Source organism: Clostridium omnivorum, assembly GCF_026012015.1.
GTDB lineage: Bacteria > Bacillota > Clostridia > Clostridiales > Clostridiaceae > Clostridium_AX > Clostridium_AX omnivorum.
On sequence record NZ_BRXR01000001.1, the window covers coordinates 2,257,501 to 2,314,120 of the forward strand.

General features: G+C 31.6%; 68 protein-coding genes and 2 rRNA genes (2 of these 70 running past the window's edge). 58 read left to right on the forward strand and 12 right to left on the reverse strand.

The genetic code is table 11. The features are described 5' to 3' along the window. Together bsdE14_RS10760 and rrf are read left to right on the forward strand one after the other, a co-directional pair. A 23S ribosomal RNA gene (locus bsdE14_RS10760) occupies window positions 1-147 on the forward strand; it begins 2,761 nt to the left of the window's first position. Between the two features lie 115 nt (window positions 148-262). Further along, window positions 263-379 (forward strand): 5S ribosomal RNA (gene rrf, locus bsdE14_RS10765). 80 nt (window positions 380-459) lie between these two features. On the opposite strand, the gene bsdE14_RS10770 is transcribed toward rrf, so the two are convergent. From bsdE14_RS10770 to bsdE14_RS10780, 3 genes are all read right to left on the reverse strand, one after another. Continuing rightward, window positions 460-1,359, reverse strand: a complete 900-nt coding sequence (locus bsdE14_RS10770; RefSeq protein ID WP_264849928.1) for a GNAT family N-acetyltransferase — start codon at window positions 1,357-1,359, stop codon at window positions 460-462. Window positions 1,360-1,554: 195 nt separating this feature from the next. Beyond that, on the reverse strand, window positions 1,555-1,821 hold the full coding sequence (locus bsdE14_RS10775) for a CD3324 family protein (protein ID WP_264849930.1): 267 nt from the start codon (window positions 1,819-1,821) through the stop codon (window positions 1,555-1,557). A 396-nt stretch (window positions 1,822-2,217) separates the two neighbouring features. Then, window positions 2,218-2,685 carry a hypothetical protein gene (locus tag bsdE14_RS10780; protein WP_264849931.1) on the reverse strand — a complete coding sequence of 156 codons (468 nt, stop codon included), beginning with the start codon at window positions 2,683-2,685 and terminating at the stop codon, window positions 2,218-2,220. 328 nt (window positions 2,686-3,013) lie between these two features. On the opposite strand from bsdE14_RS10780, the gene bsdE14_RS10785 reads away from it, so the two are divergent. After that, window positions 3,014-4,180: an iron-containing alcohol dehydrogenase gene (locus tag bsdE14_RS10785; RefSeq protein WP_264849933.1), complete on the forward strand. Its 1,167-nt coding sequence runs from the start codon at window positions 3,014-3,016 to the stop codon at window positions 4,178-4,180. A 52-nt stretch (window positions 4,181-4,232) separates the two neighbouring features. Here bsdE14_RS10785 and bsdE14_RS10790 read toward each other — a convergent pair whose 3' ends face one another. Both bsdE14_RS10790 and bsdE14_RS10795 read right to left on the reverse strand, forming a co-directional pair. Continuing rightward, window positions 4,233-5,174, reverse strand: coding sequence for a magnesium transporter CorA family protein (locus bsdE14_RS10790; protein ID WP_264849934.1), 942 nt, complete (start codon window positions 5,172-5,174; stop codon window positions 4,233-4,235). A 108-nt stretch (window positions 5,175-5,282) separates the two neighbouring features. Continuing rightward, window positions 5,283-6,464 (reverse strand): zinc-binding metallopeptidase family protein, encoded by a 1,182-nt coding sequence (locus tag bsdE14_RS10795; RefSeq protein WP_264849935.1) that lies wholly within the window; start codon window positions 6,462-6,464, stop codon window positions 5,283-5,285. A 263-nt stretch (window positions 6,465-6,727) separates the two neighbouring features. On the opposite strand from bsdE14_RS10795, the gene bsdE14_RS10800 reads away from it, so the two are divergent. From bsdE14_RS10800 to bsdE14_RS10840, 9 genes are all read left to right on the forward strand, one after another. After that, window positions 6,728-6,940, forward strand: a complete 213-nt coding sequence (locus bsdE14_RS10800) for a sigma factor G inhibitor Gin (RefSeq protein ID WP_264849936.1) — start codon at window positions 6,728-6,730, stop codon at window positions 6,938-6,940. Further along, window positions 6,919-8,349: an aminotransferase class I/II-fold pyridoxal phosphate-dependent enzyme gene (locus tag bsdE14_RS10805; RefSeq protein WP_264849937.1), complete on the forward strand. Its 1,431-nt coding sequence runs from the start codon at window positions 6,919-6,921 to the stop codon at window positions 8,347-8,349. Before bsdE14_RS10800 ends, bsdE14_RS10805 begins: the two co-directional genes overlap by 22 nt. Window positions 8,350-8,351: 2 nt before the next feature. Further along, complete coding sequence (tmk, locus tag bsdE14_RS10810) at window positions 8,352-8,981, forward strand: dTMP kinase (protein ID WP_264849939.1); 630 nt, start codon at window positions 8,352-8,354, stop codon at window positions 8,979-8,981. Window positions 8,982-9,133: 152 nt separating this feature from the next. Further along, window positions 9,134-9,463, forward strand: coding sequence for a cyclic di-AMP receptor DarA (gene darA / locus bsdE14_RS10815; protein WP_264849940.1), 330 nt, complete (start codon window positions 9,134-9,136; stop codon window positions 9,461-9,463). 88 nt (window positions 9,464-9,551) lie between these two features. Next, on the forward strand, window positions 9,552-10,499 hold the full coding sequence (locus bsdE14_RS10820) for a DNA polymerase III subunit delta' (protein ID WP_264849941.1): 948 nt from the start codon (window positions 9,552-9,554) through the stop codon (window positions 10,497-10,499). A gap of 6 nt (window positions 10,500-10,505) precedes the next feature. Further along, complete coding sequence (locus bsdE14_RS10825) at window positions 10,506-11,417, forward strand: PSP1 domain-containing protein (protein WP_264849943.1); 912 nt, start codon at window positions 10,506-10,508, stop codon at window positions 11,415-11,417. 14 nt (window positions 11,418-11,431) lie between these two features. Next, window positions 11,432-11,635 carry a heavy-metal-associated domain-containing protein gene (locus tag bsdE14_RS10830; protein WP_264849944.1) on the forward strand — a complete coding sequence of 68 codons (204 nt, stop codon included), beginning with the start codon at window positions 11,432-11,434 and terminating at the stop codon, window positions 11,633-11,635. A 141-nt stretch (window positions 11,636-11,776) separates the two neighbouring features. Further along, window positions 11,777-11,947, forward strand: a complete 171-nt coding sequence (gene fdxA, locus bsdE14_RS10835; protein ID WP_264849945.1) for a 4Fe-4S ferredoxin — start codon at window positions 11,777-11,779, stop codon at window positions 11,945-11,947. Between the two features lie 156 nt (window positions 11,948-12,103). Next, window positions 12,104-12,658 (forward strand): cob(I)yrinic acid a,c-diamide adenosyltransferase, encoded by a 555-nt coding sequence (locus bsdE14_RS10840; protein WP_264849946.1) that lies wholly within the window; start codon window positions 12,104-12,106, stop codon window positions 12,656-12,658. A gap of 33 nt (window positions 12,659-12,691) precedes the next feature. On the opposite strand, the gene bsdE14_RS10845 is transcribed toward bsdE14_RS10840, so the two are convergent. Further along, window positions 12,692-12,907 carry a hypothetical protein gene (locus bsdE14_RS10845; protein WP_264849947.1) on the reverse strand — a complete coding sequence of 72 codons (216 nt, stop codon included), beginning with the start codon at window positions 12,905-12,907 and terminating at the stop codon, window positions 12,692-12,694. A 204-nt stretch (window positions 12,908-13,111) separates the two neighbouring features. Between bsdE14_RS10845 and bsdE14_RS10850 the strand changes: the two genes are divergently transcribed. From bsdE14_RS10850 to bsdE14_RS10890, 9 genes are all read left to right on the forward strand, one after another. Beyond that, on the forward strand, window positions 13,112-13,714 hold the full coding sequence (locus tag bsdE14_RS10850; RefSeq protein ID WP_264849949.1) for an HAD family hydrolase: 603 nt from the start codon (window positions 13,112-13,114) through the stop codon (window positions 13,712-13,714). 214 nt (window positions 13,715-13,928) lie between these two features. Continuing rightward, window positions 13,929-14,450, forward strand: coding sequence for a hypothetical protein (locus bsdE14_RS10855; protein ID WP_264849950.1), 522 nt, complete (start codon window positions 13,929-13,931; stop codon window positions 14,448-14,450). Between the two features lie 73 nt (window positions 14,451-14,523). Continuing rightward, the gene (locus bsdE14_RS10860) at window positions 14,524-14,913 is read left to right on the forward strand and encodes a hypothetical protein (RefSeq protein WP_264849951.1); all 390 of its coding nucleotides are present in this window, start codon (window positions 14,524-14,526) and stop codon (window positions 14,911-14,913) included. Window positions 14,914-15,065: 152 nt separating this feature from the next. Then, on the forward strand, window positions 15,066-16,361 hold the full coding sequence (locus tag bsdE14_RS10865; RefSeq protein ID WP_264849952.1) for an MFS transporter: 1,296 nt from the start codon (window positions 15,066-15,068) through the stop codon (window positions 16,359-16,361). Window positions 16,362-16,391: 30 nt separating this feature from the next. Continuing rightward, the gene (locus bsdE14_RS10870) at window positions 16,392-16,625 is read left to right on the forward strand and encodes a DUF2164 domain-containing protein (protein WP_264849953.1); all 234 of its coding nucleotides are present in this window, start codon (window positions 16,392-16,394) and stop codon (window positions 16,623-16,625) included. Between the two features lie 54 nt (window positions 16,626-16,679). Further along, window positions 16,680-18,137 carry a helix-hairpin-helix domain-containing protein gene (locus bsdE14_RS10875; RefSeq protein ID WP_264849954.1) on the forward strand — a complete coding sequence of 486 codons (1,458 nt, stop codon included), beginning with the start codon at window positions 16,680-16,682 and terminating at the stop codon, window positions 18,135-18,137. Between the two features lie 171 nt (window positions 18,138-18,308). Next, on the forward strand, window positions 18,309-18,671 hold the full coding sequence (locus bsdE14_RS10880; protein ID WP_264849955.1) for a MazG nucleotide pyrophosphohydrolase domain-containing protein: 363 nt from the start codon (window positions 18,309-18,311) through the stop codon (window positions 18,669-18,671). A 22-nt stretch (window positions 18,672-18,693) separates the two neighbouring features. Continuing rightward, window positions 18,694-19,512, forward strand: a complete 819-nt coding sequence (locus bsdE14_RS10885; protein WP_264849956.1) for a GNAT family N-acetyltransferase — start codon at window positions 18,694-18,696, stop codon at window positions 19,510-19,512. Window positions 19,513-19,566: 54 nt separating this feature from the next. Further along, window positions 19,567-19,878, forward strand: coding sequence for an MGMT family protein (locus tag bsdE14_RS10890; RefSeq protein ID WP_264849957.1), 312 nt, complete (start codon window positions 19,567-19,569; stop codon window positions 19,876-19,878). 34 nt (window positions 19,879-19,912) lie between these two features. Here the strand turns inward: bsdE14_RS10890 and bsdE14_RS10895 are convergent, their stop codons facing one another. Beyond that, window positions 19,913-20,089: a YjfB family protein gene (locus bsdE14_RS10895; RefSeq protein ID WP_264849958.1), complete on the reverse strand. Its 177-nt coding sequence runs from the start codon at window positions 20,087-20,089 to the stop codon at window positions 19,913-19,915. Window positions 20,090-20,320: 231 nt separating this feature from the next. Between bsdE14_RS10895 and bsdE14_RS10900 the strand changes: the two genes are divergently transcribed. The 3 genes from bsdE14_RS10900 to bsdE14_RS10910 all read left to right on the forward strand — a co-directional run bounded on the left by bsdE14_RS10900 (window position 20,321) and on the right by bsdE14_RS10910 (window position 22,821). Then, a complete protein-coding gene (locus bsdE14_RS10900) occupies window positions 20,321-21,469 on the forward strand; it encodes an acyltransferase (RefSeq protein ID WP_264849959.1) in 1,149 nt (382 codons plus the stop codon). A gap of 48 nt (window positions 21,470-21,517) precedes the next feature. Further along, complete coding sequence (locus bsdE14_RS10905; RefSeq protein ID WP_264849960.1) at window positions 21,518-22,012, forward strand: hypothetical protein; 495 nt, start codon at window positions 21,518-21,520, stop codon at window positions 22,010-22,012. A gap of 143 nt (window positions 22,013-22,155) precedes the next feature. Beyond that, a complete protein-coding gene (locus bsdE14_RS10910; RefSeq protein ID WP_264849961.1) occupies window positions 22,156-22,821 on the forward strand; it encodes an HNH endonuclease in 666 nt (221 codons plus the stop codon). Window positions 22,822-22,943: 122 nt separating this feature from the next. On the opposite strand, the gene ptsG is transcribed toward bsdE14_RS10910, so the two are convergent. After that, on the reverse strand, window positions 22,944-24,968 hold the full coding sequence (gene ptsG, locus bsdE14_RS10915) for a glucose-specific PTS transporter subunit IIBC (protein ID WP_264849962.1): 2,025 nt from the start codon (window positions 24,966-24,968) through the stop codon (window positions 22,944-22,946). Between the two features lie 405 nt (window positions 24,969-25,373). On the opposite strand from ptsG, the gene bsdE14_RS10920 reads away from it, so the two are divergent. The 3 genes from bsdE14_RS10920 to bsdE14_RS10930 all read left to right on the forward strand — a co-directional run bounded on the left by bsdE14_RS10920 (window position 25,374) and on the right by bsdE14_RS10930 (window position 28,675). Beyond that, entirely contained in the window at window positions 25,374-27,224 is a 1,851-nt protein-coding gene (locus tag bsdE14_RS10920) for a DUF5050 domain-containing protein (protein ID WP_264849963.1), read from the forward strand. Between the two features lie 37 nt (window positions 27,225-27,261). Next, window positions 27,262-28,041, forward strand: a complete 780-nt coding sequence (locus bsdE14_RS10925) for a class I SAM-dependent methyltransferase (protein WP_264849964.1) — start codon at window positions 27,262-27,264, stop codon at window positions 28,039-28,041. A 79-nt stretch (window positions 28,042-28,120) separates the two neighbouring features. Next, on the forward strand, window positions 28,121-28,675 hold the full coding sequence (locus bsdE14_RS10930; protein WP_264849965.1) for a hypothetical protein: 555 nt from the start codon (window positions 28,121-28,123) through the stop codon (window positions 28,673-28,675). A gap of 111 nt (window positions 28,676-28,786) precedes the next feature. On the opposite strand, the gene secA2 is transcribed toward bsdE14_RS10930, so the two are convergent. Beyond that, window positions 28,787-31,180 carry an accessory Sec system translocase SecA2 gene (gene secA2, locus bsdE14_RS10935; protein WP_264849966.1) on the reverse strand — a complete coding sequence of 798 codons (2,394 nt, stop codon included), beginning with the start codon at window positions 31,178-31,180 and terminating at the stop codon, window positions 28,787-28,789. Window positions 31,181-31,685: 505 nt separating this feature from the next. Between secA2 and bsdE14_RS10940 the strand changes: the two genes are divergently transcribed. The 4 genes from bsdE14_RS10940 (at window position 31,686) to bsdE14_RS10955 (ending at window position 34,864) form a co-directional block, all read left to right on the forward strand. After that, on the forward strand, window positions 31,686-32,147 hold the full coding sequence (locus bsdE14_RS10940; protein ID WP_264849967.1) for a GNAT family N-acetyltransferase: 462 nt from the start codon (window positions 31,686-31,688) through the stop codon (window positions 32,145-32,147). 16 nt (window positions 32,148-32,163) lie between these two features. Beyond that, the gene (locus tag bsdE14_RS10945) at window positions 32,164-32,625 is read left to right on the forward strand and encodes an HIT family protein (protein ID WP_264849968.1); all 462 of its coding nucleotides are present in this window, start codon (window positions 32,164-32,166) and stop codon (window positions 32,623-32,625) included. Between the two features lie 221 nt (window positions 32,626-32,846). Next, window positions 32,847-33,611 carry a LytR/AlgR family response regulator transcription factor gene (locus tag bsdE14_RS10950; RefSeq protein ID WP_264849969.1) on the forward strand — a complete coding sequence of 255 codons (765 nt, stop codon included), beginning with the start codon at window positions 32,847-32,849 and terminating at the stop codon, window positions 33,609-33,611. Next, window positions 33,608-34,864: a sensor histidine kinase gene (locus tag bsdE14_RS10955; RefSeq protein WP_264849970.1), complete on the forward strand. Its 1,257-nt coding sequence runs from the start codon at window positions 33,608-33,610 to the stop codon at window positions 34,862-34,864. Before bsdE14_RS10950 ends, bsdE14_RS10955 begins: the two co-directional genes overlap by 4 nt. On the opposite strand, the gene bsdE14_RS10960 is transcribed toward bsdE14_RS10955, so the two are convergent. Further along, window positions 34,850-34,993 carry an AgrD family cyclic lactone autoinducer peptide gene (locus bsdE14_RS10960; RefSeq protein WP_264849971.1) on the reverse strand — a complete coding sequence of 48 codons (144 nt, stop codon included), beginning with the start codon at window positions 34,991-34,993 and terminating at the stop codon, window positions 34,850-34,852. The genes bsdE14_RS10955 and bsdE14_RS10960 overlap by 15 nt on opposite strands. Further along, on the reverse strand, window positions 34,968-35,561 hold the full coding sequence (locus bsdE14_RS22390; RefSeq protein WP_350339558.1) for an accessory gene regulator ArgB-like protein: 594 nt from the start codon (window positions 35,559-35,561) through the stop codon (window positions 34,968-34,970). Before bsdE14_RS22390 ends, bsdE14_RS10960 begins: the two co-directional genes overlap by 26 nt. 181 nt (window positions 35,562-35,742) lie before the next feature. Here bsdE14_RS22390 and bsdE14_RS10970 point away from each other — a divergent pair, with 181 nt between their 5' ends. From bsdE14_RS10970 to bsdE14_RS11005, 8 genes are all read left to right on the forward strand, one after another. After that, window positions 35,743-36,327: a hypothetical protein gene (locus tag bsdE14_RS10970; protein ID WP_264849973.1), complete on the forward strand. Its 585-nt coding sequence runs from the start codon at window positions 35,743-35,745 to the stop codon at window positions 36,325-36,327. Window positions 36,328-36,339: 12 nt separating this feature from the next. After that, a complete protein-coding gene (locus bsdE14_RS10975; protein WP_264849974.1) occupies window positions 36,340-36,666 on the forward strand; it encodes a hypothetical protein in 327 nt (108 codons plus the stop codon). Window positions 36,667-37,502: 836 nt separating this feature from the next. Then, window positions 37,503-38,159, forward strand: coding sequence for a hypothetical protein (locus bsdE14_RS10980; protein ID WP_264849975.1), 657 nt, complete (start codon window positions 37,503-37,505; stop codon window positions 38,157-38,159). Window positions 38,160-38,214: 55 nt separating this feature from the next. Further along, entirely contained in the window at window positions 38,215-38,769 is a 555-nt protein-coding gene (locus tag bsdE14_RS10985) for a stage II sporulation protein M (RefSeq protein ID WP_264849976.1), read from the forward strand. A gap of 16 nt (window positions 38,770-38,785) precedes the next feature. Beyond that, entirely contained in the window at window positions 38,786-39,466 is a 681-nt protein-coding gene (locus bsdE14_RS10990) for an ABC transporter ATP-binding protein (protein ID WP_264849977.1), read from the forward strand. Between the two features lie 528 nt (window positions 39,467-39,994). Further along, on the forward strand, window positions 39,995-41,137 hold the full coding sequence (locus bsdE14_RS10995) for an efflux RND transporter periplasmic adaptor subunit (RefSeq protein WP_264849978.1): 1,143 nt from the start codon (window positions 39,995-39,997) through the stop codon (window positions 41,135-41,137). Then, window positions 41,130-41,816, forward strand: coding sequence for an ABC transporter ATP-binding protein (locus bsdE14_RS11000; protein WP_264849979.1), 687 nt, complete (start codon window positions 41,130-41,132; stop codon window positions 41,814-41,816). Before bsdE14_RS10995 ends, bsdE14_RS11000 begins: the two co-directional genes overlap by 8 nt. Before the next feature lie 2 nt (window positions 41,817-41,818). Beyond that, entirely contained in the window at window positions 41,819-43,000 is a 1,182-nt protein-coding gene (locus tag bsdE14_RS11005; protein ID WP_264849980.1) for an ABC transporter permease, read from the forward strand. Between the two features lie 89 nt (window positions 43,001-43,089). Here the strand turns inward: bsdE14_RS11005 and bsdE14_RS11010 are convergent, their stop codons facing one another. After that, window positions 43,090-43,284: a hypothetical protein gene (locus bsdE14_RS11010; RefSeq protein WP_264849981.1), complete on the reverse strand. Its 195-nt coding sequence runs from the start codon at window positions 43,282-43,284 to the stop codon at window positions 43,090-43,092. A gap of 317 nt (window positions 43,285-43,601) precedes the next feature. Here bsdE14_RS11010 and bsdE14_RS11015 point away from each other — a divergent pair, with 317 nt between their 5' ends. From bsdE14_RS11015 to bsdE14_RS11105, 19 genes are all read left to right on the forward strand, one after another. Further along, window positions 43,602-43,787: a hypothetical protein gene (locus bsdE14_RS11015; protein WP_264849982.1), complete on the forward strand. Its 186-nt coding sequence runs from the start codon at window positions 43,602-43,604 to the stop codon at window positions 43,785-43,787. A 106-nt stretch (window positions 43,788-43,893) separates the two neighbouring features. Next, a complete protein-coding gene (locus tag bsdE14_RS11020) occupies window positions 43,894-44,127 on the forward strand; it encodes a hypothetical protein (RefSeq protein WP_264849983.1) in 234 nt (77 codons plus the stop codon). A 100-nt stretch (window positions 44,128-44,227) separates the two neighbouring features. Further along, the gene (locus bsdE14_RS11025; RefSeq protein WP_264849984.1) at window positions 44,228-44,425 is read left to right on the forward strand and encodes a hypothetical protein; all 198 of its coding nucleotides are present in this window, start codon (window positions 44,228-44,230) and stop codon (window positions 44,423-44,425) included. 30 nt (window positions 44,426-44,455) lie between these two features. Then, window positions 44,456-44,701, forward strand: a complete 246-nt coding sequence (locus bsdE14_RS11030) for a hypothetical protein (RefSeq protein WP_264849985.1) — start codon at window positions 44,456-44,458, stop codon at window positions 44,699-44,701. A 97-nt stretch (window positions 44,702-44,798) separates the two neighbouring features. Beyond that, window positions 44,799-45,236, forward strand: coding sequence for a helix-turn-helix domain-containing protein (locus bsdE14_RS11035; RefSeq protein ID WP_264849986.1), 438 nt, complete (start codon window positions 44,799-44,801; stop codon window positions 45,234-45,236). Between the two features lie 332 nt (window positions 45,237-45,568). Next, window positions 45,569-46,288, forward strand: a complete 720-nt coding sequence (locus bsdE14_RS11040) for a zinc metalloprotease (protein WP_264849987.1) — start codon at window positions 45,569-45,571, stop codon at window positions 46,286-46,288. 167 nt (window positions 46,289-46,455) lie between these two features. After that, window positions 46,456-47,424, forward strand: coding sequence for a metallophosphoesterase family protein (locus bsdE14_RS11045; protein ID WP_264849988.1), 969 nt, complete (start codon window positions 46,456-46,458; stop codon window positions 47,422-47,424). A 76-nt stretch (window positions 47,425-47,500) separates the two neighbouring features. After that, window positions 47,501-48,202 carry a response regulator transcription factor gene (locus bsdE14_RS11050; RefSeq protein WP_264849989.1) on the forward strand — a complete coding sequence of 234 codons (702 nt, stop codon included), beginning with the start codon at window positions 47,501-47,503 and terminating at the stop codon, window positions 48,200-48,202. Between the two features lie 82 nt (window positions 48,203-48,284). Continuing rightward, on the forward strand, window positions 48,285-49,208 hold the full coding sequence (locus tag bsdE14_RS11055; protein WP_264849990.1) for an ABC transporter ATP-binding protein: 924 nt from the start codon (window positions 48,285-48,287) through the stop codon (window positions 49,206-49,208). Beyond that, window positions 49,201-49,947, forward strand: a complete 747-nt coding sequence (locus bsdE14_RS11060; protein ID WP_264849991.1) for a DUF2705 family protein — start codon at window positions 49,201-49,203, stop codon at window positions 49,945-49,947. The genes bsdE14_RS11055 and bsdE14_RS11060 overlap by 8 nt, the downstream gene beginning before the upstream one ends. 18 nt (window positions 49,948-49,965) lie before the next feature. After that, window positions 49,966-50,865, forward strand: coding sequence for a sensor histidine kinase (locus bsdE14_RS11065; RefSeq protein WP_264849992.1), 900 nt, complete (start codon window positions 49,966-49,968; stop codon window positions 50,863-50,865). Between the two features lie 332 nt (window positions 50,866-51,197). Then, window positions 51,198-51,896: a DUF969 domain-containing protein gene (locus tag bsdE14_RS11070; protein WP_350339565.1), complete on the forward strand. Its 699-nt coding sequence runs from the start codon at window positions 51,198-51,200 to the stop codon at window positions 51,894-51,896. A gap of 15 nt (window positions 51,897-51,911) precedes the next feature. Beyond that, window positions 51,912-52,868: a DUF979 domain-containing protein gene (locus bsdE14_RS11075; protein WP_264849994.1), complete on the forward strand. Its 957-nt coding sequence runs from the start codon at window positions 51,912-51,914 to the stop codon at window positions 52,866-52,868. A gap of 107 nt (window positions 52,869-52,975) precedes the next feature. Next, window positions 52,976-53,617: a pyroglutamyl-peptidase I gene (gene pcp / locus bsdE14_RS11080; RefSeq protein WP_264849995.1), complete on the forward strand. Its 642-nt coding sequence runs from the start codon at window positions 52,976-52,978 to the stop codon at window positions 53,615-53,617. Window positions 53,618-53,629: 12 nt separating this feature from the next. Continuing rightward, window positions 53,630-54,076: a gamma-glutamylcyclotransferase family protein gene (locus bsdE14_RS11085; RefSeq protein WP_264849996.1), complete on the forward strand. Its 447-nt coding sequence runs from the start codon at window positions 53,630-53,632 to the stop codon at window positions 54,074-54,076. Between the two features lie 135 nt (window positions 54,077-54,211). After that, the gene (locus tag bsdE14_RS11090; protein WP_264849997.1) at window positions 54,212-54,895 is read left to right on the forward strand and encodes a Crp/Fnr family transcriptional regulator; all 684 of its coding nucleotides are present in this window, start codon (window positions 54,212-54,214) and stop codon (window positions 54,893-54,895) included. 145 nt (window positions 54,896-55,040) lie between these two features. Beyond that, window positions 55,041-55,184 carry a hypothetical protein gene (locus tag bsdE14_RS11095; protein ID WP_264849998.1) on the forward strand — a complete coding sequence of 48 codons (144 nt, stop codon included), beginning with the start codon at window positions 55,041-55,043 and terminating at the stop codon, window positions 55,182-55,184. Window positions 55,185-55,427: 243 nt separating this feature from the next. Next, window positions 55,428-55,667 (forward strand): CDGSH iron-sulfur domain-containing protein, encoded by a 240-nt coding sequence (locus bsdE14_RS11100; protein WP_264849999.1) that lies wholly within the window; start codon window positions 55,428-55,430, stop codon window positions 55,665-55,667. 191 nt (window positions 55,668-55,858) lie between these two features. After that, window positions 55,859-56,620, forward strand: the 5' portion of a protein-coding gene (locus bsdE14_RS11105) for an HD-GYP domain-containing protein (RefSeq protein WP_264850000.1). 327 nt of this gene lie beyond the right edge of the window; the window shows 762 of its 1,089 coding nt (coding positions 1-762); the start codon lies at window positions 55,859-55,861; its stop codon lies beyond the right edge, outside the window.

Below are 56,620 nucleotides of genomic sequence, written 5' to 3' on the forward strand. Positions count from 1 at the left end.
ATCTAAGCGTGAAGCCCACCTCAAGATAAGATTTCCCATAGCGTAAGCTAGTAAGACCCCTTGAAGAACACAAGGTTGATAGGTCAGGGGTGTAAGCGCAGTAATGTGTTTAGCTGACTGATACTAATAGGTCGAGGGCTTGACCAAATATTCTTAATCTGTTCAGTCTTGAGAGAATAGCATTCTCTTAAAGGAAACTCACTCAACAGAGTTGAGGAGTACTGATTAGTTAGCAAAATCGAAGATTTTGACTAATCATGTATCTGGTGGTAATGGCAAGAAGGTAACACCCGTTCCCATTCCGAACACGAAGGTTAAGCTTCTTAGCGCCGATGGTACTGCAGGGGAGGCCCTGTGGAAGAGTAGGACGCTGCCAGGTTAATAGAAAACACTAAGTTTAAATACTTAGTGTTTTTTTCTTATTTTTGCCTCCCCCTCGTACGACGGGGCAAAAAGGTTTTAACCATTTATTTTTTCTTTCCATAAAGTAAATGTTGAAAAAGGGCGTAATCCAATGCTATAGTAGAATTGCTTACGGGAGCCTACCAAAACCTTTTTTGCACCAAGCTCTCCCACACGCCTGATTCCTTCTAAAACTGCGGCCTTTCCGAGTCCCATCTTGCGGTAATCGGGATCGGTAGCCACAGGCTCAATTACTGCAAAGCCTGCATCTTTGTCATACCACATTCCACAATAAGAAACAAAGTTACCATCTGGTGCAACCACAGCCACCTTCAGGTTTAAGTCCACATTGGGCCGGAGCATCGCTTTTTTTGCTTCCTGTTCTTCTTCTTCAGAAAACTTTAGCTCTCCCTCACCATTAAGTTCATGATTGAATCCCCTATATAAAACGCGCCTGTATTGATATAAGTCAAAGGTTTCCTTCATGGTAGTAATGTGAAATCCCTCCGGTAAATCGTATGCTGTGGATGTTTTATCCAAATAAAAAAACGAATCGAATTCTTTTTCCTGTGTGGCAACAAAGCCAAGTCCGGCTGCAATATCCTGAAACTCCAAGTCAGAATCCCTTATAATGACGCCAAATTCCCCATCCTTTGCTAGATTGTCCTTCGCATACAGCAATATCTCTTTTTTCAAGTATGTATATTCCGGTAAAGTTAGGCAAAAGGCTTCTCCAAGCCTGGTATCAAAGGTCGCCACTCCCACGATTTTACCTTCATCTTCCCATAGGCCAATTCTGCCTACAGCAGATTTATCCAAATACCTATGGGTTGCCATCCAATCCCACCTAGTGTATTCAAATTCTGCATACCTAAGTTTTATAAAGAATGCCCTTACCTTATGGTAATCTTCTGTAATACCTGGTTGCTTTGTATAATTTCTAAATTGTACTGACATCTGTATACCCTCCACTATATATTTTTATATATCAACAATGGCAATGCTATTTATATAGCCCTGTACATTACCCTCTAATAATCAAATTTTATATCAAAGGTGCACTGAATTGAAGATAAAAAACATTTCTATATTATTTTTTACATAAAAAACTACCACTCATTTTTTATTAAAGAGTGGTAGTTTTAAAAATAACTATTCTTTGGCATATATTATTTTCTTAATACTATGCTCAGATAAAAAAAATTCTTCAGCTAAATCCTTAATCTTATAGCCACTTGCATATTTGCATCGAATATCCTTATTTCTATTTTGTATTAAAACTCGGGTTCCTGATTTTTCTCCCCACTTTTTTCGTGTTTCCAATTGTAATGGAATATATAAATATTCACCTTGGATATACTTTTGAATTTCTCTAACTAAATCACCTGGTAAAATCATTTCTGCTTTTACATATTTCACAAAGCTCAACTCCTTAAATTTATACTATAAATTTAAGAGGCAAAGCCTGCATATGTATGGTCTATTATTTTAAAGGCGACTACTTATTACCTCTGTGCAAATTGTCGCCACACGCCATACTTACCGGCTTTGCACAGAGTAAATCATGCATTCCAAGTGCTTCAAGTTCAAACCCCATATTATCACCCCTATTATCTTACTTCAATGCAAATTTTACTTAAATTATAAAGTTACTATCAATTATTGTCAATTCTCTAGCTTACGCCTCGTGTCGATTTATAAAGTCTCTGAAATGTGGCACATAATAAAAATCAATAAGCTAATGATTAACAAAAAAAGGAGGCCATAGGCCTCTTTTAAATTTCCTAATAGCTACTATTATGATAAAATATAGCTTTATTTTAAAAGATCTTTTAAAGTTTCAATGTGAGAGGATACATTTTTTATTGCTTTGGTTAAGGTTTGGTATGTTTTAGTATGTTCAGCATTTGTATTCTTCACTAGTCTGCCTTGTATGTTTACCAGCAAAGAATATAAATCTTTTTCTAGGTTCAGCGAGAACCTTAAAAAGTCCCTGATGTTATCAATTTCAGGTACATATAGTCTTGAACTAAATTCATTAATTAAAAAGGATATCTTATCATATATTACGAAATCAATCTCGTCACATTCCTCAGGTGTAATTTCCATCTTTAATTCTTTATAATATTTAATAGTTCTATCTACTTGCTTACCTAAAACAGTTGACATAATTTTTATAGATGGAATATCACAATTTTTTTGTCCTATTACTTCAAATATAGCTTTTCTTTTTGTACTCACATCAATGCCTTTATTAAGTATATCTATAATATTATATCCCATTGCTGCTACCACCTTATGTTATTTATTACTGCACTATAATATTCGGATGAAATTTAGAAAAAATTATCGTTTATTTTGAAATCACTGTATTTATTATGTATAAGTAGAAAGTTATCAACAATATATTGTGTATAATGTTGATAACTATACTATATATAGAATTAATGTTGATAACTTTAATACATATTAAAGTAATTGATCCATCATACTAATATAGTATTGATAAATTAATATAGAATGATACTATCTAGTAATATTAATTGTTATAAGCAAAGACAGAATAATTGATAATTATTCTTCACAGTATGAGTGGTACAGGAGGCTTTTTATGAATAACTTTATGTTCAAAAATCCTACTAAGCTGATTTTTGGAAGAGATACGGTGCAAAGAATAGGAGAGGAAGTTAAGGAAAGCGGAATAGATAAAGTGCTTTTGCTATATGGCAAGGGTTCTATATATAAAAATGGAATATACGAAGCAGCAGTTAAAGCTTTAAAGGAAAATGGTATAGAATTTAAAGAGCTTTCAGGAGTAAAAGCTAATCCAGAGCTATCTAAAGTACATGAGTGTATTGAGGTTTTGAAGAAGGAGAATTTACAAGGTATCATAGCCATAGGGGGAGGTAGTGTTATTGATACTGCTAAGGCTGCTGCTGCCGGAGCAAGGTACGAGAGTGACATTTGGCAGGTATTTGAAGGTAATGGAGAGATAAAAGAGGCTATCCCCATATTTACTGTGCTAACAATATCATCTGCGGGTTCAGAAATGAATTCTTGCTGTATTATGACTAATGAAGATGAAAATAAAAAGATGGCCTTTACTTCAGATTATATATATCCTAAAGTATCAATAGTTGACCCTGCCGCACAATTTACACTTTCAAAGGAACAGACTGTTAATGGAGCAATTGATGTTATGAGCCGTGTATTAGAATTATACTTTGAAGGAGTAAAAAACAGTGATGTAATGGATGAGGTTTTAGAGGGAATTTTGAGAACCATAATTAAGCATGTACAAGTTTTGATAAATGAGCCTGACAATTATAATTCACGTGCTGAGCTAGCGCTGTGTGCTGTACTACCCACTAATGGATATTACTCTATAGGAACAAAAGGGTGCCCTTTAGTATCACATCAGCTTGAACATCCATTAAGTATATTTTTTGATATTGCGCCGGGAGCAGGATTGTCCATTGTTTTTCCTAGTTGGATGAAGTATGTGTATAAGTACAACATTAAAAAGTTTGTTAGATTTGCAAATAAGATTTTTGGAATTGAGCAAGGCACAGAGGATGAAAGAGTGTTAAAAGCTATTGAGCTATTAAGAGACTTTTATAAGAGCTTAGGAGCGCCTGTAAGCTTAAAGGAAGCCGGGATTAGATATGAGGACTTAGCTAAGCTAGCAGCTAATGCGGCCGAACTAGGTAATGCCAGAACTATATGGGTATTAGGTAAAGAGGATATTCTTCAAATTTACAAGCTTTCTTATGAATAATATATAAAACTATAAAGCCTCCTGCAGTAAAACAATGCAGGAGGCTTTATAGTTAAAACATATCTTTTCGATTTAAAACAATAACAGCACCTAGGCATAATGAAGTTATTATACCTATGATAATCCAAAAGCCTTGTGGATTTTCTGCCAGTGGCACTATTACATTCATTCCAAATAGTCCGCTTACCATAGTAGGAATTGCCATAACTATGGTTATAGAAGCTAAGAACTTCATTACTATGTTTAAGTTATTTGAAATTACAGAGGCAAAGGCATCCATAGTGCCGCTTAAGATATTGCTATAGATATTAGCCATTTCAATTGCCTGCTTATTTTCTATTATTACATCCTCTAAGACGTCTTTATCCTCAGGATACTTTTGCATTATCTCCATCTTAAGCATCTTTTCTAGGGTAATTTCATTGGCTTTTAAAGATGTAGAGAAGTAAACCAGCGACTTTTCCAAGGATAAAAGCTGAATTAGCTCTTTATTTTTCAAGGACTTGTGCAATTTTCTTTCTATCATAACACTCTTTTTATCGATTTGTCTTAAATATAGAAGATAGTAGGTGGATATCTTAAATAATATTTGAAGAATAAATCTAGAACGTTTATAAGTAAAGAAAGATTTAACTTTACCTTCAGCAAAATCAGTGAGTATTTTGCTGTTTTTTAAGCAAACTGTAATTATTTCTTTTTCTGTATGAATTATTGCTAATGGATATGTATCATAGGTTAGTGAGTTTGCTTCCATTTCAGTAAAAGGAATATCTAGTACAAATAATACATTATTACCGTCCATATCTATACGGGAAGTTTCTTCTTCATCCATTGCAGCCCTTAAGAATTCAAGCGGTGCACCCGTTTTTTTCGACACTAAAAGCAGCTCTTGATCTGAAGGAGCTACAATATTAATCCAACAACCTGGCTCAATTGCTTCAAGTTTCTGCATTGGAGAACCTGTTTCATCAGAGTGCTTATAAATTGAAATCATAAAAAATCCTCCTTAGCCATAATGTAGAAAAAGCCAGCGCCGGCTTTTTCTCAACTAATTATATTATAGCTTAAAAGAGGATATTGTCTATATATGAAGTTAAATTATTTAGTCTTCACAAGGCATAATTGGAAGCTTGAAGCTCTCATAAAACTCAGTTTTAACCTCGCTTAATAAGGGTTCGTCTTCTACTAAATCAAGTCCAGTTATAGCTAGTGCTTCAGCAGCTATTAGGCAGTTATTAATTGCATATTCAGAAATAGTTGCTTTTGCAAACTCCGAAGACATATAAGGAATAGTTTTGTCTTCTACTATAGATATAAAAGGATGAATACAAGGAACTACTCTGCTTACTGTACCGAGACTAAGACCTGCTAGAGTATCCTTAGAATCATTTATATCAATTATACCGCATTCCTTTAAATTATGAGAAAAAATCCTAGATAGTGAATTATTAGTTATTAGTTCATCATAAGGAAGCTCATGCATAAACACATTTGCCTGCACTTCCATAATGCTGCTGGTGGCCTTTACTAGTTCGCGAAACTTTTTCTCTATTTCGCAGGCGATTTCCATCTTTGGAGCTCTTATATAAAAGCTGGATTCTGAATGCATAGGAGCGGTATAAGGAGAATTACTGCTTTGAACAAAGATTCCATCTATGGCGCAGTGCTTAGGAAAACCCTTAGTTAAAAGACTTAAGCCATTAAAGGTGAAAAGACTTGCCTCTTGTGCAGAATAGCTGCCTGATTTTGAAACAGGGTTTGGAGTTACATCATAAGTAATTTTTAGTGGCACAATTGCTCTCGATGTACCGCTTAAGGCAGTTTCAATATCAGGATGAGCCATTAGACATACATCTATATCTTTAAAGGTTCCCTGCTTAGCCATGGTAACCTTAGCCCCACTCTTAAATTCTCCAGGACAGCCTAATACTATTACAGTACCGCTTCCTAGCTTCTTAATTACCTTTGCTAATGAAAATGCTGCTCCTAAAGACATGGTTGAAATTAAATTATGGCCTGTAGTATGACCGTCTTTTCCGTGAGCATCATATTCACATAGATAGCAGATTTTAGGATGGCCGCTGCCATATTCAGCGTAGAAAGAAGTTTCTATATCAAGGTAGTGCTCAGTGACCTTAAAATCATGCTCTTTAAGCATCTTTACTATGTAATTGTAAGCTTTATGTTCTTTAAAGCTTTCTTCTGGATTTTCATATAGATATTTAGTAAGTTCTACTAGATCATCTTTAATTGTATGTAAATAGCTTATCATTTCTTGTTTCATAGCATTTTTCTCCTTTCAGTGGAAACACTAGGTAATCTATTTTGCTTATTCTCATTGGCAAGTTATCTGCTAAAGGTCATTTATAACTTTAAACATCTCTTTTTTCATAGTTTAAAGTTAGTTTACCCTAATAGATAAAAATATATTTTAATAAAGTTTAAATATTTAAGTGGACAAAATAAAAATCATGGATGACCTGAATAAAATATAGTATAAGAGGCAAAAATTTAGATAAAATAAAGCATGTGCTTGAGGGGGATATCATGAAAAAACAAGATTGTATAATATGTAGAAAGCCTCTAAAAGATGGTATAATGATTAATGGAAGAGGAATTTGCAGATCATGTGAAGAAAGACTGATAAATGCAGATGTTGATACGGATTTTTATGAGTATTACAAGGACTGCATTAAGAGGTCTATAACTCAGAATGCACTTAAGGGAGAGGAAATAACTTGTCAAAATTACCACTTGTAGAGGGAATTTTAAAATACGCTTACGAAAATAATATATCCTTTTGTATGCCAGGGCATAAAGGAGGATTAGGGTTTTTAGCTACTAGAGAAGGCAAAGAATTATATAATAACCTTATAAAGGGAGACATAACAGAAGTTGACGGAATGGATAATCTTCATAAGCCTGAAGGTATTATTAAGGAAGCAATGTCACTATTAAAGGACTTTTATGGCAGCAAAAAATCTTACTTTCTAGTAAATGGTAGTACTAGTGGAAACTTAGCTATGATTTTTGCTGCCTTCAATGAAGGTGATAAGGTTATAGTAGAAAGAAATTGCCACAGATCAATTTTTAATGGAATTGTGATGAGGAAGCTACAACCTGTTTACATAAAAAATGAAATAAATGAAAATTATAATGCTCCTCTTTCCATAGATTTGGAGCATTTTTTGTGCTTAATTGAAGAAAACAGGGATGCTAGGGGAATTATAATAACTTATCCAAACTATTATGGCATATGTACAGATTTAGAATTTATAATAGATAAGGCAAAACAGTATGGCATGAAGGTGCTAGTAGATGAGGCTCATGGAGCTCATTTTGGGGTGCATAGTGAGCTTCCAAAGTCTGCGTTAAGCCTTGGAGCAGATATGGTGGTTATGAGTGCTCATAAGACCTTGCCAAGCCTAACTCAGACGGCCTATCTCCATGTGGGTGAAAATATGGATATGGAGAAGGTAGACTTTTATGTTAGTGCCTTTTTAAGTACCAGTCCGTCCTATATGCTTATGGCTTCTATGGATTATGCCAGATTTTATTTGCAGGAGTATGGCAAGGAGGCATATGCGGGTTTACTTAAATTGTGCAGAAGGTATAGGGGAAAAATAAATAAGCTTTCACATTTTCATATTCTAGGGCCAGAGGATTTAGAAGGACAGACTATTGACGAGACTAGATATGTACTGAATGTGAAAAAGGGTTATTCAGCACATAAACTATTGGACTATTTAAAGACTAAAGGTATTCAAGGGGAAATGAGCGATGGCTATAATGTAATACTTATTTTTTCACCCTTTAATAGAGAAGAAGACTTTATAGCACTGTATGAGGCGCTTGAAGAGTGGATAGAAAAAGTTCCTAAGGAGAGTAAGGATAACTTTTACGCAAGCTTCTTTAATGATTTTCATACCTTAGAAAAAGAGCTTGCTCCTTATGAGGTAATGGAGAAAGAAAAGTGCTTAGTTAATTTAGAGGATAGTAAGGGAAAGATCAGCAAAAGTGCAATTGTCCCTTATCCGCCAGGGATTCCTCTTATTATGCCAGGGGAAGTTATAGATGAGAAGTCCATAAATGTGGTAAAATATTATTTAGATAACCATATAACTGTATTAGGTATTGAAGAACAAAAGCTTTGGATAGTGGAGGAATAGTTATGACAAAAGGACTTTTAATAACCTTTGAGGGGCCAGATGGTTCAGGTAAAAGTACTCAAATTGGACTTTTAAAGGAATACTTAACTAGCAAAGGTTACAATATATTGTGTACAAGAGAGCCTGGGGGAACAGAAATAAGCGAAAAAATAAGGGAAATAATATTAGATAATAAGAATAGCAACATGGCGGATATGTGTGAAGCGCTGCTCTATGCTGCATCAAGGGCTCAATTAGTCAATGAGGTGATAAAACCGGCTTTAGAAAAAGGAACTATGGTTATATGTGATAGATTTGTAGAATCTTCAATTATTTATCAAGGTATAGGAAGAGGCCTTGGGGTAGAGAGAATAAGAGGTATAAATGAAGCTGCTCTAGATGGACTTAAGGCAGATGTAACTTTTATGCTTACTATTCCTTATGATGAAGGCTTAAGAAGAAAAAGCAAGCAAAGGACTCTTGATAGGCTTGAAAATGGTGGAGATGATTTTCACAAGAGAGTTTTTGAAGGCTATAGAGAGCTTGCAGAAAGCAGAGACACAATAAAGGTTGTAGATGCAAACAGAGATATTGAATTAATACATAAGGATATTGCACATACTATAGAGGAGTTAATAGCCAATCATAAATAAAGTGCATATAATACTAATAAATAAATTAATATTAACAGAATATTGATGAAATTTTCACACAAAAAGCTTGCAAATAGATAGAAAAAAGTGTAAATTAAATATAAAAATATTACACAGTAACAGTGAGTATGTTACACATAAGGAGGGGTAATATGAAACTTATAATAGCGATTGTACAGGACGATGATGCTGGTGAACTTATAGATGTATTAACTGATGGCGGTTTTAGAGTTACTAAGCTCGCAACTACTGGCGGTTTTTTAAAGGCAGGAAATACAACTCTTATGATGGGGGTTGAAATTGAAAAAGTTGACAAGGTACTAGGAATAATTGAAGAGGTATGCAAAACTAGGGATCAAATAGTTACATCACCTTCACCTGTAGCAGGTTCTACTGGAGTTTATGTTCCATACCCTGTTGAAGTAGAAGTTGGAGGAGCAACTGTTTTTGTAGTTGATGTAGATAAATTCATTAAGATATGATAAAGTAAAACTATAGTATAAGTGGAACTCTGAAGGGAGGTACGCTTTAAGAGGATAAAAAGAAACAAGTCCTTGATAAGCTTTAGTTTTGAATTTTGATGAAATAATTGGTCACGATAATGTAAAAATGCAAATAAATAAATCCATAAATTCGGGCATGTTCTCACATGCCCATCTTGTCGTTGGAGAAAATGGCATAGGAAAGAGTATTTTAACAAGAGCAATTGCAATAAAGCTGCTTGGAAAAGAGCAGGATAAGGAATATGCAGATTTAATAGAATACAGAGTACAAAAGAATAAGCAGTCTATTGGTATAAAAGAAGTAACCGAAAAGATTATTGAAGAGATAAATAAAAAACCCTATGAAGGTGATAAAAAAGTAATTATTGTTTATCAAGCTGATAAGATGACTGTAGATGCACAAAATGCATTTCTAAAGACTATAGAAGAACCGCCTAAAGGGGTATTTATTATATTATTATGTGAGAATCTTGAGCTAATCTTAGACACAATAAAGTCAAGATGTCAGATACACAAGCTTCAGAGATTGAGTCTTGAGGAAATGAAGCTATACTTAAATAAGAAGTATCCAAGGCTAATGCCTGAAGAATTAAAGACAATAGTTGCCTTCAGTGATGGAATACCAGGGAGAGCAGAGAGTTTTATTGAAGATGAGGATTTTAAGCAGATAAGAAATAGCACCCTAGAGATACTTCTTAACATAAAGGAAAAGAAATGTTTGGATTTTTTGAAGTATTCAGATTTTCTTTTGCAGTATAAAAATGATTGGAAAGAAGTATTAACATGGTTTTTATCATATATCCGTGATACAATGATATATAAGGAAACAGGCAGGGAAGACTTAGTAATAAATGTGGATAAAGTTAACTCCATAAAAGACCTAGCCTCTATGTTTTCTTTTAATAAATTAAATGATATTATAGATATTATAAATGAAACAAGAAGAAGACTAGATCACAATGTAAATACGTCATTGGTATTTGAAAATATGTTGGTCAAGTTTCAGGAGGATTAGTTTTATATGATAAAAGTAGTAGGCGTTCGTTTTAAAAAGGCAGGTAAGATTTATTACTTTGATCCTGTGGATATAGATGTAAATAAAGGTGATAGTGTAATAGTAGAAACAGCAAGAGGAATTGAATTTGGCCAATGCGTTGTTGGGCCAAAGGAGATATCTGAAGAGGATATAGTATCACCATTAAAAACTGTTATAAGAAAAGCAACTGAGGAAGACATTGTAAGGCATGCAGAAAATCAGGTAAAGGAAAAAGAGGCCTATAATATTTGTGTTGAAAAAATACAACAGCACAAGCTAGTTATGAAGCTTATTGATGTGGAGTATACTTTCGATAATAATAAAGTTATTTTCTATTTCACTGCAGACGGAAGAGTTGATTTTAGAGAGCTTGTAAAGGATTTAGCCACAGTATTCAGAACTAGAATAGAGCTAAGACAAATAGGGGTGCGTGATGAATCAAAGATGGTAGGGGGGCTTGGTCCTTGCGGAAGACCACTTTGCTGCTCATCCTTCCTGGGAGATTTTGCTCCTGTTTCAATTAAAATGGCAAAGGAACAAAATTTATCGCTAAATCCAACAAAAATATCAGGTATCTGTGGAAGACTTATGTGCTGCTTAAACTATGAACAGGATACCTATGAGGATATCAGAAAGAGACTTCCTAGAGTGGGTTCTATTGTAGAAACACCATTTGGCAATGGAGAAGTAGTAGCTAATAGCGTAGTTAAAGAGTTAGTGAAGGTGAAAATTAGATCCAAAGATGGAGAGGAAGTATTAAGAGAAGTATCGATTAATGAGATTACTTTAGTTTCCGGAAATTATGAGGGTATAATTGAAGAAAATGAAATTAAGATTGAAATAGAAGATGCAGATGTAGATATGAATGAAATAAAGGAACTTTTTAAGGAGAACTAAGGGGGATACTACTTATGAAGTCAGTAATTAAAGTAGGGAACATGAGAACTATACAGGATGTTGGCGTTATAAGAAATGCCATAGCCAATAATGAAGGCGTTTTAGCTTGTCAAGTAAATAAGGAGAAGCAGGAAGTGGACGTTGTGTATGATACCTACTTTGTGACATTAGAGGATTTAATAGCATCTCTAGAGGATATGGGATATACAGTGTTATAATTATTTAATAAAAAATTGCATACTTCAATTGCTGGAAAATCATATTGGGTATAGACAGATTAAAAATGTATTGAAAATATAATGAAAAGTGGTAAAATGTAATTGGACAACCTATGTCAAAAATTTTAGGAGGTGTTTTATATGGCATATAAAATAACTGATTCTTGCGTTAGCTGTGGAGCATGTGCTTCAGAATGTCCTGTTAGCTGCATAAGCCAAGGAGACAGCATATTTGTTATAGATGCAGATAGCTGCATCGATTGCGGAAACTGTGCTAATGTTTGCCCAGTAGGAGCACCAGTTCAAGAATAATTGAACGAAAAGACCACCTAAAAGGTGGTCTTTTTTTATACCTTAAGAAGCTGCTTATATCTATAAAAGTGATAAAAAGCTGATGATAAGAATTAAATATTGGAGTAGAATATTAGTATAGGAAATATATATTGTTTTATGAAAGAGGGGTTTGTTATGGATAAGATATATACTAAAACAGGTGATAAAGGAACAACTTCAAATTTACTTGGAAAGACTCTTTCTAAAGCTGACGAAGATATTAATCTTAATGGCGGTGTTGATGAAATAAACAGTTATGTGGGCTATTTGAGAAGTAAAATAGGAAAAGTGGGCTATAAGGAAGAGGATTTAAAATATATAGATGGTGTTTTGAGAGAAATACAGTATCACCTATATCTAATTGGAGTAGAAATATCTACAGAGTTTTCCGAGGAGCATATAACCAGCGATGAGGTAAAGTTTCTAGAGGCTAATATAGATAAATTTACAGATAGTACAGAGCAAATGAAATCCTTTATCTATTATTCTGGCAGTGAAGCCTGCACACTTGCACATGTTATAAGAACTACAACTAGAAGAATTGAGAGAGATTTTGTGAGAACTTTTCATGGCAGACAATATCCAGTTTGTTATCAATATATCAATAGATTATCAGATTTTTTCTTTTCTCTAGCTAGATATTTTAATGGATTAGAGAATATACCAGATGAGCCAATAACCATAAGATAGTAGTAAAGCTCCTGCTTTGCAGGAGCTTTACTATTACTTGTGCATTTCTTCATGTATTGCTAGAAATGCTGGTATGAAGGTTGTAAGAAGTATGAAAGTAAGGAGAAAACTTGATATATTAATGTTTTGGACGTTAACTAAAAGTTGGTTTATAAAGTATAAGCTAGATATAATCCAAATAGCAATATAGGAAGTTAATACTAGAAGCATAGTCTGTATGATATCATAAAAGCTTAAAGGATTTTTCATAATATCACTACCTTTCAAAAATTATATCTTTATATTTATAGCTTATGACTTTTTTGTTATAGAGCAATTATGGAATTGTTAAGGTATGGTTAATATGTAATTTTGTTAATAAAATTGCTTTGTGCTCACAAGAATATATTGTTTTGGGTTTATCTTTGAATTAATTAAAAAAACTTAAGTTAAGAGGTAAAAAGGAGGATTATTGTGATAAAAAATGTAGTATTTGATATTGGAAATGTGTTAATAAATTTTAAGCCTTTTGAGTTTCTAAGAGAGAGATTTGCAGATGAAGCTGTAGTTCAAGCTGTTTACAGTACCATATTTGAGAGTAAGGAATGGCCCGAACTAGATAGAGGTACAATCACTGAAGAACAGGCTACTGAAAATTTTTGCAGGTATTGTTCTGAATATGAAGAGGAAATTAGGAAAGTTATGAGAGAATGGCATTCAATGCTGACTCCAATTGAGGCTACAGTTGATATTTTTAAGGAGCTTAAACAGAAGGGCTACAAGATATATGTATTATCTAATTATCATATGAAGGCCTTTGAGAGTACATATAATAATAATGAGTTTTTTAAACTAGCTGATGGCATGGTGGTTTCACATAGAATAAATATGCTTAAGCCAGAGCCTGAAATTTATGATTTTCTTCTTAAGGAATATAGCTTAAATGCACAGGAAACTTTATTTATAGATGATACTCTAGCTAATGTTGAAGGAGCAAACAAGGCAGGTATAGAAACAATATTCTTTAAAAGTGCTGAAGCACTAAGAGAAAAGCTAAAAGGCCTAAAGCTGTTATAAAGGATAAAATGATAAAGCTATGAGTATTACGACATGAAAAGTGACAGTTAAAATTAGTTTATGTACAATTTAACCAAGTTGTATTTTCACATTAGTCCTTAGAAGGTATAATTTTACATATAAGATGATAGTAAACTATTTATCTAATAGATGTTTACTATCAATAGTTTACCTAGAATCAATTATTAAAATAATTATTAAGAGGTGGATTTTTGTGAAAAAGGCAGTAGCTTTTACAGTAGTATTATCATTTATACTTCTTGTATTTACATCATGCAAAAGCCAAGGTGGAGAAAAAGTTCTTAGAGATTTTATTACAGAATTTTATACTGTGGATCAAAGTGACTATGATTTTTATGAGAAAGCGATAAAAGGTGCTAATGAGTCTGAAGTTGCAGAATTTGATAAGGCTTATGAAACAGAAAATAAGAAATTTAAGCCATACCTCACTGATAATTCATATGTAGCGTTCGTTAATGATAGGTTATCAGTTGCCAGGATAAAAAACTTTTATGCAAAAGGTAATTTAGCAGAAGTTAAAGACATAAAGATAAGCAAGTCATCAGAAAATGAAAAAGAAAAAACAATAACTTATAACTTTGAGCTGCAGCTTAAGGAGAAAAATAAAGATACTAAGAAAGAAGAAACCACTAAAAAAAGCGGAACAATTACAGTTATAAATGAGAATGACACTTATAAGATAGTGGATGCAATTCCCATAAATTGGACGGAATAGGAAGTTAATAAATAACGTTATAGTGCATGATTATAGCAAGTACAGATAATTATATAAATGCAGGGGGTATATTATGTTTAAATTAAATTTGAAAGATGAGGATATTGTAATGAAAATTACAGCTACAAGGTCTGTAACCGCAAAGGATGTTGTGGCTAACCTTGTAGGAAATTTAATAACCAGAGCTGGTGGAGATATAGCTGATGTAGTTCACTTGATACTAACTAAGGATTCCATTTACTTGGAGTACATTGGGCATGTATCATTAGGATATGCAGAGGAGACAAGAGACCTTGATAGAATATATTTGGAAGAAATAAAGGAATTTGCTGTAGTTCCCAGCGGAAATGAAGAATTAATAAAAATCACTACTGGAAATAAAGAACTTTCTTTTAGCAGAGACAACTCTAAAAAAGATGACTTAGCTGTTACTATGGCTAAAGTAATTGAAGATATTAAATAATATAGGTTTATTTTAAAATACTCAAAGGAACCAACAGGTTCCTTTTTTGTTATACTAATTTTCAGCAATAAAAGGAAGGTTTTATAAAAGTGATGAAAATAATTTACATATTTGTTATAATAAACATGTATTGATTTTTGGGGGTTATTTTTATGAAAATGGCATCATTACTTAAAAAGAACTTTTTTCTTTTAATGCTAGGTAAATTAGTTTCATTAATAGGAACGCAAATGCAAAACTTTGCACTTTCGCTGTATGTACTTAGGATTACAGGTTCGGCTACAAAATTTGCTTCGGTTTTAGCTGTAACATTAATTCCACAGCTAATTTTAGGACCTTTTGCAGGGGTATTTGTAGATTGGTTTGATAGAAAGAAGATAATTGTCTATTTAGACCTAGCAGCAGGACTGTTAGTTGGAGGTTATGCTGTACTATATATGGTAAACGGAGGGCTATCCCTTAGCAGCATATATGTTTTAGCAATAGCGCTATCCATTATTTTTTTGATATTCCAGCCAGCTATAACTACTGTAATACCTTCTATAGTAGAGAAGGATGAATTAGTAGATGCTAATGGAGTTAATTCTTTTATCATGAGCATTGGTAATTTAGCAGCACCAGCTCTTGCAGGAGTTCTATTTGGTTTCTATGGACTTTCTATAATACTTATTATAAATGCTATTAGTTTTATATTTTCATCTATCTGCGAGATGTTTTTAAGTATACCTAAAAATAATAGGATGCCAGAAAAGGTGGATGCTAAGGTATTTATAAAGGATTTTGGTGAGGGAATTAAATTTGTAAAAGCTAATAAGCTTATACTTAACATTATGATTATGGCTCTAATAGTAAACTTTTTTGCAGATCCTGTATTTTCAATAGGGTCTACCTATATATCGAAGCAGATAATTAAGATTTCCGATTTGCAGTATGGAACTATGGAATCTATTATAGTAATAGCACTTATTATTGCACCTTTTTTCAGCAGTATAGTTTCAAGAAAAATGAGTATGTGTAAAATTATAGTTGTAAATTTAATTATGTCTGGTATATTTATATTAATATTGGCTATTATACCATCACCATTTTACTTGAACATGTTTAAAGGTAATACAGTACCATACATCAGTATGATAGTAGTCTTTTTTATAATTGTGCTTATCACTACTATACTAAATATAGGGCTCGGAGCTTTTTTTCAACAGCAAGTGCCTATATCAATGATGGGAAGAGTGAGCACTCTAATGAGCACTATATGTATGGCGGCTATGCCTCTAGCACGTATGATATTTGGAGTTTTATTTGATAAAATACCTGCTTATACTTGTATAGCTATCTGTGGGGCTGCACTAGTAATATCAATGCTTCTATTAAAGAATGGCTTATATGAAGCCGAAAATACACAAGAAACTTTAATTAAAGTTCAAGAAGAAATTGAAACTATTTAAATATAAGTGTTTTTAATGAAAGGATAAAATATGAAGGGTAAAGATAAGTTTAAAATAACTAAGGAAAAAAGAGATGAAATGATTGCTTCAATAAAAGCCTATTATTTAGATGAAAGAGAAGAAGAAATAGGTGATCTTGCAGCTTCTATGATGTTAAACTTTATAATTGAAGAGCTTGCCCCTGAATTTTATAATCAGGGCGTTTATGATGCGTACAAATACATGAATGACAGAGTAGAAGATTTATTAGGCATTCAAAAGTAAAGCATGGAGATATCCATGCTTTTTGCATAATTTTATTTAATTAGAGGTAGTAAAATGGATTATGTATTTAAAAATCAGAGGGAAAAAATCAGTATAGTTAAGGGTAAAGGGTATTATAACAATGTGCCTTTTGGAGATGAAATATCAGAAAGGAGTCTGTTTTATGATGAGATTATAAGAGAGTTAAGCTTTGATTTTAATCAGTGCATAATTAGGCTTAATCAATGTTCTAGAAATTTTATTAAAGATACAGACGGGTGCAATGTTCTATATTTATCCGATACAGATGGTGGATATCCAAGAAAGGGAGTAGCAGTAAAAACAAATAATGAGATTAAAGAATATCCTAACCTTAGATATGTAGACCTTATGATAAATGAGAAAAATATAAAACAAGGGAAGCTGAGTATTTTTTCTCATGAAATTGGACATGTAATGATGGAAAATATATGGCCAAACTTTCCTGTGGGTAATTCAGTAAAACCTCATGCAAGTATGGCGGTAACAGATTACTTTTTAGCATTTTATGAGGGTTTTGGAGAACATTTTCAAAGGCTTGTTTACGATAATGTAGATTATTATAATAAGCTGCAAAGGGAGCAGGAAGGCTTTAGAGATGATATAACAAAGCTTTGGCATAGTAAAATAGATAAAGATTTGAGATTAAATGCTGTACTAAATAATCAGTATATACATAAAAATCTGTTGCCTAGCCTAGACACATCCAGTATGGAGCTTCAAGAGTTAATTGTGCTGGAACATTTATCACCAATATTTGATAAGATTAAACTAAAAAATGCACAGGAGATGCTTTCCTGCGAAGGTGTTATAGCTACACTTTTTTATAGGATAAATACAAATAAGGATATACAATATAATTATGCTTGCAGAGACTTTTATAATAACTTTTTAATTGATAAAATTCCTGAGGATACGGATATTAGAGATATATTTAATCCTTTTGAGAATGTTATCCTTAAAAATTTTTATGTGTGGAGTAAATTGAAGGGCAAAATTAATGATGATAGCATTATTTTTATAGATTTTATAGAAGAATGGCTTAAGTGCTTTCCAGAGGATAGAGAAGAGCTAATAAAAATATTCATTTCTACTACAATAGGTAAAACTATTACAAATAAACTGGCAAAACTCTATGAAGAAGCAGCTTATTATGGTTTAATTGGTGATATGAAGAACTATCTAGAGTGCTGCAATAGCTATAATGCTTTTTTAGATAGCTTATGTGAACAAGCTATAGAAGGGAAGATAAATCTAAGGCAAAATATAGGTGATGAGTTTTGGATTACAAATAAAGATTTTAAAATGAAGCCTTGGATGTATATAGAGGAGGAGTTTCCTTTAAGGGTGAATGTTAATACAGCTTCTATATACGAGCTGTGTACCTTTAAGCAAATTCCCTATAATTTAGCTGTGCAGCTTGTGAAGAAGAGGGATGAGCAGGGACATTTAAATAGGGATGAGATTATAAACATAATAGGTAAGGAAATATAATATTAAGATAAGGTGGGGTTTTATATGTTAAATGAAGGATTAAACACTGGTGGTATGACGGCTTTTGTGGTATTAGGAATTGTTGCAGGCTTTGCTGTAGTTGGGATAGTTAGAGCAATATTAAATAATAAGAAGAAATAAGATTAAATATTTAAGCAAAAGAGGGTTAATATGGATACCAAAGATTTAAAAATATCAGAGCTTATGGACATGTCTTATAAGCTTTGGGAGAAAAATAAGGACAAATGGTCACCTATGGAGCCTGAGTATGGTAGAGATTTTATTTTATACATGATTGAAGAAGTTGGAGAGGCTATTGCAATTATTAAGAAAAAGGGCGAAGAGGAGATTATGAAGGACAGCACAACTAGAGAAAGGTTTGTTGAAGAACTTGGTGATGTGCTTATGTATTTTATTGATGTATTAAATAGGTTCAATGTTTCTGCAGAGGAGTTTTCTTCTATTTACATGAAGAAGTTTAATAAAAATATGGAGAGGAACTATTCAGAGCAGTATAAAAACCTGTTTAAATAATTATCTGGGGGCTAAAGGGGTTATGGAGAGAATACTGAAAAAAGGGACTGAGTATAAGTATAATTCAATGGAATATACTGATGCTGAAGATTTGGAAGGCGCAAGCTTAATTATTAATACGGAAGATTACATATTTGTTTTGAAAGAGCTTGAAGATAAAAACAGGCTATACTGGGCGGCAAGAAGCAAGCAGGATTTCTTAATGGGGATATCCATACTTTGGGACAAAATAGGCAAAGATAATAAAAGAAAGCCTATTTATATGGAATTCATTCCTGAAGAGTTTATAAGTGAATTAGAAGCTCTGGGCTTTAAAATGCATAGTGAGTTTTTAGATTTTTGGAAGCTCCATTTAGAAGTAGAAAATGACTCAAAACAGTTTTTATATAAGATTAGGCCTATAACAGGGGATGAATACAGTGCAGCAAGTAAAATAACCAAAGCCTGCAAGGACTTGTCTAGAGGGTTTAGAGGTGAAACAGAGGACTTTGTTAAGGAATGGAGTGAAGCTGAGAATTCAATAGTTTTAGCTGCAGAGGATAATGAAGGGCTTATTGGAGTTTGCTTTTTAAAACTCTATGGATTTGAAAGTGAAAGGGGTACTGTGCTTTGGCTTAGAGAACTTGCTGTAGATCCAAAATATCATTCAAAAGGTATTGGAGGAGCGCTTGTTAGGGCGGCTATAGCCTGGGGAATAGAAAAGGGTGCAAAAAGAAGCTTCCTGGCTTGCGATACTGAAAACTACAATGCAATAAAGCTCTATGAAAGCTATGGATATAAGAAAAGGGCTGGCAGAGGTCAGATTAATATGATAGAGAAGTTAGGCGGCGGAGTAAGCTAAATAGATGCAGGTATTTTAATGAAAAACTTAGGCTAAAGAGAGGATAGATGCTCATTGAATCAATTTTTTTCTGAAGTATATAAAATTGTAGCAAAAATACCTAAGGGAAAAGTAGCTACTTATGGACAAATAGCTATGATGCTTGGAAGTCCTAGAGGAGCAAGGACTGTAGGTTGGGCTATGAGAGCAGCTCCAAGGGAGCTTAAATTACCATGTCATAGAGTGGTAAACAGACTTGGTGAGTTAAGTCCAGATTATGTATTTGGAGCTTCAGAATTGCAGAGGGCTATGCTCCAAGATGAAGGGGTTAAGTTTAAAAAGGATGGACGAATAGACCTAGAAAAGTGTTTATGGGATGGAAAGTAAAAAATCTGCCTTGGAGTAATCCAGGGCAGATTTTTTATACTCTTATATCCAAAGTTGCGCCAAGGTTAGGATTTGCACTCATCTCCATCATTTTGATTAGAGCTATAGAGTTGTCCTCAGAAACATCCATTACCTTTTTGGTAAGGGCTATTTCCACTTGTTGACCAAGATTTGATTGGGACATTGTCATTGATGATAATGCTATATCCATCTTACCAACTCCTTTTAATGTCATATGAAGTATATCGTGGAAGTAAAATAAAACTTAATAATAAAACGCAAAAATCAATACAAGGAGTATTGTATATATTCTAATTTAATTTTACTTATTTCATGTATAGGAAAGCGAACACGTTACAATTGAATAAATTTTAAGGGTGTGTTATAATTTCCAATGTGTCTCGTAATATGGGAAAATTTACATATGAAGGAGCGAATTTTATTGACAGACGAAAAAAGATTAAGAGAAGTCGATATTTTAAGAGCATTAGCTTTTATATTTGTAGTTGTTCAGCATGGCATGGGTGGATTATCATATAGTAACAAAATAGGAATTGTAGATAAAGTAAGTTTAAGGCTTTTTTATATGGTGGGAAAGCCAGCAGTTCCAATATTTCTATTTATAAGCGGGCTTTCACTCAGTTATGTTTATTGTAAAAAATTAAATTTGAAAAATTATTATATTAAGAGAATAAAATATGTAATTATACCATATTTAATATGGTCAGCAATTAATATGTACAAGCTTGGTAATGAAGATAGATTTGCTCAGTTCTTTATGCAGTCAGCTGCAGGAAATGGTGCTTTTCATCTATGGTATATGGGTGGAATTATAAGATTATATATTTTCTTCCCAATAATATTGTATATATCAAAAAAAGTACATTCTATGAATAAAGGTGCTAGAATTGCTATATTCTCAACTATACTTATTTTATATTATTATATATCAAAGTATCAGAATTTAATTTCTGATAAAATATCTTTATTTATTTTTAGAACTCCAAGTGATTTGCAGCACAGAATAGTAAATATATCTATGCTATTTTGGATACTGTACTTTATCCTTGGGATATACGCTGCTTTAAATTATGAATATGTAAAAGAAAAGCTTTTGAAATGTAAAGTGATTATTTATATAGCATATTTCATTTTCCTTGTCTATGCACTTTTAAATGAGTTTGAAGTAATTCCTTTTAATAGAGCTCTATCTATTGCATATACAACTTCTTCAATAATGTTTTTTTATGTAATTTCCTGTCAGGTAGTAAATAAATATAAAGTATATAAATGTATGAGATTTATAAGTGATTATTCATTTGCCTCATATATGGCTCATGTTATTGTCTTAAGCAAAGTAGCTAATTATGTAAATGCATGGAGTGTTAATATACCTAATTTTTTATATGCAAGCATAATAACTATTGTAACGGTAGTTCTTACAACATTTATTATATGTATAATTAGCTATATACCATATACCAGTGCTATTACAGGAATAAAAGGTAATAATGCTAAAATGAAAAAAATGTTTGGATATCTTAGAACATATGGTAAACATAGTGAATATAATATAAATAACGAAAATTAAGGGGGCATTTTTACGAAAAAAAAGTTATCTATAATCTTTATAGCAGCCATGTTTATATTGGGGATATTTGCTGGCTGCGGCAAAACTGAAGATGAGCAGATAAAAGATACTATAGAAGGGTACGTTAAGACCTATTACAGCATTGATAAGGATGATTATAAATTCTATGAGTATATTACGAGTGGTGTGAAAACAGATAAGCAATCGGATTATATTAAGATTCAGAAGGCTGAGAAACTAATGAAAGAAAACACAAAAAAGCTTAAGCCTTATTTAACTGAAAGAACTTACTTAGATATTAGTACCACTTTAACCTCAAGTGGTAGAATTCAAATTGCTTACGATAAGAAAGTATATGTAACTGCTAAAGGCACAAATATTAGCAAATATACTGAGGATAAAGAACAGAATATGGTTGTTTATTATGTTGATATTGAACTTATTGAAAGGCCAGTAAATGGCGGTGAAGAAAAGACAGTTAAAAGGACAGAACAGATAAAGTTATTTAAGGAAAAGGGTTCTTACAAAGTAGGTTGGTTATAAATAAAAGGAACAGCTAAAAGTATAATTTATTATATATATGGCAATAATTTCATTGCCATATATTTTTATGTAAAGATAAATATTCTTGTATAATAGTATTATTTATTCTCATACTCTGTTATACTTAGTCTTATGGTTTAAAAATGAAAGAGGTGTTCTTTATTAATACGAATTACAAAAATACAGAAAACAAATATGAAGTTAAAGAAAATATTGCTTTAATCTCATTACTAAAAAAAGATGGTTCAGAACTTACTGCTAAAATAGATGCTGCTGATATAGAAAAAGTAAAAAGCGCTGGAACTTGGTTTGCGGAATGGAATAAAGATTTTAATAATTATATTGTTCAAAATATAAGTTCAACTAAAAGAAATAAGCAAGGTAAACCACTAAAGCAGAGTCTTCAAAGTGTAATCTTAGATACAAATCCTAAAGCTCCTATTAGACATATAAATGGAGATACTTTGGATAATAGAAGATGCAACTTAGAAATTGTGCAAAGAAACACTAAAAATCATTATAAAATTATAGATCAATATACGGTTGCTATTATTTTAGAAGATAAAAATGGTAGAGCTATCTCTAAAGCTTTAATATCTAAGGAAGATTTAGATGATGTAATTACTGATGAATATAGTTGGGTAGAATATAAAAACCAAGGTAACATATTAGTTGTAGCCAATACTCCTGGTGGAAGGGTTTACTTAGACGAGGTAATTATGAATCCTGAGGAAGGTGAGAGTATTCATCATATCAACCTTAATCCTTTGGATAATAGAAGAAGCAACTTGGAAATTGTAAGACCTTAGGATTTTCAGCCAATGTTAGGCTAAAACTTAACAAAATAATCTTAATGAACGTATGTAATGAAAAAAACAGCTAGATGAGTCTAGCTGTTCTTTTTTCAAGTATTATAGGGGAAACAATACTCTTATTTTATGCTAACTTTTAGTTGTTCGCCTTTTTTAACCTTAGTTCCAAAGTTTAATGAAACTTCGCGTCCTTCAGGTAGGTTTGTGAATATTACTGGAGTTATTATTGAAGGAACTTTAGCTTTTATTTCATCTAAGTTCATTCTAAGGATTGGTTCTCCAGCTTTTATAGCAGCGCCTTGTTCCACTAGTGCTTCTATGCCTTCACCCTTAAGGTTTACTGTATCTACACCAAAGTGAATTAGTAGTTCTAAGCCTTCTTCAGAAGTTATTCCTACTGCGTGCTTTGTTGGGAATAGTGTAGTAATTGTTCCATCAACTGGTGAAACTATTTCTCCAAAAGTTGGATCTATGGCAAAGCCATCACCCATCATCTTTGATGAGAATACCTCATCTGGAACTTCTGATAAATCTATTATTTTTCCTTCCATTGGGGAAAGGAATTTTTCACAGCTTACTGAGGATACTGAAGTTTGTTCTGCTGAATTAGTTTCTTCAATTGCTGATGGAACCTTACCAGCCATTATATCCTTTATTTGAGATTTAAGTTGATCAGATTTAGGTCCAAAGATAGCTTGAATGTTGTTTCCAACTTCCATAACTCCTGAAGCGCCCAATCTTTTTAACTCAGCTTTATCAACATTTTTAACATCTTTAACACTTACTCTTAAACGAGTAATACAAGCATCTAAATTAGCAATGTTTTCTTTTCCGCCTAGTGCCTTAAGTATTCCAGCAGCAAGCGCTGACCCCTTAACATTAGTTACTACAGAAGTTTCTTCATCATCTTCACGTCCAGGTGTCTTAAGATTCCATTTTCTTATAGCAAATCTAAATCCGAAGTAGTAAATAACTGCAAATACTAGGCCTATTGGAATTACTAGCCACCAAGCAGTTCTGTTTGGCATAACTCCAAATAGCAAGAAGTCGATAACACCACCAGAGAAGGTCATACCTATCTTGATATTTAAAATCGCCATTGTCATAAAGGATAGACCTGCAAAAATACAGTGAATTGCAAATAGCGCAGGTGCAACGAATAAGAAGGAGAACTCAATTGGTTCTGTAATACCAGTCAAGAAGGAAGTTAATGCAGCAGAGGCCATAATACCAGCTACAAGCTTTCTCTTTTCTGGTTTAGCTTCTTTAACAATAGCAAGTGCAGCTGCAGGAAGACCAAACATCATGAATGGGAATTTACCTGCCATGAAAGTACCTGCTGTAAATGGCACACCATCTTTTAATTGAGCAAAGAATATATTTTGGTCACCCATTACTAATTGACCAGCTTTGTTAGTATATTCTCCAAATTGATACCAGAATGGATTATACCATATATGGTGTAGTCCAAATGGAATTAACGCTCTTTCAATAACACCGAATAAAAAGGCAGCTAAATATTTATTAGCATCGATCATGTTGTGTGAGAAAGAGAATAGACCGCCTTGTATTGGAGGCCAAATAAATACCATAATTACACCTACAGCTATTGAAAATACTGCAGTAATAATTGGAACGAATCTCTTCCCAGCAAAGAAACCAAGGTATGGTGGAAGTTCTATATTGTAATATTTTTTATATAATTGAGCGGCTAATATACCGATTATGATACCACCAAAAACACCAGTTTGAAGTGTTGGTATTCCAAGAACTTGTGCATACTTAGGATTTCCAACAGTCATGTTTGCTGTAATACCAGTTATAAGTCCCATAGTTGTGTTCATTATTAGGAAACCAACTATAGCAGCAAGCCCAGCAACCCCTTCGCCATCAGCCATAGAAACGGCAACACCAACAGCAAATAGTAGAGCTAGATTACTGAAAATAATTCCTCCTGATTGTTCCATAACTTTAGCAAGTCCTTGGAACCAAACAGCATTAAGTGAAGGAACCTTATTTAGAAACGTTGGATTTTGAAACATATTACCAAAAGCAAGTAATAATCCTGCTGCTGGTAAAAGTGCAACTGGAAGCATTAAAGCTTTACCTATTTGTTGTAAAACACCAAAAGCTTTTTTAAACATAATTTTACCCCTTTCTTTTTAGTGAAGTATTTATAGTATTACCAGAAATAAAAAAGGCACAAGCAGGACTCATAAGATTTATTTATAACTACTATACAAGGGTATATACTATAGCTTTTGCTATAGGCATACACTTATACCATAATAATTATAAGTAAATCTTATTTATAGTCATGCTCATGCCTGATCGAATCAGTAACACGCCAAATATTCAACTATAAATCAAATATTAATGATTACGTTTTCCATTATAGCAATATATTTTTTAAATTTCAACTGATTTTTTAATTTACTTTTTAGGTAATTTGTACAAATTATAAAATTTGAGTGAACATAAAGGATTTTAAAAAGTAGTACAGAATATACAATATAGATAATTTATGGAAATACATGGGGGAATTGCAGATGTTTTATTGTAAAAAGTGTAAAAGTAGTATAGAAGATTCACATAGATACTGTCATGGCTGTGGGGCATATATAGGTGAGCCGGCAGTTAGAGCTGATGACTGGCAGCAGCTTGAGAATAATGGTGATGAAGAAATACAGTATGAATATAGTGAAGAAGGTAAAATTATAACACTGCATTGTGAAAAGTGTGATGCAGTTGTGGAAAAGTATCATAAGTACTGCACTAATTGTGGAAGAAATTTAGAGAATAATATAAGGACTGAACTTATAGATCCAAAAACGCTGGATGAATCCAGTATAGATTCCGAAGAAGAGGTAGGAGCTATTGGGAAATATGAAAAAAAGATAAGTGCATTGATTAACAAATTTTTTAGTAATAAGAAGTTAGTAGCTGTGACTTCAATATTTTTGATGTCTTTAATAGTGGGCATTTATATTGGAAAAGTATACTTTAAGCCAGTGCCAAGATATGAGCAGGATGCAAGTTACAAAACTTTTGCACAGGATAAAGACGGGATGTACTATTCCTATTTTATAGACTCACAGGTAAATGAACTTCATGAAAAAAGAGGTGTGTATAAAGCAAAAAGCGATGGAACAAATGCGGTTAAAATTAGTGATAAGCCTGCTGCTTATTTAAATTTATATAAGAACTATATTTACTACATAAATTTTGATGACAGAAAAATATATAGAATGAAAAAGGATGGTAGTGACAATAAAAAGATAAGTGATGAGATGGCTATAAGCTTGCTTGTAGATAGGGGATATATTTACTATAGAGATAAAGTAGCAGAGGAAGCAGGAAGTACCCTATTTAGAATGAAACTGGATGGAAGTAAAAAGGTGGAAGTCACCAAGGATGCTTTATCCTATAATATCATTGATAATTATATTTATTATTCCAGTAGAGCTTCACTTGGAGAGGTATATAGAATTAAGACTGATGGTTCAAATAAAACAAAGATATGTAAGATAAATGGAGTATTAAAATACATAAAGGATGACTACATCTATTACTCTATGGCTCAGGAAAATATAACAGATGCAGCTCAATTTATGTATAACACTACCTATTTGAATAAGGTTAAACTAGACGGCACAAACTCTACTAAATTGACAAACGAACCAGTGTATAGTTTTTATGTAGATAAGAACAATATTGTTTATTTTGAGCAGTTCGACAATCAAAATAGGGATATTACTATCAATTTATACAAGGTAAATTCTGATGGACAAGGAAAAACTAAGATAGCTGAAAAGATTTCTTCATTTTTTTATATTGCTGATGATCAAGTGTTCTATATAGATAATGAAAATCAACTTCCCTATAGAAAGGATTTTAAGGGTTCTAATAGTATATCGCTATTAGGAATAGATGAGGCTGCTGCTGAAAAATATAAAATTGAAGCAATAAAAAAACAGACACTGCCAGCAGATTCGGTGGAGACTGTTAACAAAAATATTGATAGTATGTTTGTGGTTTATTTAGGCCAAAAGGGAAACAGCAAAGTGTCAGAAGCATATAATACTAGAGTATTAGATATGTTTGTTCAGAATTCAGGTGGTGGAAAACAGTATGTTCGAGTGACAAAGTTTATAAACGATAGTGCTACTACTAATTTGAATGAAGTAATTGACATGCAATCTGATGGAAGCAGAATAATGTATATTTCTTATAAAAAGGATGGCAGCAATTATAAAGTAGAGAATGTAAAATTTTATGAAGGAATTATTGAGAAGCAAGATAACTATTCTATAAAGTATTTCCTTGTTGAAAAAAAGAATGATACAGAGGAAAAGGGACTAGAAATATTAAGTATTAATAAGGATAACATAAGAAGTTAATATAATTCTGTTATGTATGCAAAAAAGGGGTGTGGAAATGAAGAGAAACGAAGCTTTTAATTCAATTGCAGAACTTTATGATGAGGTGAGGCCATCATATCCTAATAAATTGATTGAGGATATTATTAATAATACAAAAATAACCACTGAGAGCAGCTTGCTTGAGATAGGACCTGGTACAGGAAAGGCAACAATTAAATTAGCTGAAAAGGGGTTTAAAATACGCGGGGTTGAATTAAGTGAAAATATGACTAAGCTGTTAAGAGAAAAATGTACAAACTATCCAAAGGTAGAGGTTGAAGTGGCCTCTTTTGAGAGCTGGCAGCCTAAGAATGATGAAAAATACCAGGTTGTTTATTGTGCACAAGCTTTTCACTGGATTGATAAAGCCTTAAGCTATAAAAAATGCTATGAACTTCTTGAGGATGGAGGATACCTTGCTCTGTTCTGGTATCAACCTGTAGCTGAAAAGTCAGAGCTTAAAGAAGAGATAAATAACATTATAAGTAAATATGAATCTAAATCAAAAACCAAAAATGAGGAAGAGCACACCCCCTCTCAGCTAACTGAAATGAGAAAGGTGGAGTTTGCGTCTTCAGGCTTTTTTAAGGATGTTCAGGTTTTTGAGTATACCATTGAAAACTCAATGAATGCTAAGGAATATATAAAGGTTATTAACTCCTATTCTGGTTTTGCAGTATTAGAAGAAGCTGTTAGATTAAGCCTAGATAAAGAGGTAGAACAAGCTATTAATAACCATGGTGGGAAAATAACTTCAGGCCTTAATTATTCATTGTTTTTAGGCAAAAGGATATAGATTTTAAATATTTTTTCTAATGTAAGATATATAATGTTCTTTTTCATCATAAACTCTAATAAAAGTTAGGGGGGATTTTATGGTTGAGAAGGCATTTAATAAATTCTTTTGGGGCTTCTTTTTTATTCTAGTTAGCTTTAAAGTGCAAGGCTTTGATATATTTCCAGACATTGTTGGGTATATAATGTTTGCCATTGGCTTTAATGCTCTAAGCGTACATAGTGATCGATTTGAAAAAGCTAAACCATTTAACTACATAATGATATTTTTATCCGTATTTTCTATCTATGAAAGACCAGCGCAAGTCGGGCTTATGCAAACAAGTTTATCAAACTGGGTGGTAATTTTGATAGGAGTTATATCAACAATTATAAATCTTATAATTGTATATAATCTTTTTGCTGGAATAATAGAAATGGCCAAGAAGCAAAGAAAGCCTGATATTGCTGATGAGGCTGATAAAAAGTGGACGCAGTATGTAATTATTCAATTTGCAGTGCTTTTATTATTTGTATTTGTTATAATTCCTGTTGTTGCAGCCCTTTATATGATATGCTTAGTTGTAGCAACTGTTGCATATGCAATAATAGTGATGTGTTTTATGAAGAAATGCGGATTGAGTTTAAATAGTTAATAAGTAAGAAGTAAGAAGTAAGAGTTATGGTTAAAATTCAGCTTAGCTGAATTTTTTCAACAGCTCTTACTTTTTACCTTTTAGTTCTTACTTAAATAAATAATCATTGTTTTAGTTTTTTTCCTTATGCTTTATTTTCTGAACGAAGGATTCAACTACTAAAATTGCTGCCACTATGGGTGCACCAAGGAGATAGGCTGCGGATGTACCAGCGCTGCCGAAGAAAATTAAAGAAAGTGCATCCAGGATGGTATTATCCTTAACCAGATATGTCCAAGTTGAGGATGGTGGTTTTATTCTTGCTTTTAATTCACTTACACCTTCCATAGATAGTTCCATGGTTTCAAAGTCTTGAATAATCCTATCTTGGATATATTGCTGAAGCTGCTCATACATTTTGGCTGTTTCTATTTTATATTCCTGCAGCGGCTGCTTTCCACCAATAACCTTTAGATTTATTCCTTCTTGCAGGGTAGCTGTAGCTGCTAGGAAATCTGCCCAGCTATCATCTATATTATATAGAGCAACTTGCTTTTCAAGGTCTTTTAATGCTTCCGCTCCTAACAGTTCAAAGAGTTCTTCATAAATCTTTGGATTTTTCTCTTCCAAGATGTTAAAAGGATTAGTGTCTAGAAGGATTTCACATCTTCTTTTATAAACTTGAAAGCGCTGATTTTCTACTATAGAAGAGTATTGCCACAACACTCTTCTTAAATCTGAATTTTGTCCTTGAACTATTCTTTGAACTTGAGATACCTTTTTTGCTATTCTTTGACTAGGCAGTGGTTCATCTTGGTTCTTAGGTCTGATTATTTGAGGTAGAACCCTGTCAATACCATATTGCTTTATAAGATCATCCTCCAGGCTTATAAAGAATCTGGACATTCCAGGATCTCCCTGACGGCCTGCTCTTCCTCTAAGCTGCTTATCTATACGGAGACTTTCGTGTCTATTAGTTCCTATGACATAAAGTCCGCCAAGAGTTACTATTTTATCCCTATCGATTTCTTTAGGTCCTCCAAGCTTTATATCAGCGCCTCTGCCCGCCATATTGGTTGAAACAGTGACAGCGCCAAGTGTACCTGCTTGTTCAATAATATTTGCCTCTAATTCATCATTTTTTGCATTTAATACATTGCAGTTTATATCAGCTTTTTTTAATTCCTCAGCTAAATATTCTGATTCTTTAACACTGCAGGTACCAATTAAAAGAGGCTGTCCTGTAGCATGTATCTTTATAATTTCAGCTACTAGAGCTTTGTATTTTGCTTCCTTGTGTGTAAATATTACATCACCATAATCTTCTCTTATACAAGGGGTGTGAGATGGAATTGCCATTGTTTCTAGATTATAAAATTCTCTTATTTCTTCAGCAGAATCCATAGCTGTTGCGGTCATACCTGCCAGTTTTTTATATAAACATATAAAGCTTTGCAGGGTGATTTGACTCATAATACGCCCCTTTGAGTTAATACCAACCTTTTCTTTTGTCTCTAAAGCAGCTTGAATTCCGTCCGGCCAGTGTCTGTTTTCAGCCACTCTGCCAGTAAATTCGTCTACCATTTCAATTATATTGTCTTTAACAATATAATCTACATCCTTTTTAAGCATTGCCATTGCATAAAGGCAGTTGTGCACTTCATTTAATAATTTATAGTTTTCTTCAGCATATAGATTTTCAATGCCAAGCATATTCTCTACAGCATTAAGGCCAGCTTCTGTAAGAAATGCGTTTTTTTCATACTCATCTTTATCATAATGTACTTTTGGCTTTAGTTTTTTAATTGCTTCCATGGTAATATAAAGGGTATTATCATTATCAACACCACCAGCAGCAATTACTAGAGGTATTCTTGCTTCGTCCACAATAATTGAATCCGCTTCATCTACTATAGCAAAATTGAAGGGTCTTTCAATTAGTTTATTTTTGTCATAGCATAGATTATCCCTTAGATAGTCAAAGCCAGCTACTTTTGCTGTTACGTATGTAATATCACACAAGTATGCTTGCCTTTTATCTTCAATATTCATAGTGTCCTGCACGTAGCCAACAGTTAAACCCAGCATTTTATATATTGGGCCCATCCATCCTGCATCTCTTTTTGCTAAGTAATCATTAAAGGTAAGAATTTGGCAGCCATCTCCGGTAAGCCCATTTAAATAAGCAGTAAAAACAGCAGTTAAGGTTTTCCCTTCTCCAGTCTGCATTTCTATTAGTTTGCCTTTGTGCATAGCAATGGCAGCTGCAATTTGTTCATCATAGGCAGTTAATGCTAGAACCCTTTTTACAGCCTCTTTTACAAGGGCAAAGGCTTCTATTAAAATATCATCCATGGAGTGTCCCTGCAAAAGTTTGTTTTTTAACTCTGTGGACTTATTTAGCAGGTTACCTTCACTTAATTTACTAAAATCAATAACATTGATTTGTTCCACTATTTTTTTATAGCTGCTATATTCAGAGCGGCTTGACCTTTTTTCAAGGGCCTTAATTAATACGGTAGACATATGTTTCCTCCTGTTTTCTTTATACTATGCATAAAGATTTATTAATCTTTCAGTAATTCTACAAATTATAACAAATGATTTTTTACTAGCTAGTTTTCTACAAATTTTTATTAATATAATTTATATGTCTAATAAGACAATATTGTGTAGGCTTTATAAATGACAAATTATTTTATAAATTTTATATCCTTACATTCTTCTTCATATTTATCTGAAAATTATATTTTTAAATCATTAAATGGCTTATTATGGTCATAAAGCAAAAGTGGCTCATGGATATTTCCCACTTAGTTAATAGCATATAATGATTATACTATAACCTTAATTAATATAATAGAATAATATGGAATAAATGGATAGATAAATAAAAATGTTCAATTTCTGTACAACAAATAAACGATGTTGTGTAAAGTAAAGAATAAAATATACGATGATTTAAATATGTAATTAAGTATAATAATAAAAACAATTGAATTTAATTAGCCATTGATGTGAGGGATATAAAATGAAAAATATTGAGTATGTTAATGGAAATAGGGAGCTTTTAGAGACGGTAAAGCCATTATGGGAAAAATTAAATGAGCATCATAAGAATAACTCTACTGATTTTTCTGAAGTATATGAAGCTTTTACTTTCGAGGATAGAAGTAAAAAGTTTTATAGTAGTGAGATTAAAAGCGTAAATATAGAGTTAGTTAAAGATGTTGAAAAAGGCAAATATGTAGGATACTGTATCAGTACTATAAGTAAAGAGTTTGTTGGGGAGATTGATTCGCTGTATATTGATAATGACTATCGAAGTCTTGGAATTGGCGATAACCTAATGGAAAGGGCAATACAGTGGCTGGATAATAATAATGTAAAAAAGAAAATAATCGGTGTAGCTGCAGGCAATGAAAAAGTACTGGAATTTTATAAAAGACATGGGTTTTATAAGCGCACAACTATATTAGAACAAAAATGGTGATTTGAGAGGTAGAGTTATGGAAGGGATAAATGATAGAATTGAGGCAGCAGTACGTGGAGAGAATCCTAGATTGCTTATTAAGATGAAAAGTGGCTTTGCTGTTATAGGGGATACTCAGTTTTTACCAGGATATTGTGTGCTTCTTGGATATCCCAAAGCCTACTGCTTAAACGAATTAGATGAGCAGCATCGAAAAGAGTTTCTTTTTGATATGAGCCTTATAGGAGATGCAATAACTGATATATGCGATCCGCTTAGGATAAATTACGACATATTAGGCAATACAGAAACATTTTTGCATGCCCATATCTTCCCTCGTTATGCTTGGGAGGAGGAAACTAAAAGGAAAAAACCAGTTTGGAAGTACCCTAAAGAGATGTGGGAAATTGATGAGTATCAATTTAGTGAAGAAAAGCATGGCGAAATGAAAGAGGAACTTGCTAAAAGGTTGGAGCAATTGATAAGGATATATTACTAAAATTTCGCGGAGAAAATAAAATAGCGTAAAAATAGTGAGAAATGAAAATTAGGAATATATTATAAGAGAATAGCACTAAGAAAACTATTTTAGTAGTTTTTTTAGTGCTGTTTTTAGTTGTTTTAGAAAGAACTTATGAGAGTCATGAACAAAATAGGGGTTTTGTGGTATAATATGTAAAGAAATACGAAAAGTGCTATGTGTTGGTGCGGGAGGATTGTATGGCTAATATTTTAATTGTTGAAGATGATATTTATCAGAGAAGAAATCTTATAGCTATGATCAAAGAGCTTGGAGAAAGCTATCAAATATTTGAAGCAGATTGCGAAGAAGCTGCATTAAAACTAGCTGATGAAAATAGGATGGATTTATTTTACGTAGATATAGAACTCAAAGATTCTTCTGGTTTGGAATTTGCAAAGAAAATTAGAAGTAATAATATGTACAAGCTTACCTGGATAGTTTTTATGACTACCTATGTAAAGTACATGTTGGAGGCGTTTAAGGAAATACACTGTTATGATTATATAATAAAGCCATATGATAAGGAAAAAGTAAAAGAGCTTACCTTGTTACTTTTAAATAATAGAGAAAATGAAAAGGTAAATAAGTTAGAAAAAAAGTATATTATTTTTAAATCAAGAGGTATAGAGATAAAACAATACATAGAGGATATTTTTTTTATAGAGATCTGCCTACGGACTATAATTTTACACACAAAGATAGGTAAGATTGAGGTGAATAATCTGGCATTAAATAAAATAAAAGGTATGCTAAATGGAACTAATATTATTCAATGTCATCGTTCCTATTTAGTAAACATAGATTATGTGCAAAAGGTAGATAAGACAAAAAGTACATGGGATGCATTTTTTAGAGATTATAACATGAAGGTTCCAGTGAGCAGAAGTTACAAAAAAGATTTTGAAGAGACTTTAAAGAATGCTGGTGATAATGTATTAAGGAGAGGACAGAATAACTTATGACATATGTACAAGATTTTATTCTAACATCAATGGAAGCAACGGCTATGATATTAATACTAGATCCATTGATAAAGGAAAAAAGAGATATTAAAAAGTACTGCTTTATTATTATTTTAACATCAATGTTTACTATTTTGACAAATAGCGTAAGTATATCAGTAAGCAACTATTTTAACTATATATTTATTATAGTATTAATAATAATTTTATTTAAAAAGAAAATAGATGAAGCACTAATGGAACTAGGAATAGTTCTAGCTGCGCTAATGATTATTCAATTAGTAATTATGGCTATGATTAAGCTTACAAAAATAGTATTTGTTAAGGATTTTTACCATGGTTTTACTATTAATAGTATACTTATAGGTTTATGTATTTATATAAATAAGTTTTCACCAATAGGAAAAATATATAATGATAATAAGTCATATATTAGAAAAGTGTATTTATTTATTATAAATATATTATTTTATATATTAACAGCTAAGTTTATGTGGGAAACCAATAGAAAGTTTTTTAATGAAAGTATGCTGTATATATCAGCTATAAGTATAGGATTTCTAGCATTTAACATCATATTTCTAGTTAATAATATTAAATATGAAAGACAAAAAAAGGTAATAGAAACCTATAACCAATATAGCCCTATTATGTCAAATTTAATTGAAGATATAAAGAGAAGACAGCATGATTTCAAAAATCATTTAAATACTATTTATGGCATTATTCAAGTAACTGATGATGGCGAAGTTAAAAGTAAGTTGAAAGAATACATCGAATCCTTAAGAAACTCTGTTCAGGATAGTGATAATATTGTTCATGTAAATAACAAAATAATAGCAGCTATAATTTATAACAAGGTATGTGAAGCAAAAGATAAGAATATAAACTTTAAATATGATGTGGACAATGAAGCAGATTTAGGATTGAAGCAGCATGAGATATCGGAAGTGTTAAATAATTTATTAGATAATGCCTTTGAGGCAGCTATAAAAGCAGAGAATATTAGGAAAAATGTTGAACTAAAAATTTATATAGAAGAAGTAAATAAAATTATAGAGGTAAGAAATAGTATACCAGTAAATAATATAAGTAATATGAGCAATTTTTTTATTAGAGGATTTAGTACAAAGGAAGAAAAGGGGCATGGATATGGCCTATATAATGTAAAAAAGATAGTTGAAGCAAATAAAGGAATAATTCAACTATCTATTGAGGAAAATATTTTTATATTTAGATTAGCTTTTAGTTAAGCTTTTAGGTGGCTCTGGTTCACCCCAAAATAATAAAGAAGATGTTTTCAATGCGGTCCCTGCAATTGCAATAAGAATAAATGCAAAAGCATTATTAAGTTTTTTAGAAATTTCGTAAGTTTTTGTCATAATTAAATCCTCCTTTAAAATCTAGTAGCTGAATTGCTTGTAGTAATAGTGTAGATATTCCACAATTTATTAACTTAATATTTTTTATACAAAACATTAAAATAAGAAACCATATAAGTGTAAAGAAGATGGATAAGCTCTTTAATATCCTTCTTCTTTTTTTACATTTAATAGGTCTGTTAGGATTTGGTTTCGGAGCTTTAGTAGAAATTAGTATAAGTGTTATTAATCCTAATAAAAAATAAACGTTATAGCTGGTGAAGGAAATACTAGGAGCAATATATGAAGTAACTATAAAAAATGCCGTGGTAAAAACTAAACACTCGAGTGTAGTGCTAAAATGCAGCCCTCCAGCAAAAAGTCTTATAGACATTAAAATTAGCAAAGAAAACATGAAGTATTTAAGCATGCCAATAGAAAAAAATATAATAAGTAGAATCATTAACTTAATAGATTCTCCTAGTACTACTTTTAAGCCATAATTTATTTTTTCTACGTCCTCTTCTAATGTATAAGAATTATATTTACAAATCTTAACTGTGGCAAGATCAGCTAATTTAGAAATCATTTATTACCTCTTTCCTATATCTACAATAAAATAATTACAAAAAAACAAATAAAAGTAAATAGTTTTGCATGAAATGCATAGATTTTGACACGAGTGGTCGTTTCGTAAAAAATATGCACTTGGTACATGAAAAAAAGCATTTCATGCTAATTGTCTTGAAATATAATTAGGAGAAAGTATAATGAAAAAATATAATATATGGAATGTTTTGCATAAAATGAAGAAAAAGGAGGAAAAATACATGGACAAGCTATTTTTTTTACAAAATAAGAAGATAATTAATTTTGGATTATTTCTTGGGTATTTTGTTATTGCTATATTATGTGTTTCTATTGGAATTGCTCAAATAGGATATCAAGACTTTCAAGAGATAAACAATGCCATAAAAGGAACACAATTTCCGATTTTTACAGTATTATTTCTTTTTATATTAATATTGATGTTTTTGATGTACATCGGTTATTGGATATTGGCAAGAGTTTTATATTATTTATCGAAAATGATTTTAAAATTTACAATAGATTTCGGAATATTTCATAATATAGTTTTAATATATAGTATGTTTTGCACAGTTGGAAATTTAGTTAATATATTTTTTATAGATAAAATAAATATAGTATTTCTTGTATTTATAAATCCTGTTTTTATTTTGGGATATTGGTTTATCTTTTTTGTATCAAGAAGTGGCCTTAAGTTAACTAATAAAAAATCATACATAATGACTTTAATATTTTTTACTTTTAATTTAATTGTTAGTAAATTGTAGGGGGGTTGAATTATGAGTTCAATGGTCATTAATTCAAGCAATAATCAATTATCTAAGAAGATTTTTCTAAGCGTAGGGGCATGTGTGTTACTGGCACTTTTATTTCAAATAACTGGAGGCTTCGGTTTTGAAATAAGTAAAATAACCGGATTGTCCGAAGTTGCAATAGGAGCTGGTATAACATTAGCTTATAACGCTTATAGAAGAGGACAGTCATTTAAAAGAGCTTTATCAATATTCTTTTCATGGTGTATTGTTAGCATACTTATTTCTATAGGATTGGATTTACTACTTTGGTTGATAGCACGTTATGGAATTCCATATGTAGCAAGTTGGTAAAATTATAAAAAGTAGGTTATGTATGATTTTTATTAGATAAATAGTAATGTGCTTTAAAGCAATATATTTAAAGCACATTACTTAATTAAATAACAACTAGATAGATATAGGTGATTAATATGCATTACAATTTTAAAATATACTTCATATATATGTTAAAAATAACAAGAAACAAGTTATTATATGTTTTAACAAATTCTTTTAAAAACGACGAAAATTTTAAGGTTTATGTTGAAAAGTGGATGACCTCTTTTTATTATTATAGTATTTTGCTGTATATTTTTTGGTTTTTAGTAATTGGATTGTTAGAATTATTATTTTTTCCAGTTTCATATGATCTGCCACAGCATATAATAATTAGAATTTCATTAATGAAGATTTTAGTGTTAATTCTAATAGTTACCGTGATTGGGAACATAAAAATGGAATATGATATAGTTGCGTTTATAGAAAATATGAGCTTAAATATTGATAAAAAACGAAAATTCATTATACAAACATTTTTCTATAATTCATTTTTTATATGGTGTATTGTATGTGTATTATTCTTACCTTTAATTATAGTACCTGCATTATTTTTAAAATTTAATTTTTTGAAAGATATATTCATTATTCTATACATAATATTAACTAGTTCCTGTATAATATCCTTTTTTAGATTACTAAAAAGGGCATTAAACAATACTAAGAAAAAATCAAATACTTTTTTAATCAAAATGATGTATAGTACTATAATTTGTATAATTCCGTACATAATGAACAAGTTCTACTATTATTATGAGCTTATAAAGAATAATAAAATGGCCATTATTGATATGATATACAATAATTTTGGTGTGAAAATTGAAAGTTTAATTTTCCATAATAATTACACATTATTATTATGTACGCTTATTATATTAAGTATTATTGCAGCTACAAAATACATGTCTGATAAAGTTTTAAATTATCAAGATGAAAAGAATAAAGAATTAAAAATAAGACGATTCAATAAAATATTGAGCGTATTCGTTGAATTATATAGAAGATATGGAATTATTGATGAGGATTTAATTGTAATCACAATTTTTTTATCATTTCTAAACTTACTATTAAATTATAGTGGTAAAAATACTTTAGCAGTAAATTCAATTATGTTATTTATTTTGATGAATTTAACGTTTAGAAGGTATAATACTGAGTTTATTTTATATTTAAGAAGAATAAACGTAAGTGTTTTTAAAATAACACTAATGAATTCATTTTATACTTTTTTTAAACTTATTATATTATTAATACCTTTTACATTAATGAATAAATTTACCCAGCTTTTTTTGTTTGAATATTTTGTGATTAATATACCATTTGTTTATATAACAAACCTTATATATGTAATTATTCTTAAAAAGCTATCTTTTTATTTTAGAGGAGAACTATTGAAAAAAGTAACAGGCTATATTGCGATTATAACGATGTCTTTAATAGTATATAGTATTTTTTCGATAATCTTGTAATATATAAATACTATTTTCAGGTTTTTTATAAGAATTTATGGTGGGGGAAGAATGAATGAGTACAATATATAAGATGCTTAAGAATAATAAAAGAGTACTTGTATTTCCAATTGTGATTTGGGTTACATTTACAGTGATTTCTTTATGTGATGTATATTCACTTAAGGGTAATTTCACTACTATTAATCTAAATGTTGCAAATTTAAAATGGAGTGAACTTTTTTTTCATAATGCGTCTTCTGCTATTCTTATGATACTTTTGGGAAATCTAACGTTTGGAATTGCTTCAAGCCTAATGCTATTATATAATGCATATTTAACATCTGCTTCAATCTATTATGTTTATCTTAATAGTGGATCTATAATTTACTCAGTTCTCTTAATTTTTACACATGGTTTGATTGAGATATTAGCAATTTCTTTAGCTTTTCTTTTATCTACTTCAACATTAAGAAAATTTATAAATAAGAGGTATAATGCAAAAAAGTTTTATATTAACTCTGTATCTGAAAAAATGAGTATATTTATTACAATATTAACATTATTATTGTTTGCGGCAATAATTGAAGCAAATATAAGTTTTTTAGTAGCTAAACAATTTATAAAATAATTTAAGGAGATAGATGATGAAGCTAGAAATTCAAAATTTAAGAAAAAATTATAATACAGAGATATTAAAAGGAATTTCAGTTGTTCTTGAAAGCAATAAAATTTATTCTTTACTCGGAAAGAATGGTGCTGGTAAAACTACTTTTATGAAAATATTATCTGGACAAATAAAATATAATGAAGGAATGATTAAATTTCATGGAGATCTAAATCATGATGATATAAGCTATACGCCAGAAAGTGGCGTCTTTCTAGAATACTTAACAGGACATGAACATCTAGAATTAATTAAAGAAATGAAAAAACTAGATTTTAATGATAGTTATTTGAGTAAGTATGCAAAGAAGTTTAATATATATGATTTTTGGGACGAGTTGGTAATCAATTACTCTCATGGAATGAGGCATCAGTTATCATTAGCAATGGCATTATTAACTTCACCTAAAGTACTGCTATTGGACGAACCATTAACCTCACTTGATCCTATAAATGTAAAGTTCACAAAGGATATCCTACTAGACTATGCAGATGAGGGGAATATTGTAATAATATCAACACATATATTGCCAATCGCATCTCAACTTAGTAATGATATTTTAGTACTAGTAGATGGAAAGTTTGTTGAGTTAAAAAATAAATATAATAATAAGGATAGAGATTGTGAATTTGAAGAAAAAATTATAAGCTTGTTAAAATAAATAGTTATTTGTATAAAAGAGTATTATATTATCTGCAAAAAAGCTTTTTATATTATAAATATTAAAGAAAAAATAGTGAAAGGACACACTAAATATGATTTTACAAAGTTTATTTTTTAAAATAATTTTTTTGTTTATTGTTGTGATTATTTTCGATAAGATATTTGAAAGGGCAAATATAAATAAAAAGATAAAAGGTTTCTTAAATATAAACTCAAAGAAAAAGAATGTAATTTTTCATAGTATAACGTGCATTATTTTTATTTCATTAATTAGTATAATTTTCAAATCTTATTTTAAGAGTTATATAATCAGTCTTATAAAATTAAGTGTATTTACAATATTTCTACTTTCATATCTAAAAATAGACAAAATTATCAATGAATAAGATAAACAGTTTATGATAAGATATTTATTTAATGGGTTAATATAATTGATAATTTATAATGCCATATTGAAAATTAAATTTAGATATTGGGAAGATTGAGTGGCATGAACATGAAATTATACTGGAAAGGGAATTTTTTTATGAAAAAGAAATATATGGTTATATTTATAACTATTTTTATAATCTTAGTCTCTAGTATTAGTTTATATGCAATAAATAGAAGCGGAAGAAGTGTTAATAGAACAGCCCCAATAGCACTCTATACTATACCGGATAGGGAAAAAGTATTTGTAAATGGTATTGTTACCCCTGAAAAAACAGAGAATATTTTTTTAGACAACACAAAAGGAAATGTAAATAAAGTTTCTGTTAACAATGGACAAGCAGTAAAGAAAGGGGATATCCTTTTTACTTATAAAAATGATCAAATTACTGATCAAGTAGAACAATTAAACAGGCAGATTACTTCAAGTAACAATCAAAAAAAGCAGTTCAGTGAAAAGTTGACTGAAGCAAAGAAGCTTTTAGCAAAGCAGAAGGAAGAAGCAAAAAATCAAGGGTTACAGAGTGAAACTGAAAACAACGCAGCAATTGCTGCAACACAAACTTCTGGTACGGAAGCTCAGATCAGTGGCTATCAGGATCAAATAGATTCTATCCAAAACCAAATTGATACAAATCAAGATCAGCTTAAGATATTAAAAGAAAAAGAATTTACTGTAGTAACTTCTCCAATAGATGGGAAAGTACTTCTAAGCGATTCTCAGAAGGATATTACAAAGCCATTTATTGTAATAGAATCAGTTTCTTTTTATATAAAAGGAAATGTTAATGAGAAGGATCAGCCAAAGCTTAAAGAGAATCAAACTGCAGATATATTTATATTTTCTACAAAAAAAACCTTGACTGGTAAGGTAAAGAATATAGGTAACAGACCAGTAACAGAACCTAGTACTCAAGCTGTTGCTGGGGGCAGTTCAAATAATATATCCTATTACGATGTAAATATATCCATAGATTCTCAAGAATACATAACCAACGGATTTCATGTACAAGTTACGGTTAAGCTTTCATCAGAAAAAATAAAAATACCAAAGAGTTCTATTTTTGAAGAAGCAGGAAAAAAATATGTATTTAAAACAGTAAATAAAAAGCTAACTAAGCAGGAAGTCACCTATGAGGGTGACAACTCTTCTGAAGTTGTTGTTATTTCGGGATTAAAAGAAAACGACAATATAGCAAAAAATGCTAAAGACATGAAGGAAGGTATGTCTGTTGAGTAAGCTAATCGATTTAATTAATATAAATAAGTATTATAAGTTAAGAGAGGATAAATTACATGCGTTAAAGGATATAAACCTCACCATCGAACAAGGAGAATTTCTCATGATTATGGGAAAGTCAGGCAGCGGAAAAACAACGCTATTAAATCTTCTTGGATTTCTTGATCGCTTTGATGAAGGAAATTATATATTTAATGGTAATGATGTAACTAATTTCAATGAAAATCAAAAATCTGATTTAAGAAATAGTTACATGGGGTTTATATTTCAACAGTTCCACTTAATAGATTCTTTAACTATTGGTCAGAACGTTGAGCTTCCACTGCTCTATAAAGAGAAGGGTACTATATCTAAAAAAGAGAAGAATAGGAGAGTCGAAAAGTATTTGGATATTGTTGGATTGTTAAATAAGAAGAAACAAACACCTTCGGAATTATCCGGAGGGCAGCAGCAGCGAATTGCCATAGCTAGGGCTCTTATTAATGATCCATATGTAATTTTCGCTGATGAGCCTACTGGTGCATTGGACAGCGAAACTGGTGAGGATATTATGAATATACTTAAGATACTAAACGAAGAAAAAAAAACTATAATTATGGTAACTCATGATAGTGATTTGACTAAGTATGCCAATAAAGTAATTTATATAAAAGATGGATTGATAACAAAGGTGGATTAAATATGTCTATAATTAACTTGTTTAGAACTTCAATATATAGTCTAAAATCACATAAATTAAGAGTTTTTCTTACAATGATAGGAATTATCATAGGCATAAGTTCCGTAGTTACAATTCTATCCATCGGAGATGGTTTAAAAGCAGAGGTAAATAAATCAGTGGAGGATACTAGTGCAAATAGGATAAATATCTATTTTGAGTCAGAGAATATTGGAGCAGACTTAACCTTGATTGAACCTTTCAGCAAAATAGATGCTTATTACCTTAAGAATATAGATGGAGTAGAGAAGGTAGAAGCTAGTCAAGGTATTGCAGGAATAAGCTTTACTTCTGTGCAAGTAACTTGTTTTGATAAGAATGCAACAATTATGATAGACAGTTATGAAGGTAAAAGTTTAAATATTAAATACGGACGTTTCTTTAAAGAAAATGAAAATGCTTCAAAATTAATAGTAATTAATTTTGAAGCAGCAAAAAGCCTTTTTGATTCTCCTGAAAAAGCTATTGGTAGAGGAGTATCCATAAATGGGGTTAATTATGAGGTAATAGGAGTTTTAGGGGAACCTGGAGCATTTTCGCTAGCTGGTACCTCAAGTTATGTATCAAAAAGTGCTAAAGAAGAAATAAATTCAAATGATACTATATCAAGTATAGATGTTTATTTTAAAGCAGGAGAGGATAAAAATAGGGTTTTCGAAGACATAAAAAAAGAGTTAAAACAGCAACATCCTAATTTAAAAGGTGAATATAAACTTCAAGATCCTCAGGCTATTACTAAAGCCTTTGAAAAGATTATAGGAGGGTTAACTGCCTTTATTGCGCTAGTTACTGGGATATCCCTATTTGTTGGTGGGATAGGTGTAATGAATATCATGTATGTTTCTGTATCTGAAAGAAAAAGAGAAATTGGTATAAGAAGAGCTATTGGAGCAAAGCCGAAAAGTATTTTACTTCAATTTCTATTTGAAGCAATTCTAGTAACTGGAACAGGCGGTTTAATAGGTATTCTTTGTGGATTCTTATTTGGTAAAGTTGCTAGCATTTTTTTACCATTCCGACCAGTTCTAACTGTAAATAGTTTTATTGGCGCAACACTTACTTCTGTTCTAGTAGGAATAATCTTCGGGATAATACCAGCAATTAATGCATCAAGGATGGATCCAATTAAGGCAATATATCTCTAGTATTAAAGAATGTATTATGCATTTTTTAGAGGATTACAAAAAGAAACGTCCATTTGGGGGAAAATGGGCGTTTCTCTTTGTAATTATTATTATTTGAAAATTTCTGGATTACAAGCATTTAATTCTACATAGCCGCAGTTAGGGCAAACCCAAGCATTAACTTCCGAAGTTTTTGCAAAGGCTCCCTTTAAACCGGACTCTTTTCTTTGGATAATTAATGAAGGAAAATCAACCTGGTATGCTTCCTCCATTTTTGTTTTACATCTTAAACAATCTTTATTCATGTTTATGCACCTCTTTTAATACTATCTATAATAAAATCATTACAAAAAAACTAATAGATGTAAATGCTTTTGTATGAAACGCATAAATTTTGACACGAACGGCCAATGAAAAATAAGATGCATTTTATGCAGAGGAAGTATTATGAAAGAGAATTTGGTTATATTAGGACTTTGGAGAAGCTTTCAAAAAATGTTTAATATTCATGTATTGTACTATTCATGCTCTAAAAGTGACATTTCATGAATTATTTATTGAAGTGGCATAAAAAGGATATATAATTGAGCGGAGAGGGTACTTATATGGATGAGGTGAGAAAATGTATAATAATGTGAAAGATAAAATAATTTTATGTATCAATATTATTTCAGTTATAGCACTGGTGGTACTTGGAGTTATTCTCTTAGTGCTTCCAAGTGTTAATAAATTTATAGGCATTCTAACAGTACTTTTACTGATAATAAATTTTATTTTGATAATATATAATGAGGTAAAAGAAAGCTAGAATATACTAAATAGTTATAACTAGTAGAAGAAATTAAGAATTAAAGAATAAATCACTCACTAAAAATGGCATTTTGCATTATATTGATGATGGGGGTATAAGTCATATGGATAAGTTAAAAAAATATAGAAAGATTAGAAGAAGGCTTGAAACTATATCACTTTTGATTGCTATTATAGTAGGTAACGGAATAAGTTCTTACTTGGGAATTGGTGGCAAAAAGTTTATTTCATTAGATACTGCACTAAACTTAGCTATTGTAGTTGGAATTGCCTTAGTATTAAACATTGTAGCTATAAGAATTGCAGATAATTGGTATGAAAAAAATATGGACAAATAGAATAATTCATGCACTAAAAACGACATTTAAGGGATTATTTATTGAAATGGATATTTAAAAATGTATAATGAACTAAAAAGAGAATTTAGGGGGCACAGCAATGAAAAAGATTATACCAAATCTAATCCTTATGGTCTTAGGAATAATTAGTATTCTATTAGTTTCTGTATTTAGTATCAATGGTGCATTAGGATGTCTGCTTATTACATTTGGGCTTATTTTATTATTAGCTGGGATTGTATATAAAGTGAATAATCCTATAAAAGTTATTGTAGAGATGATTATAAATTTATTTTAATCAAATACGAATTTAGGGGGGGCGCTATTTATGAAAAAGAATAAAACTTTATCAATTATAGTTATTTTGCTTTCGATTATAGTTATTATATTAGGGTTAACTTGTTTAGTAAGTCAAAATTTCAGCACGATGCCTATCGTACTAGGGTTACTAGCACTTATTAATATAATAAATGGGGTGAAATTCATAAAGGACGGAAATAAAACACTGGGATGGGCTGCTGCAGTCACAGGTGTTGTTATACTTTTAATTGTAATTAGTCAATTAGTATTTTAATATTAAATAATATTATAAACTTTTACGACTTCTGCATATTTACAGATTGAATGCATAACCACAGGTAATGTGTTATATGAGTAATTTGGGGGAGTTAATGATGGGATTCACATTAATTGATAATGATACAATGCTTGAGAATATAAGTGATGGAGCTTTTAGACTATACTGTGTGCTTCAAAGTTATTGTTATGGAGAAAAGGATGTTTGTTTCCCATCTCAGAAGACTTTAGGAGAAAAGCTTAAAAGAAGTGTTAGAACTATTCAGAGGTATATAAAAGAGTTAGTTGAAGCAAAGCTTATTGAAGTAAAAAGAAGAGGTTCTAATAACAACTACTATAAAATGCTGAGAAAAGCGGTACAAAAGTCAATTCAAAACACCGTTAGTACTATCAAGGCAGCTGCTGAAAAACATAAAAGCAGCAGTAAAGGTAATTTCAATAATTATAAGCAGAGAAATTATAATATGAATAAGCTAGAGAAGTTATTGCTTAATAATGACTCAGGTATATGTTATGAGGAATGTTTGCTATAAAAGAGATATAGCAATAATATAAGTTTAATAAATAATAGGACTGCTCTATATGTAAATATAGGGCTTATTTAAGTTGTAAAAGATAGGCGCCGAAGCTTTTAGGTGTATATCTTTTTTTATTTGAAAATTAAGTATGGGCCTATATAGCGCCTATAGGCCATAAGTTTTATCATCTATGTCGTATAGTATGCGACATGTAGAATTAATACAATACGACACTGGGGCAGCACTAATAAATAAAAATAGATAATAAGAAAAGCAGAAGAATAGGCAGCTAATGTAATTGTACTAATATGCTATAATGTAAGCATAAGTTAATTAGGGGTGACTTTATGGTGTGGATATTACAATTTATTCTGTATGCAATACTAGGCTTTATACTTTCAAGTTCTATTCATGAATTAGGTCATATTATTACTGGAATAACACAGGGGTTTAATTTCTATTTATTTATAGCAGGACCTTTTGGTTTTAAACGTAATGATAAGGACAAAATTGTATTTTATATAGAAAAAAATATTTCCCTTTGGGGTGGACTTGGAGCAACAATTCCACAAAATGATGATGTAAATAACTTTAAAAAATTTGGACGAGTTCTTTTAGGTGGGCCAATTACATCTATTGTAGTCGGAATTATATGTTTGCCAATAGCTATAATTACAAAGGGTTTATTTTTGATGCTGCTTGGTGTTATGGCTATATCAATGGGAATAGCGTGCTTAATTCCTGCGAGAAATGGTGCGTTTCATACAGATGGTGGAAGGTGGCTCAGAATGCATAAAAGTGAGTCAACAAGAAATGTTGAACTTGCCATTTGGAATTTAACACAAAGCGCAATTATTAATGGAAATCATAAAAAGCTAAATTATGATGAAATAAAGCTTCTTATAAATGACGCAGATACTAGAACACAATATTTGGGGCATTTTTATGCGTATCATCTTTATAAAGATAACAATGACCTTGAAAGCTGTGAAAAGGAAAAAGCTGAACTGGAAAATTTGAAAACAAAAGTGCCAAAACAAGTGGTATCCATGTTTAAAATAGATTAGTATAATGAAAACTTGAAAAAGCTGCATTATAAGAAGTCAATTTGTGACTTTTTTTAATGCAGCTTTAAATATATATTTCTAGTTTACCCTGTCAGCATATATAGTTTTTAATTTATGTGATATCATAATAACATATAATTTTTATAAGATTGGTGGTGCTGGTATTTATGAAAAAAGTAAAGAAAACTATATTAGTTACGATGATTATTGCAGCTGTGTCATTAACAGCTTGTATAAATAGAACAGTACCAGGAAGGGATAACTCAAAAAAAACTAAAGGCACAGTTAATGCTGTAAAGACAGAAGAACCGAAGGATGATACTCTTAGATTTTCAGTATTAGGTGATGTGCATGGAAATGCAGGTAAGCTGGATAAAGCAATTAAAGATTTATATTCTATAAATGATAATATGGATGCTATGATACTAAATGGTGACAATGTGGATGAAGGCTTAGAAAAGCAGTATGATGCAGTACAAGGCATTTTAAATAAAGATTCTAAATTACTGCCTAAAACTATAATAAAGAATATTGGTAATCACGACTATTTTGATTATGCAAAAGGCCAAAACAGTCAAAAGGATGTGGAACACTTTATTAATCTATACTTAAATTTCTCTGGTGAAAAGTCCGTATACCATGATACCTGGATTAAAAATTATCACTTTATATCCTTGGGTTCAGAAAGCGGCAACACTAAAGAGCTGGGGGCAGTAAATGCTACCTTATCAGATAAACAGTTGGATTGGCTAAAGGAAAAGTTAGCAGAAAAGCAGGAGAAGGGCAAGCCTATATTTGTGTTTTTACATCAGCATTTAAGCACAAGTATTAAGGGATGGAATGGAGTAGTTCAGAAGGATAAGCTTACTAAAATATTATCGCAGTATCCAGAGGTTGTTCTCTTTACTTCTCATACTCATGTGCTTTTAAGTATAGATAATGTAAAGCTTAAGCAGCCTTTTACAACTGTTCATACAGGTGCTGTTCATTATGGAATAGAGCCTAATGGATATAAAATAAAAAGGCTATATGATGAAAGCCAAGGACTTTATGTGGAAGTGAAAAATAACAAGGTTACTATTAAAGGCAGAGACTTTGCTAAAAAGTCTTGGGTCTTTTCTAAAGATATAAACTAGAGCTGTGAAATATGGCGAATGAATTTTAAAAAATTTGCTGTGTGGACATCAGCTAAAGGGCTTGGGGGTATTGAATATGAATGAGAATATTAACATTTTAATTGTAGAAGATGATGTGGATATAAACAATCTTCTAAACAAGATATTGAATAGGCATGGATATAGCGTAAGAAGTGCTTATTCTGGCTCTGAGGCAAAGATGTGTTTAGAGCATTATGAATTTCAATTGGTACTACTTGATCTAATGCTGCCTGGTGTAACAGGAGAAGAGCTTGTTGCTGAAATTAGAAAAATGAACACTATGCCTATTATTGTTATATCAGCTAAAACTGGACAAGACACAAAAATAGATTTGCTTAGATTAGGTGCGGACGATTTTGTATCAAAGCCTTTTGATGTGAATGAAGTGCTAGCTAGAGTGGAGGCGCAGCTTAGAAGGTATATGGTATTTTCTGCTGAGGATGAGAAAAGTAATGTTTTAAAACATAAAAATTTATCTTTAAACCCTGATACAGTTGAGGTTATGGTAGATGGCAAGTCTATTAATCTTACAGCTAGAGAGTTTGCAATACTAGAGCTATTAATGTCCTATCCAAACAAGGTTTTTACAAAAGCGAATCTGTTTGAAAAGGTTTGGAATGAAGAGTTCCTGGGGGATGATAATACAGTAAATGTTCATGTAAGCAACCTTCGTTCAAAGATAGCTAAAGAAGACCCGGATACAGAGTATATTCATACTGTATGGGGAATTGGTTTTAAGATGAGTGATAAAACTTAAGGCTTTCTTAAGACTTTGTTTATGGTTTCTTGTATATTTTACCTTATTATATAGATATACAAGGAAGGGGAGAGTGATTTAAGTGGCTAACGTAGTGCTTAAAACAAAAAATTTATCTAAGAAATATAAAAAGCACCTTGCAGTAAATAGCGCAAACTTGGAAGTAAAACAAGGGGATATATATGGTCTAGTAGGTAAAAACGGAGCAGGTAAAACTACTTTGCTTAGAATGATATCTGGTCTTACAATGCCTACCAGCGGTGAGGTTGAAATGTTTGGTGAAGCTTCAAAGAGTGGCATTGGAAGGTCTAGAATGAGAACTGGCTGCATAATAGAAACACCAAGTTTTTTTCCATATCTATCTGCAAAGAAAAATCTTGAATATTATAAAATGCAGAGGGGAATTGTAGAGCCTCAGGCTGTTGATGAGGTTCTGAAAATTGTAGGACTTGATGATGTAGGAAACAAAAAGTTTAAGAACTTTTCTCTAGGAATGAAGCAGCGCCTAGGTCTTGCACTATCTATAATGGCAAGTCCAGATATGCTAATACTAGATGAGCCTATAAATGGTCTAGATCCTACTGGAATTGTAGAGTTTAGAGAAATATTATTAAAGCTAAATAGAGAAAAGAACGTTACTATAGTTATTTCCAGTCATATATTAAGTGAACTTTCTCAGCTTGCAACTACCTATGGATTTATCCATAACGGAGAATTTGTAGAGCAAATTTCTGCAAAGCAGCTGGAGGAAAAGTGTAAGAGCTGCATAGCAATAAAGGTTGACAGTACAGAAAAGGCAGCTGTTATAATAGAAAAACAGCTTAAAACTGAAAAATATGAAGTTTTAAACGGCAATGAAATGAGAATCTATGAGCATATTGATAAACCTGAAACCATAGTAAAAGAGCTCGTAATGAACGGAGTTCTAGTGTCTTCTGTAAATGAAAAGGGAACTAACTTAGAAGACTACTTTATTAGTTTGATAGGGGGGAATCATAATGCTTAATTATATAAAAGCTGAGCTTTATAGATGTTTTAACAGATTATATTTTTGGGTTTTTACAGGCTGTGTAGCTGGTTTGGCATTACTTCTTAATATTATACTTAAGATTAATCATGTTCAAGGTATGGGGCTTACTACATTAACAAGACAGACATCAGCTGCAATTTCACTTCCAGTGTTTTTAGTAATAATTCTTGTAGATATGATTACTTCGGAGGAGCATAAAAATATAACCCTAAGAAATGTGGTTACCTTTGGAATGTCTAGAACTAAAATGATTTTATGTAAAATCATCAGCTCCATAATTCTCATGTTTATAGCTGCGTTTATCATACTTATAGTGTGTTATGGCAGTGGTGCAGCGCTATTTGGGCTTGGCAGTGACTTTCCGGGAACCATTCAGAGTGATTTGCTAAAAATGGTTATAGCAATACCATTATGGATTGCAGCTATATCCTTTGGTACACTTTTAGCTCTTCTATTTACTAATAATACAGCCTTTGCATTTATTTATGCGGGTGCCTTTGTAGTGATTAAAAGCATAATAAAACTACTTGCGATATTAGTTTCTGATAAGTTCATGAAAGTACGTGATTTACTTATAACAACGCAGCTGGATAAGGTAGGTTCTGTAACAGCCACAAGTCATGATTATGTTCTGGCCATAGTGTCAGGCATAGTGTACACTGCTATATTTATAACATTAAGCGTAGTATACTTTGAAAGAAAAGAAGTTAAATAGGAGAAAGGGGTGGTATGTATGGAATATTTACTTGGTATAAGCTTAATAACTTCTGTATTATTTATCACCCTTTATGTTTCAACCAGAAAAGAATTATCTGATGCAGCTAATAAGTTAAATAGAATTAATAACTCAAATACAAACTCAAAGCTTTTAATAGCTACACCAGATAAAAAAATGCAGAGCCTGGCTCTGGAGATTAATAAGACACTAGAAGAAAAGCAAAAGACAGAAATTAAATATAAAAGAATGGATGCGGAGCTTAGGCAGGCAATTGCTAATATCTCACATGACCTTAGAACGCCTCTTACTTCAATTATGGGGTATATGCAGCTTATGGAGGACAGAGATTTATCTTTGGAAGAGCGTAGGCAGTATGCGGATATAGTAGACAGAAGAGCTAAGGATCTTCAAACCTTAATATCCACCTTTTATGATATGTCGAGGCTTGAGGCCAATGAATATAAGTTTGAATTAAAGGCTGTTAACCTTACAAATATTATTGTAGATATCATTGCTTCCTTTTATAATGATTTTTCAAGCAAAGGAATAGAACCTTCTATTGATGTAGACGAAAAGGCAGCAGTGATTATTGCTGATGAAAATGCTGTAAGAAGAGTGTTTTCAAACCTAATACAAAATATGATAAAGTATGGGGAAAAGAATGTAGAAATATCTTTAAAGCAGCATAAGAATTGTGTAGAGACTGTGTTTACAAACTATGCTCCTGGTTTAACGGAGGAGGATGTAACTCACCTATTTGAGCGTTCCTTCACAGCAGATAGAAATAGAACTGGAAACAGTACAGGTCTTGGCCTTGCTATTACGAGGCGGCTGGTAGAGCAAATGGGACATATGGTTTCTGCAGCACTCATTGATGGAAAACTTAGCATTATAATAAAGTGGATGAAAAGATAAGTATATGATTTTAAAAAGTATAGATTATTGTTATTGAATAGCAATAATCTATACTTTTTTTATGGTAAAGTGCTTTCATGGTGCTATGAAATTAAAGTGATACAAATTTATATTTAATAATAAAAAATGATGGATGGGGGTGTATAAGTTGCAAATATTCACATTATAACTAGAAAAAATAAAGATCCCATTAAAATAAATTATGAAATATGTAGTGTAGGATACATCAAAAACTTAAAAATTTTGATAATTTATATATAGGCCAATATCAATAAATGCAGATAAGTAAGCTATCTGCAGCATTACACTTATACAGAGGGGGTATTAAAATGATTAAACTTATTGGTATCGCAATCATAATTGTAGGGTTATTTTTAAAACTAGACACTATAGCAGTAGTTGTGTTTGCAGGAATTACTACTGGACTCGTGTCAGGAATGTCCTTTAATGACGTTATGAAAACCTTAGGCAATGCTTTTGTAGTTAACAGGTATATGTCTATATTTATCATAACTTTACCTGTTATAGGACTTATGGAAAGATACGGACTTCGTGAAAGGGCAGCATATTTAATAAGCAAAATAAAGTCTGCTACTGTTGGAAGATTAAATGCTATTTATCTTGTTATAAGAACTCTTGCTTCAATGTTCGGTCTTAGAATAGGTGGACATGTTCAGTTTATTAGACCACTGATACTTCCAATGGCTCAAGGAGCTGGAGACAGCAGATATGGAGAGATGGACGAAGAAGATAAGGAAATAGTTAAAGGTCTTTCTGGAGCTGTTGAAAACTATGGTAACTTCTTTGGACAGAACTTCTTTGTTGCATCAGGTGGAGTGCTTTTAATTGTAGGAGTTATGAAGGAGCTTAAATATCCAGTTGAAGCAATAAGTATTGCAAAGGCATCACTTCCTATAGCTCTTATTATAATGGTGGTAGGTACGCTTCAATTTTTGTATTATGATAGAAAGCTTGATAAAAAGTATAAAGCTAAAATTAAAACAGATAAAAATAATTCTGAAAAAATGTAGTTAGGAGGTAGGATTATGCTAAAGGATTCATTAACAGAAGTTTTATATGTATTATGTGGAATCATTGCCTTTTATTCAGTTTATGCCACACTTAAAGATAAGAAACATCCCTCAAGAATACCAACTGCCTTGTTTTGGGCAATACTAGGCTTTATATTTACCTTTAGTAGAATAGGAACACTTTGGGGAAATAAAAAGATTGCAGTAAATGATACTTTTGTAGGATATCTTGTGCTAGCAATGGCTGTGCTTTCAGCTCTTAAGCTTGTTAAGTTCAATAAGTTTGAGGAATCTTCTAGAGAATTTAAAGAAAAGATGTCAATGAAAATTGGAAATAAAATATTTGTACCGGCTCTAGTTCTTGCAGTGGTGGCTTTTGTAGTTGCACAATTCTGGACACAACAGCTTGGTTCTCTAGTTGCACTTGGAATTTCAGCAGTACTTGCTTTGGTTGTAGCATTATCAATTACAAAAGGTAAAACTCACGAAGTTGCTGAGGACTCTAGAAGATTATTAGAGCTTGTTGGCCCCGTAAGCATGCTGCCTCAGATTTTGGCAGCCTTAGGATCTGTATTTACTGCTGCTGGAGTGGGAACAGTTATAGCTAATGGAATAAAGACAGTTGTACCACAAGGCAATATTTTCCTTGGTGTTACAGCCTATTGCTTAGGTATGGCGCTGTTTACTATGATAATGGGTAATGCCTTCGCAGCTTTTGCTGTAATTACAGCAGGAATAGGAGTACCCTTCGTATTTACTCAAGGTGCAGATCCAGTAATAGCCTCAGCTCTTGCACTTACAGCAGGCTTTTGTGGTACACTTATAACACCAATGGCAGCTAATTTCAACATAGTACCAAATGCAATTTTGGAGATTAAGGATAAAAAGTATGGAGTTATAAAATACCAGCTTCCAGTTGCCATAGTTATGCTTTTAATCCATATAGGACTTATGTATGTCTGGGCATTTTAAGGATAATATTTAAAATATAATTTAAGATAAGACATTAAATTATAAGGGATGAATTGATGCTGTTTACATGCAGCATCAGGATCTCTTATTTACTAGGAGGAAGCCACATGAAAATATTAGTAACAGGATTTGAACCTTTTGGAGGAGAGAAAATTAATCCATCATTAGAAGCTGTTAAGATGCTTCAAAGCAATATTGCAGGTGCAGATATTGTTAAGGTTCCAATGCCAGTAGTATTTGGAAAATCCATTGAGAAGCTTGAAGAAGCAATAAAGTTGGAGAAACCTGATGTAGTAATATGCGTTGGACAGGCTGGAGGCAGATTTGAAATATCCATTGAAAGAGTTGCTATTAATGTAGATGATGCAAGAATAGCTGACAATGAAGGAAATCAGCCTATAGATGAAAAGATATTTGATGATGGTGAAGCAGCTTATTTTGCAACCCTGCCAATCAAGGCAATGGTTGAAGAGATGAGAAAAGGCGGCGTACCTGCTGCGGTATCCAATACAGCAGGAACTTATGTATGTAACAATATAATGTATGGTCTTTTATATTTGGCAAGTAAGAAGTATCCAGGTATCAGAGGAGGCTTTATACATGTTCCATTTATTCCTGAACAGGTAATAGGAAAAGCTAATACTCCATATATGACCTTGGAGCAAATGGCAAAGGGTTTATCATTGGCTATAAAAGCCGTAGTAGAGAATAAGGATGATATAAAAGTAACTCATGGCAAAATATGCTAAGGGGTGATCTTTGTGGCAAAAAAATTTTTCGTATATGGAACACTTTTAGAAGGATTTATTAATTATGAAAAATACTTAAAAGGAAAGATAATAACAAGAGAATATGCTAAAACAAAAGGGGAACTATATCATCTAGTGGATTGTGGATATCCTGCTATGGTAGATGGCTGTGATTATGTTTATGGAGAACTCATTGATTTTGAAGATTATACAAACACTGTAAGAGAAATTGATGAAATGGAGCATTACTTTGGAGAAAATAATGCTAATAATGAATACAATAGGCTAGAAATTGAAGTTGAACTTCTAGAAGGCAAAGGGTGTGAAACAGCCTATGCTTATATTTACAATTTAAAGAGCGCAGAAGAGCTTAGAAGTAAAGATATTTATATAAAGGACGGAGACTGGAAAAAGTTCTGCAATAAACATAATGCTAAGCATAAAAATCTAGCAGGCTAAAAGCTTCGTCTATAGCACTAAAAACCTTGATTTTATTCAGGGTTTTTTTGTGCTATTTACCAATAGTAAATATTCGCGGAATTTGGTATAATTCTAACATAGTTCAATAGTAATCATGATTAGGTGGTGAAAGAGTTGTATAATTCTCTGTTCGATGAAAATAGACAAAACGCTATGAGAGATTATTTTTTAAACAATTTAGGTAAAAAAGGGATAATTAGGAAATATTCCAGAAATGAGATTATTGAATTACACAGTGATGATTACTTTGGAATTGTTGTTAAGGGAATTGTATCTATAAATGTGCTTAATTCCAACGGAAATGAAAAGATGCTGTATGTTCTCCGCCCAGGAGAAATATTTGAGGAGATGAACTATTTTTGTGGGGGGTCAAAGCTGACAGTGGCAAGGGTTAAGGAAAATGCTGAAGTTTCCATAATATATAAGAATGTATTGGAGCCAGAGCTTGCTGATAACCCAGAAGCCTATAGATACTTTCTTCACAGCGTCACTAGAAAATATAGAATAGTTATGCTTCAAATGACTAATAGTGTTTTTAACGATTCTATTGGGAAGATAGCTGATACCCTATTGAGGATGGCATCCTGCAGTATTGGTACTGGTGAATCAGAAAAAATTATCATAGATACGCCTTTTACTCATCAGGAATTAGCAAATAATATAGGCTGCTCCAGAATCACGGTTACTAAATTTTTAAATAAATTTATTGATGAAGGCATAATTATTTATGAGGATAAAAGAATAGTGATTAAAAATAGAGAGGCCTTAAAACAATATATAAATGTAATTGAGGAGTAAGTTAATGTTTGCCTAACTGAGTTATTCAGTTAGGTTTTTATTATGAATTTTATTAGTCCTATTTGGAAAAACTATATAGGAGAAGTATGTTTAAAATAATAGTTTTTACATGCTGATCATTAAAAAATAAATAGGAGTGACTCAAATGGACAAAAATCACAAGAAAAAACATGAAAGTAAGGAACGGGACGAGGTAAAGCAAAATAGAGATGAGGACTATAATGTTCTTAATCCTGTAATGGGAAGCAAGATGCCCATGAGATGTTTGCTTAATAAATACTTTATATAAAGCTTAGCTGTAAGGGAGAAAAGTATATCTTACTAGAGTTAAAAATATGCAATGTTATAAAAGTGTAATTGTTAAACCAGTATATGTGGCTAAATAATTACACTTATTTTATTTAATAATTAAGTGGGTAGTTGGTATGGCGAGGTAATATAGTATGCTTTTATTAAATTTTAGTTAAAAAAAGGATTTTATATTATAAAATAGAATTTCATATATAAAATAAGAATAAGGAGAGTGATATCTATGGAAGAACCAAAAATTAGTCAAAAATCACCAATACCAGTTGAACTTAAAGAAGGAGAAACATATTATTGGTGTTCTTGTGGTAGGAGTGGTAAACAACCATTTTGCGATGGATCTCACAAAGGAACATCTTTTAAGCCATTAGCTTTTACAGCTGAAAAAGATGGAACTGCTTATTTATGTGCTTGTAAGCATACAAAAAATCCACCATATTGTGATGGAACACATAAAAATCTTTAATGCAATATTTTTGGAGCTCTTAACAGAGCTCCTTTTTTACATTTCTTTTAGAATTCAAAAATGTAAGTGCAAATTTCAAGAAAATTTAAATTAATAATAAAAAACATATCTAGAAATGTAAGGAACAGTACGATAATGTAATTATAATATATATTTGTTAACATTAATAATTGATTAAGAGGTGAAGTTGGATGGAAGACCACAAAAAATTAATATCAATCAAGGATATAAAAGAGGGAATGATAGCTGCTGCAGATATTTATGACAGAAACAATATATTACTAGCAAAAGGTCAACCAATTACTGAGCCGGTTATAGCTACACTTAAACAGTCTTATGTGGTAACTAGCGTTGAAGTATATGTAGGAAGTGATTTGCCTGAAAAGAAATTAAATGATACGTTATCGTTTAACTTAAAAACCATAGATGAACTTGAGGATATTTTAAATAGTTTCTCTGTTGATTTAGAGGAAACATTTGAAAGTATATCAGACGTGAAGCAAACTGATATAGAAGAGTTGAGAGCTTTTACGAGAAATATTCGAGATAAATTTACTGCAACAGATGCAATTCTTAGAAATATTGCTTTTAACAGAAGCACAGAGGAAAACTTTTATAGACATAGTACAAACGTGGCTGCTATTAGCTTTATACTTGGAAAGTGGCTGGGGATTGCTGGGAAGGAACTAAATTTTTTGATTTACTCTGCAGTGCTTCATGATTTTGGTAAAACAAAACTAGATAAAGATATTGTAGAAAAGAGTACCAAGCTAACTTCTAATGAATATAAGATATTTAAGACACATCCTATTATTGGTTATGAATTTATAAAAAAGTTTCCGTATTTAGATCCTTCCGTGGGCTATGGAATTCTGATGCATCATGAACGTATGGATGGATCTGGATATCCGCTAGGTCTTAAGGGTGATGAGATACACAAATTTGCGAAAATA

Bases quoted from the DNA above. Each gene is read 5' to 3' on its own strand.
- bsdE14_RS10770 (WP_264849928.1), bottom strand. From the start codon at position 1,359: ATGTCAGTACAATTTAGAAATTATACAAAGCAACCAGGTATTACAGAA.
- bsdE14_RS10780 (WP_264849931.1), bottom strand. From the start codon at position 2,685: ATGGGATATAATATTATAGATATACTTAATAAAGGCATTGATGTGAGT.
- bsdE14_RS10785 (WP_264849933.1), top strand. From the start codon at position 3,014: ATGAATAACTTTATGTTCAAAAATCCTACTAAGCTGATTTTTGGAAGA.
- bsdE14_RS10790 (WP_264849934.1), bottom strand. From the start codon at position 5,174: ATGATTTCAATTTATAAGCACTCTGATGAAACAGGTTCTCCAATGCAG.
- bsdE14_RS10795 (WP_264849935.1), bottom strand. From the start codon at position 6,464: ATGAAACAAGAAATGATAAGCTATTTACATACAATTAAAGATGATCTA.
- bsdE14_RS10800 (WP_264849936.1), top strand. From the start codon at position 6,728: ATGAAAAAACAAGATTGTATAATATGTAGAAAGCCTCTAAAAGATGGT.
- tmk (WP_264849939.1), top strand. From the start codon at position 8,352: ATGACAAAAGGACTTTTAATAACCTTTGAGGGGCCAGATGGTTCAGGT.
- darA (WP_264849940.1), top strand. From the start codon at position 9,134: ATGAAACTTATAATAGCGATTGTACAGGACGATGATGCTGGTGAACTT.
- bsdE14_RS10825 (WP_264849943.1), top strand. From the start codon at position 10,506: ATGATAAAAGTAGTAGGCGTTCGTTTTAAAAAGGCAGGTAAGATTTAT.
- bsdE14_RS10830 (WP_264849944.1), top strand. From the start codon at position 11,432: ATGAAGTCAGTAATTAAAGTAGGGAACATGAGAACTATACAGGATGTT.
- fdxA (WP_264849945.1), top strand. From the start codon at position 11,777: ATGGCATATAAAATAACTGATTCTTGCGTTAGCTGTGGAGCATGTGCT.
- bsdE14_RS10840 (WP_264849946.1), top strand. From the start codon at position 12,104: ATGGATAAGATATATACTAAAACAGGTGATAAAGGAACAACTTCAAAT.
- bsdE14_RS10845 (WP_264849947.1), bottom strand. From the start codon at position 12,907: ATGAAAAATCCTTTAAGCTTTTATGATATCATACAGACTATGCTTCTA.
- bsdE14_RS10860 (WP_264849951.1), top strand. From the start codon at position 14,524: ATGTTTAAATTAAATTTGAAAGATGAGGATATTGTAATGAAAATTACA.
- bsdE14_RS10865 (WP_264849952.1), top strand. From the start codon at position 15,066: ATGAAAATGGCATCATTACTTAAAAAGAACTTTTTTCTTTTAATGCTA.
- bsdE14_RS10870 (WP_264849953.1), top strand. From the start codon at position 16,392: ATGAAGGGTAAAGATAAGTTTAAAATAACTAAGGAAAAAAGAGATGAA.
- bsdE14_RS10875 (WP_264849954.1), top strand. From the start codon at position 16,680: ATGGATTATGTATTTAAAAATCAGAGGGAAAAAATCAGTATAGTTAAG.
- bsdE14_RS10880 (WP_264849955.1), top strand. From the start codon at position 18,309: ATGGATACCAAAGATTTAAAAATATCAGAGCTTATGGACATGTCTTAT.
- bsdE14_RS10885 (WP_264849956.1), top strand. From the start codon at position 18,694: ATGGAGAGAATACTGAAAAAAGGGACTGAGTATAAGTATAATTCAATG.
- bsdE14_RS10895 (WP_264849958.1), bottom strand. From the start codon at position 20,089: ATGGATATAGCATTATCATCAATGACAATGTCCCAATCAAATCTTGGT.
- bsdE14_RS10905 (WP_264849960.1), top strand. From the start codon at position 21,518: ATGTTTATATTGGGGATATTTGCTGGCTGCGGCAAAACTGAAGATGAG.
- bsdE14_RS10910 (WP_264849961.1), top strand. From the start codon at position 22,156: ATGAAAGAGGTGTTCTTTATTAATACGAATTACAAAAATACAGAAAAC.
- ptsG (WP_264849962.1), bottom strand. From the start codon at position 24,968: ATGTTTAAAAAAGCTTTTGGTGTTTTACAACAAATAGGTAAAGCTTTA.
- bsdE14_RS10920 (WP_264849963.1), top strand. From the start codon at position 25,374: ATGTTTTATTGTAAAAAGTGTAAAAGTAGTATAGAAGATTCACATAGA.
- bsdE14_RS10925 (WP_264849964.1), top strand. From the start codon at position 27,262: ATGAAGAGAAACGAAGCTTTTAATTCAATTGCAGAACTTTATGATGAG.
- bsdE14_RS10930 (WP_264849965.1), top strand. From the start codon at position 28,121: ATGGTTGAGAAGGCATTTAATAAATTCTTTTGGGGCTTCTTTTTTATT.
- secA2 (WP_264849966.1), bottom strand. From the start codon at position 31,180: ATGTCTACCGTATTAATTAAGGCCCTTGAAAAAAGGTCAAGCCGCTCT.
- bsdE14_RS10940 (WP_264849967.1), top strand. From the start codon at position 31,686: ATGAAAAATATTGAGTATGTTAATGGAAATAGGGAGCTTTTAGAGACG.
- bsdE14_RS10945 (WP_264849968.1), top strand. From the start codon at position 32,164: ATGGAAGGGATAAATGATAGAATTGAGGCAGCAGTACGTGGAGAGAAT.
- bsdE14_RS10950 (WP_264849969.1), top strand. From the start codon at position 32,847: ATGGCTAATATTTTAATTGTTGAAGATGATATTTATCAGAGAAGAAAT.
- bsdE14_RS10955 (WP_264849970.1), top strand. From the start codon at position 33,608: ATGACATATGTACAAGATTTTATTCTAACATCAATGGAAGCAACGGCT.
- bsdE14_RS10960 (WP_264849971.1), bottom strand. From the start codon at position 34,993: ATGACAAAAACTTACGAAATTTCTAAAAAACTTAATAATGCTTTTGCA.
- bsdE14_RS22390 (WP_350339558.1), bottom strand. From the start codon at position 35,561: ATGATTTCTAAATTAGCTGATCTTGCCACAGTTAAGATTTGTAAATAT.
- bsdE14_RS10970 (WP_264849973.1), top strand. From the start codon at position 35,743: ATGAAAAAATATAATATATGGAATGTTTTGCATAAAATGAAGAAAAAG.
- bsdE14_RS10975 (WP_264849974.1), top strand. From the start codon at position 36,340: ATGAGTTCAATGGTCATTAATTCAAGCAATAATCAATTATCTAAGAAG.
- bsdE14_RS10985 (WP_264849976.1), top strand. From the start codon at position 38,215: ATGAGTACAATATATAAGATGCTTAAGAATAATAAAAGAGTACTTGTA.
- bsdE14_RS10990 (WP_264849977.1), top strand. From the start codon at position 38,786: ATGAAGCTAGAAATTCAAAATTTAAGAAAAAATTATAATACAGAGATA.
- bsdE14_RS10995 (WP_264849978.1), top strand. From the start codon at position 39,995: ATGAAAAAGAAATATATGGTTATATTTATAACTATTTTTATAATCTTA.
- bsdE14_RS11005 (WP_264849980.1), top strand. From the start codon at position 41,819: ATGTCTATAATTAACTTGTTTAGAACTTCAATATATAGTCTAAAATCA.
- bsdE14_RS11010 (WP_264849981.1), bottom strand. From the start codon at position 43,284: ATGAATAAAGATTGTTTAAGATGTAAAACAAAAATGGAGGAAGCATAC.
- bsdE14_RS11015 (WP_264849982.1), top strand. From the start codon at position 43,602: ATGTATAATAATGTGAAAGATAAAATAATTTTATGTATCAATATTATT.
- bsdE14_RS11020 (WP_264849983.1), top strand. From the start codon at position 43,894: ATGGATAAGTTAAAAAAATATAGAAAGATTAGAAGAAGGCTTGAAACT.
- bsdE14_RS11025 (WP_264849984.1), top strand. From the start codon at position 44,228: ATGAAAAAGATTATACCAAATCTAATCCTTATGGTCTTAGGAATAATT.
- bsdE14_RS11030 (WP_264849985.1), top strand. From the start codon at position 44,456: ATGAAAAAGAATAAAACTTTATCAATTATAGTTATTTTGCTTTCGATT.
- bsdE14_RS11035 (WP_264849986.1), top strand. From the start codon at position 44,799: ATGATGGGATTCACATTAATTGATAATGATACAATGCTTGAGAATATA.
- bsdE14_RS11040 (WP_264849987.1), top strand. From the start codon at position 45,569: ATGGTGTGGATATTACAATTTATTCTGTATGCAATACTAGGCTTTATA.
- bsdE14_RS11045 (WP_264849988.1), top strand. From the start codon at position 46,456: ATGAAAAAAGTAAAGAAAACTATATTAGTTACGATGATTATTGCAGCT.
- bsdE14_RS11050 (WP_264849989.1), top strand. From the start codon at position 47,501: ATGAATGAGAATATTAACATTTTAATTGTAGAAGATGATGTGGATATA.
- bsdE14_RS11060 (WP_264849991.1), top strand. From the start codon at position 49,201: ATGCTTAATTATATAAAAGCTGAGCTTTATAGATGTTTTAACAGATTA.
- bsdE14_RS11065 (WP_264849992.1), top strand. From the start codon at position 49,966: ATGGAATATTTACTTGGTATAAGCTTAATAACTTCTGTATTATTTATC.
- bsdE14_RS11075 (WP_264849994.1), top strand. From the start codon at position 51,912: ATGCTAAAGGATTCATTAACAGAAGTTTTATATGTATTATGTGGAATC.
- pcp (WP_264849995.1), top strand. From the start codon at position 52,976: ATGAAAATATTAGTAACAGGATTTGAACCTTTTGGAGGAGAGAAAATT.
- bsdE14_RS11095 (WP_264849998.1), top strand. From the start codon at position 55,041: ATGGACAAAAATCACAAGAAAAAACATGAAAGTAAGGAACGGGACGAG.
- bsdE14_RS11100 (WP_264849999.1), top strand. From the start codon at position 55,428: ATGGAAGAACCAAAAATTAGTCAAAAATCACCAATACCAGTTGAACTT.